The 57,671-nt window shown below is 70.5% G+C and carries 53 protein-coding genes (1 of these 53 running past the window's edge); 34 read left to right on the top strand and 19 right to left on the bottom strand.

What is annotated here, in order from left to right:
- From FXO23_RS36030 to FXO23_RS35960, 15 genes are all read left to right on the top strand, one after another.
- Window positions 1–321 carry the 3' portion of a response regulator transcription factor gene (locus tag FXO23_RS36030; RefSeq protein WP_158890684.1) on the top strand. The gene continues 369 nt to the left of window position 1, outside the view, so 321 of the gene's 690 nt are visible here — the last part of the coding sequence; its start codon lies off the left edge, out of view; it ends in the stop codon at window positions 319–321.
- Between the two features lie 76 nt (window positions 322–397).
- Window positions 398–1,612 carry an enolase-like domain-containing protein gene (locus FXO23_RS36025; protein ID WP_158890682.1) on the top strand — a complete coding sequence of 405 codons (1,215 nt, stop codon included), beginning with the start codon at window positions 398–400 and terminating at the stop codon, window positions 1,610–1,612.
- 152 nt (window positions 1,613–1,764) lie between these two features.
- Complete coding sequence (locus FXO23_RS36020) at window positions 1,765–2,544, top strand: helix-turn-helix domain-containing protein (RefSeq protein WP_158890680.1); 780 nt, start codon at window positions 1,765–1,767, stop codon at window positions 2,542–2,544.
- 10 nt (window positions 2,545–2,554) lie between these two features.
- A complete protein-coding gene (locus FXO23_RS36015) occupies window positions 2,555–3,103 on the top strand; it encodes an adenylyltransferase/cytidyltransferase family protein (RefSeq protein WP_158890678.1) in 549 nt (182 codons plus the stop codon).
- The gene (locus FXO23_RS36010; RefSeq protein WP_158890676.1) at window positions 3,096–4,373 is read left to right on the top strand and encodes a CMP-5'-phosphonoformate--3-phosphoglycerate phosphonoformyl transferase; all 1,278 of its coding nucleotides are present in this window, start codon (window positions 3,096–3,098) and stop codon (window positions 4,371–4,373) included. The genes FXO23_RS36015 and FXO23_RS36010 overlap by 8 nt, the downstream gene beginning before the upstream one ends.
- Window positions 4,374–4,381: 8 nt before the next feature.
- Window positions 4,382–5,263, top strand: a complete 882-nt coding sequence (bcpA, locus tag FXO23_RS36005) for a carboxyvinyl-carboxyphosphonate phosphorylmutase (RefSeq protein ID WP_158890674.1) — start codon at window positions 4,382–4,384, stop codon at window positions 5,261–5,263.
- 6 nt (window positions 5,264–5,269) lie between these two features.
- Window positions 5,270–6,646, top strand: a complete 1,377-nt coding sequence (locus FXO23_RS36000; RefSeq protein WP_158890673.1) for an aldehyde dehydrogenase family protein — start codon at window positions 5,270–5,272, stop codon at window positions 6,644–6,646.
- A gap of 7 nt (window positions 6,647–6,653) precedes the next feature.
- On the top strand, window positions 6,654–7,868 hold the full coding sequence (locus FXO23_RS35995) for an aminotransferase class I/II-fold pyridoxal phosphate-dependent enzyme (protein ID WP_158890671.1): 1,215 nt from the start codon (window positions 6,654–6,656) through the stop codon (window positions 7,866–7,868).
- Window positions 7,865–9,259, top strand: coding sequence for a cupin domain-containing protein (locus tag FXO23_RS35990; RefSeq protein WP_158890669.1), 1,395 nt, complete (start codon window positions 7,865–7,867; stop codon window positions 9,257–9,259). The genes FXO23_RS35995 and FXO23_RS35990 overlap by 4 nt, the downstream gene beginning before the upstream one ends.
- Window positions 9,259–10,119, top strand: coding sequence for an isocitrate lyase/phosphoenolpyruvate mutase family protein (locus FXO23_RS35985; protein WP_158890667.1), 861 nt, complete (start codon window positions 9,259–9,261; stop codon window positions 10,117–10,119). The genes FXO23_RS35990 and FXO23_RS35985 overlap by 1 nt, the downstream gene beginning before the upstream one ends.
- Window positions 10,097–11,263, top strand: coding sequence for a phosphonoacetaldehyde reductase (locus tag FXO23_RS35980; protein ID WP_158890665.1), 1,167 nt, complete (start codon window positions 10,097–10,099; stop codon window positions 11,261–11,263). Before FXO23_RS35985 ends, FXO23_RS35980 begins: the two co-directional genes overlap by 23 nt.
- Before the next feature lie 13 nt (window positions 11,264–11,276).
- Window positions 11,277–12,296 carry a C-terminal binding protein gene (locus tag FXO23_RS35975; protein ID WP_218952254.1) on the top strand — a complete coding sequence of 340 codons (1,020 nt, stop codon included), beginning with the start codon at window positions 11,277–11,279 and terminating at the stop codon, window positions 12,294–12,296.
- Window positions 12,297–12,310: 14 nt separating this feature from the next.
- Window positions 12,311–13,183, top strand: coding sequence for a class I SAM-dependent methyltransferase (locus FXO23_RS35970; RefSeq protein ID WP_158890663.1), 873 nt, complete (start codon window positions 12,311–12,313; stop codon window positions 13,181–13,183).
- Window positions 13,176–14,468, top strand: a complete 1,293-nt coding sequence (locus FXO23_RS35965) for a flavin-containing monooxygenase (protein WP_158890661.1) — start codon at window positions 13,176–13,178, stop codon at window positions 14,466–14,468. Before FXO23_RS35970 ends, FXO23_RS35965 begins: the two co-directional genes overlap by 8 nt.
- Window positions 14,468–15,628: a YbfB/YjiJ family MFS transporter gene (locus FXO23_RS35960; RefSeq protein WP_158890659.1), complete on the top strand. Its 1,161-nt coding sequence runs from the start codon at window positions 14,468–14,470 to the stop codon at window positions 15,626–15,628. The genes FXO23_RS35965 and FXO23_RS35960 overlap by 1 nt, the downstream gene beginning before the upstream one ends.
- Before the next feature lie 76 nt (window positions 15,629–15,704).
- On the opposite strand, the gene FXO23_RS35955 is transcribed toward FXO23_RS35960, so the two are convergent.
- On the bottom strand, window positions 15,705–16,904 hold the full coding sequence (locus FXO23_RS35955; RefSeq protein WP_218952253.1) for an MFS transporter: 1,200 nt from the start codon (window positions 16,902–16,904) through the stop codon (window positions 15,705–15,707).
- A gap of 185 nt (window positions 16,905–17,089) precedes the next feature.
- Between FXO23_RS35955 and FXO23_RS35950 the strand changes: the two genes are divergently transcribed.
- Both FXO23_RS35950 and FXO23_RS35945 read left to right on the top strand, forming a co-directional pair.
- Complete coding sequence (locus tag FXO23_RS35950; RefSeq protein ID WP_158890657.1) at window positions 17,090–18,196, top strand: thiamine pyrophosphate-dependent enzyme; 1,107 nt, start codon at window positions 17,090–17,092, stop codon at window positions 18,194–18,196.
- Between the two features lie 13 nt (window positions 18,197–18,209).
- Window positions 18,210–19,397 (top strand): MFS transporter, encoded by a 1,188-nt coding sequence (locus tag FXO23_RS35945; protein ID WP_158890655.1) that lies wholly within the window; start codon window positions 18,210–18,212, stop codon window positions 19,395–19,397.
- Here the strand turns inward: FXO23_RS35945 and FXO23_RS35940 are convergent.
- The 11 genes from FXO23_RS35940 to FXO23_RS35890 all read right to left on the bottom strand — a co-directional run bounded on the left by FXO23_RS35940 (window position 19,386) and on the right by FXO23_RS35890 (window position 30,931).
- The gene (locus tag FXO23_RS35940; protein ID WP_158890653.1) at window positions 19,386–20,090 is read right to left on the bottom strand and encodes a FadR/GntR family transcriptional regulator; all 705 of its coding nucleotides are present in this window, start codon (window positions 20,088–20,090) and stop codon (window positions 19,386–19,388) included. The two genes, FXO23_RS35945 and FXO23_RS35940, sit on opposite strands and share 12 nt — an antisense overlap.
- A 110-nt stretch (window positions 20,091–20,200) precedes the next feature.
- Window positions 20,201–21,499, bottom strand: coding sequence for an acyltransferase domain-containing protein (locus tag FXO23_RS35935; RefSeq protein ID WP_158890651.1), 1,299 nt, complete (start codon window positions 21,497–21,499; stop codon window positions 20,201–20,203).
- A gap of 1 nt (window position 21,500) precedes the next feature.
- Window positions 21,501–23,147, bottom strand: a complete 1,647-nt coding sequence (locus FXO23_RS35930) for a (2,3-dihydroxybenzoyl)adenylate synthase (protein WP_158890649.1) — start codon at window positions 23,145–23,147, stop codon at window positions 21,501–21,503.
- Window positions 23,148–23,164: 17 nt separating this feature from the next.
- Entirely contained in the window at window positions 23,165–23,419 is a 255-nt protein-coding gene (locus FXO23_RS35925; RefSeq protein WP_158890647.1) for an acyl carrier protein, read from the bottom strand.
- A 45-nt stretch (window positions 23,420–23,464) separates the two neighbouring features.
- A complete protein-coding gene (locus FXO23_RS35920) occupies window positions 23,465–24,325 on the bottom strand; it encodes a beta-ketoacyl synthase N-terminal-like domain-containing protein (protein WP_158890645.1) in 861 nt (286 codons plus the stop codon).
- A complete protein-coding gene (locus tag FXO23_RS35915; RefSeq protein WP_158890643.1) occupies window positions 24,325–25,464 on the bottom strand; it encodes a beta-ketoacyl synthase N-terminal-like domain-containing protein in 1,140 nt (379 codons plus the stop codon). The genes FXO23_RS35920 and FXO23_RS35915 overlap by 1 nt, the downstream gene beginning before the upstream one ends.
- 30 nt (window positions 25,465–25,494) lie before the next feature.
- The gene (solA, locus tag FXO23_RS35910) at window positions 25,495–26,637 is read right to left on the bottom strand and encodes an N-methyl-L-tryptophan oxidase (RefSeq protein WP_158890641.1); all 1,143 of its coding nucleotides are present in this window, start codon (window positions 26,635–26,637) and stop codon (window positions 25,495–25,497) included.
- Entirely contained in the window at window positions 26,638–27,693 is a 1,056-nt protein-coding gene (locus FXO23_RS35905) for an LLM class flavin-dependent oxidoreductase (protein WP_158890639.1), read from the bottom strand.
- Between the two features lie 45 nt (window positions 27,694–27,738).
- Window positions 27,739–27,933 (bottom strand): tautomerase family protein, encoded by a 195-nt coding sequence (locus tag FXO23_RS35900; protein ID WP_158890637.1) that lies wholly within the window; start codon window positions 27,931–27,933, stop codon window positions 27,739–27,741.
- 9 nt (window positions 27,934–27,942) lie between these two features.
- A complete protein-coding gene (locus tag FXO23_RS35895) occupies window positions 27,943–29,208 on the bottom strand; it encodes a DegT/DnrJ/EryC1/StrS family aminotransferase (RefSeq protein WP_246258229.1) in 1,266 nt (421 codons plus the stop codon).
- A gap of 304 nt (window positions 29,209–29,512) precedes the next feature.
- On the bottom strand, window positions 29,513–30,931 hold the full coding sequence (locus tag FXO23_RS35890; protein WP_246258228.1) for a DHA2 family efflux MFS transporter permease subunit: 1,419 nt from the start codon (window positions 30,929–30,931) through the stop codon (window positions 29,513–29,515).
- 46 nt (window positions 30,932–30,977) lie between these two features.
- Between FXO23_RS35890 and FXO23_RS35885 the strand changes: the two genes are divergently transcribed.
- From FXO23_RS35885 to FXO23_RS35865, 5 genes are all read left to right on the top strand, one after another.
- Window positions 30,978–31,379, top strand: a complete 402-nt coding sequence (locus FXO23_RS35885) for a MerR family transcriptional regulator (protein ID WP_158890635.1) — start codon at window positions 30,978–30,980, stop codon at window positions 31,377–31,379.
- A 289-nt stretch (window positions 31,380–31,668) separates the two neighbouring features.
- Complete coding sequence (locus tag FXO23_RS35880) at window positions 31,669–32,697, top strand: PLP-dependent cysteine synthase family protein (protein ID WP_158890633.1); 1,029 nt, start codon at window positions 31,669–31,671, stop codon at window positions 32,695–32,697.
- Window position 32,698: 1 nt separating this feature from the next.
- Complete coding sequence (gene epsC, locus FXO23_RS35875) at window positions 32,699–33,229, top strand: serine O-acetyltransferase EpsC (protein WP_158890631.1); 531 nt, start codon at window positions 32,699–32,701, stop codon at window positions 33,227–33,229.
- A gap of 13 nt (window positions 33,230–33,242) precedes the next feature.
- Complete coding sequence (locus tag FXO23_RS35870; protein WP_158890629.1) at window positions 33,243–33,812, top strand: cupin domain-containing protein; 570 nt, start codon at window positions 33,243–33,245, stop codon at window positions 33,810–33,812.
- Between the two features lie 15 nt (window positions 33,813–33,827).
- Window positions 33,828–34,448, top strand: coding sequence for a mycothiol-dependent nitroreductase Rv2466c family protein (locus tag FXO23_RS35865; protein WP_158890627.1), 621 nt, complete (start codon window positions 33,828–33,830; stop codon window positions 34,446–34,448).
- 179 nt (window positions 34,449–34,627) lie between these two features.
- Here the strand turns inward: FXO23_RS35865 and FXO23_RS35860 are convergent, their stop codons facing one another.
- Entirely contained in the window at window positions 34,628–35,749 is a 1,122-nt protein-coding gene (locus FXO23_RS35860; RefSeq protein WP_158890625.1) for a nucleotide disphospho-sugar-binding domain-containing protein, read from the bottom strand.
- Between the two features lie 76 nt (window positions 35,750–35,825).
- Between FXO23_RS35860 and FXO23_RS35855 the strand changes: the two genes are divergently transcribed.
- Window positions 35,826–36,233, top strand: coding sequence for a MerR family transcriptional regulator (locus tag FXO23_RS35855; RefSeq protein WP_158890623.1), 408 nt, complete (start codon window positions 35,826–35,828; stop codon window positions 36,231–36,233).
- Between the two features lie 12 nt (window positions 36,234–36,245).
- On the opposite strand, the gene FXO23_RS35850 is transcribed toward FXO23_RS35855, so the two are convergent.
- The gene (locus FXO23_RS35850) at window positions 36,246–37,181 is read right to left on the bottom strand and encodes an esterase/lipase family protein (protein WP_158890621.1); all 936 of its coding nucleotides are present in this window, start codon (window positions 37,179–37,181) and stop codon (window positions 36,246–36,248) included.
- Window positions 37,182–37,653: 472 nt separating this feature from the next.
- Here FXO23_RS35850 and FXO23_RS35845 point away from each other — a divergent pair, with 472 nt between their 5' ends.
- Window positions 37,654–38,073, top strand: a complete 420-nt coding sequence (locus FXO23_RS35845) for a MerR family transcriptional regulator (protein ID WP_158890619.1) — start codon at window positions 37,654–37,656, stop codon at window positions 38,071–38,073.
- Window positions 38,074–38,195: 122 nt separating this feature from the next.
- Here FXO23_RS35845 and FXO23_RS35840 read toward each other — a convergent pair whose 3' ends face one another.
- Complete coding sequence (locus FXO23_RS35840) at window positions 38,196–39,185, bottom strand: alpha/beta hydrolase (protein ID WP_158890617.1); 990 nt, start codon at window positions 39,183–39,185, stop codon at window positions 38,196–38,198.
- Window positions 39,186–39,425: 240 nt separating this feature from the next.
- On the opposite strand from FXO23_RS35840, the gene FXO23_RS35835 reads away from it, so the two are divergent.
- The 4 genes from FXO23_RS35835 to FXO23_RS35820 all read left to right on the top strand — a co-directional run bounded on the left by FXO23_RS35835 (window position 39,426) and on the right by FXO23_RS35820 (window position 43,534).
- The gene (locus tag FXO23_RS35835; protein ID WP_158890615.1) at window positions 39,426–40,241 is read left to right on the top strand and encodes an SAM-dependent methyltransferase; all 816 of its coding nucleotides are present in this window, start codon (window positions 39,426–39,428) and stop codon (window positions 40,239–40,241) included.
- Window positions 40,238–41,023, top strand: coding sequence for an SAM-dependent methyltransferase (locus FXO23_RS35830; protein WP_158890613.1), 786 nt, complete (start codon window positions 40,238–40,240; stop codon window positions 41,021–41,023). Before FXO23_RS35835 ends, FXO23_RS35830 begins: the two co-directional genes overlap by 4 nt.
- Window positions 41,020–43,116, top strand: coding sequence for a putative bifunctional diguanylate cyclase/phosphodiesterase (locus FXO23_RS35825; protein ID WP_158890611.1), 2,097 nt, complete (start codon window positions 41,020–41,022; stop codon window positions 43,114–43,116). Before FXO23_RS35830 ends, FXO23_RS35825 begins: the two co-directional genes overlap by 4 nt.
- Before the next feature lie 262 nt (window positions 43,117–43,378).
- Entirely contained in the window at window positions 43,379–43,534 is a 156-nt protein-coding gene (locus tag FXO23_RS35820) for an MlrC C-terminal domain-containing protein (protein ID WP_158890609.1), read from the top strand.
- On the opposite strand, the gene FXO23_RS35815 is transcribed toward FXO23_RS35820, so the two are convergent.
- From FXO23_RS35815 to FXO23_RS35800, 4 genes are all read right to left on the bottom strand, one after another.
- On the bottom strand, window positions 43,531–44,205 hold the full coding sequence (locus tag FXO23_RS35815; RefSeq protein WP_158890607.1) for a peptidylprolyl isomerase: 675 nt from the start codon (window positions 44,203–44,205) through the stop codon (window positions 43,531–43,533). The two genes, FXO23_RS35820 and FXO23_RS35815, sit on opposite strands and share 4 nt — an antisense overlap.
- 49 nt (window positions 44,206–44,254) lie before the next feature.
- Complete coding sequence (locus FXO23_RS35810) at window positions 44,255–44,788, bottom strand: class I SAM-dependent methyltransferase (RefSeq protein ID WP_158890605.1); 534 nt, start codon at window positions 44,786–44,788, stop codon at window positions 44,255–44,257.
- 67 nt (window positions 44,789–44,855) lie between these two features.
- Window positions 44,856–45,539 carry a rhomboid family intramembrane serine protease gene (locus tag FXO23_RS35805; RefSeq protein ID WP_158890603.1) on the bottom strand — a complete coding sequence of 228 codons (684 nt, stop codon included), beginning with the start codon at window positions 45,537–45,539 and terminating at the stop codon, window positions 44,856–44,858.
- Between the two features lie 565 nt (window positions 45,540–46,104).
- The gene (locus FXO23_RS35800; protein ID WP_158890601.1) at window positions 46,105–49,200 is read right to left on the bottom strand and encodes an MMPL/RND family transporter; all 3,096 of its coding nucleotides are present in this window, start codon (window positions 49,198–49,200) and stop codon (window positions 46,105–46,107) included.
- Window positions 49,201–49,275: 75 nt separating this feature from the next.
- On the opposite strand from FXO23_RS35800, the gene FXO23_RS35795 reads away from it, so the two are divergent.
- From FXO23_RS35795 to FXO23_RS35770, 6 genes are all read left to right on the top strand, one after another.
- The gene (locus FXO23_RS35795) at window positions 49,276–49,875 is read left to right on the top strand and encodes a TetR/AcrR family transcriptional regulator (protein ID WP_158890599.1); all 600 of its coding nucleotides are present in this window, start codon (window positions 49,276–49,278) and stop codon (window positions 49,873–49,875) included.
- A gap of 316 nt (window positions 49,876–50,191) precedes the next feature.
- Window positions 50,192–51,469 (top strand): condensation domain-containing protein, encoded by a 1,278-nt coding sequence (locus FXO23_RS35790; RefSeq protein WP_158890597.1) that lies wholly within the window; start codon window positions 50,192–50,194, stop codon window positions 51,467–51,469.
- A gap of 16 nt (window positions 51,470–51,485) precedes the next feature.
- Entirely contained in the window at window positions 51,486–52,913 is a 1,428-nt protein-coding gene (locus FXO23_RS35785) for a condensation domain-containing protein (RefSeq protein WP_158890595.1), read from the top strand.
- Between the two features lie 2 nt (window positions 52,914–52,915).
- Complete coding sequence (locus tag FXO23_RS35780; RefSeq protein WP_158890593.1) at window positions 52,916–54,238, top strand: condensation domain-containing protein; 1,323 nt, start codon at window positions 52,916–52,918, stop codon at window positions 54,236–54,238.
- Between the two features lie 13 nt (window positions 54,239–54,251).
- Window positions 54,252–55,418 carry an alpha/beta hydrolase gene (locus FXO23_RS35775; RefSeq protein WP_158890591.1) on the top strand — a complete coding sequence of 389 codons (1,167 nt, stop codon included), beginning with the start codon at window positions 54,252–54,254 and terminating at the stop codon, window positions 55,416–55,418.
- A gap of 17 nt (window positions 55,419–55,435) precedes the next feature.
- Window positions 55,436–57,589, top strand: a complete 2,154-nt coding sequence (locus FXO23_RS35770) for an MMPL family transporter (protein WP_158890589.1) — start codon at window positions 55,436–55,438, stop codon at window positions 57,587–57,589.
- Window positions 57,590–57,671 lie beyond the last annotated feature (82 nt).

The raw sequence follows: 57,671 nt of genomic DNA, 5'->3' as shown, positions 1-57,671 counted from the left end.
CTCGCATTCGTGACCCCGGTGATCACCGCGCCATTGCTCGACGAACTGTCCCGGCACGTGCTCGTACCGGCCACCGGGAACGGGGAACTGTCGAAACTGACCAACCGGGAACTGTCCGTGCTCCGCTCGCTGGCCGCCGGGCGCACCACCGCGGAAATCGCGCGGGACCTGCACGTCACCAAGGCGACGGTGAAGTCGCACGTTTCCCATCTCCTGCTGAAACTGCAGCTCACCGAACGCGTGCAGGCGGTCGTGGTCGCCTACCAGTCCGGGCTGGTGGACCCGACCACGCTCCCGCGGCCCCGCCGCCCGACACCGTAACCCGGCATGGGCGTACCGGAATGCCGCAGACTCGGCACTGCCCGACCGGCGGTCGCCGCCGGTAATCTCGCTTTCCGTGGTCAATCGAATTGAGAACGTGCAATTCCGGGGAATATTCGATTCCCGCAGAAACGTGACCGTGGAGGCCGAGATCCGGTTCGCCGACGGCGCGACAGGGGTGGCCTCCGCACCGATCGCGATCGCGCCCGGGCGCCGGGAACGGGCGCGGGCGGACGTGACGCGGCTCGGCGCGCTGGACGAGGCGCCCGCGTTCGCCGAACTCCGCGACCGGATCACCGGCACGTCCGCCGGAACCCAGCGGGACTTCGACGAATTCCTCGAGGAGTTCTCCGCGGTCGGGGCGAACGTGCTGGTGGCCCTGTCGGTCGCGTTCGCGCGGGCGCGCTGCGCCGCGCTCGGGACGCCGTTGAGCGCGTACATCGCGGCCGACGCCGGGATAAGCCCGCGACTGCCGGTGCCGCTGGTGAACGTGTTCAGCGGCGGGATCCACGGCGGCGACCCGTTCATGCCCTTCCAGGAGATCATGGTGGCGCCGATGTCCGGCTCGCTGCACGATCGGCTGCGGGTGGCGCTCGCGGTGTACGAGGAGCTCGAAGCCCAGGCGCGCCTGCACCACGGCGGCTGCGGCTACTCCTCGGCGGGCGGGCTGCGGGTGCGCGGCATGGTGTTCGAGGACGCGCTGGCAGAGATCACCGCGGTGATCGACCGCCGGTTCTCGCGGGACGACGTGGGTATCGGCATCGACGTCGCCGCGGAACACCTGCGCCGCGGAACCGGCCGCCGGGGGACGGAATACGCGATCGGGGACGAACTGCTCACCGAACGTCAGCTCGGTGAGCTGCTCACCGGGCTGGTCGCGAAACACCCCATCCGGTACCTGGAAGACCCGTACGATCCCGCGGATGTCGCGTCCTGGAAGGACTTCGCCGGGCAGCGACCGGACGGTCTGTATCTCTGCGGGGACGATCTCTTCGTCACCGACGAACGGCGCATGACGGGTGAACTGGCCAACTGCACGGTCATCAAGCTGACCCAGTGCGGCACCCTCACCCGCGGTATCCGGGCCGCGCTCGCCGCTCGCGCCGAAGGCATGGCGCTGTGCGTTTCGCATCGCAGCGGGGAAACCGAGGACTGCGGGGTCTGCGATCTCGCCGTCGGCCTGGCTTCGGAGTTCATCAAGGTCGGCGGACCGAGCGCGGATCGGATGGCCAAGTACAACCAGCTCATCCGGCTCGAAGCCGGTCTCGACGGCGTTCGCCGCGCGCCCTGACAGTCCACAGTAGACATCCACCATCGACGAACCGCCGCGGGCCCGCCTCCACGATCGAAGGAAAACAATATGCGTCGCTTGGGCGAAGACAAGGTTAACGGCGATCAAAGATAGTGAACGTGTTGATGTTGTAGCTGGGGAGGAGCCGGTCGATGCTCGGGACACCGGAGGCGACGAGACAGCGGCGCGGCCCCGTTCCCTTGCAGGCAATACGCCCTGCTGCCAAGCCGCGACCGGTCGTGTCCACGCTGCTGATCGCGGGTTCGGACCTGGGCCGGTGCGCGGCGCTGGCGGCGTTGCTGACCGATGTGCTGGACGTCCGGGTCGCCTCCACCGAAGAGGAGGCCACCCGCCGCATCATCGAACGACGTCCCGGTGCGGTGCTGGTCGACGACCGGCTCGCCGAACCGGAAACCGACCTCTTCCGCGCGGTGTCGGGGGAGCACGGTGACCGCGGGTTCCCGGTCGTCGTCGACGCGGGGCACCGGGACCGCCTGCCGCACCACTTCGACGGCGTTCCGGCGTGCCAGGTGGTGTTCCGGCGGGACGTGGTGGATCTCGCGGCGACGATCGCCGCACTGGTGTCGCCGCGCCGCCGGGCGCGCCTGATCTCCGGGGCGCGGAACGTGCACGTGCGGCACGCGGTCGATCTGGTGGCGCGGCGGTACACCGAACGGCTCACGATCGGCACGATCGCCCGCCGGACCGGACTTTCCGACACCTACCTGTCCCATCTTTTCAAGGCACAGACCGAAATGACGGTCCGGGAGTACGTCACCCGGGTGCATCTGGAGGTGGCCAAATGCCTGCTCGGCTCGAGCGACGACACGCTCGAACTCGTCGCCGCCAAGGCCGGGTTCGCGGACGCCTCGCACCTGAGCCGGGTGTTCCGGCGGCACACCGGTCGCACCCCGGCCGAATACCGGCGATGAGGTGAGCGCGGTGCACGCGGTGGGAGTGGTGCACGGCCGGTTCCAGCCGTTGCACATCGGACATCTGGAGTACCTGCTGGCCGGGAAGGCCGCCTGCGGCAAGCTGATCGTCGGCATCACCAACCCGGACACCACGGCGATCGTCGAGGAGCCGACCCAGCCGGACCGGCACCTGTCGTCGTCGAACCCGTTCACCTACTACGAACGCCTGCTCATGGTGGAGGCCGCGCTGCTGGGCGCGGGCGTGCCGCTGACCGATTTCCGGATCGTTCCCTTTCCGCACAGCAGGCCGGAGCTGCTCCGGTTCTACGTGCCGGCGGACGCGGTGCACTTCCTCACGGTCTACGACGACTGGGGCGACGAGAAACTCCGGCGCCTCGGCGAGGTCGGCTGCAAGACCGAGGTGCTGTGGCGGCGCACGGAGAAGGTGACCTCCGGAACCGAGATCCGGCGGCGCATCGCCACCGGCGGCGACTGGACGGATCTCGTCCCCGACGGCGTGGCGGCCGTCCTCAACGGACTCCCCGGCACGCGGCGACTGCGAGGCGACGATGCCTGAACGCTCCGGAAAGGTCTACGTCATCGCGTTGTGCGGGGGAGCCGACCGGCCGATCGCCCGGCTGGGCGACCGGACCCCGTTCCAAGCGGCGGCGACCCCGAACCTGGACCACCTCGCCCGGCAGGGCTGCACCGGGCTGCTGACCGTGATCGAACCGGGCATCACCCCGGAATCGGATTCGGGGGCGATGGCCCTGCTCGGCTTCGATCCGCGGAAGTACTACACCGGTCGCGGCCCGCTGGAGGGGTTCGGTTCGGACTTCTGGGACCCGGAGGGGTCCTGTGTGGCCTTCCGGGTCAACTTCGCCAGCCAGGACCCGGACAGCGGGCGGCTGGACCGGCGGACCTCGCGGGACCTGACCGACGACGAACTCCAGGCCCTCGCCGGAGAACTGCGGGCCGGGGTCGAACTGCCCGGCGACCTCCGGTTCGGGCTGAAGGCGTACGGCCGCCACCGGGGAATCGTCGCCCTGACCAGCCGGACGCTCGCCCTGAGCGGCGAGGTGGCCAACACCGACCCCGGATTCGTCCGGCGTGGACCGTTCGGCGTGCCGACCGGCGGGCCGGTGAGTTCCGCACTGGCCTGCACCGCGCTCGACGACCGCGAGGAGTCCCTGCGCACCGCGGAACTGGTGAACGAACTGGTCGCCCAGACCGGCCGGATCCTGCGGGCCAGCGAGGTCAACCGGTGCCGGATCGCGGACGGCAAGCGCCCGGCGAACCTGCTGCTGTTCCGGGACGCGGGGGACACCCTGCCCCGGCTGCCGGGCCTCGCCGCCGGATTCCGCCTGCGGTTCTTCGGGCAGATCCCGGCCGAGCGCGCACTGTCCCGCTTGCTCGGCGCCGAGTTCACCCACACCGCGCCGCGGCCGGACGAGGATCTCACCCTGTACTACGGACAACTGGCCGGAGAACTCGCATCGGCGCCGGAGAACCTGGTGTTCGTGCACGTCAAGGGCCCGGACGAACCGGGCCACGACGGTCTGCCGCACGACAAGGTCGAGGCCATCGAGGCGATCGACCGCGACCTGATCGGACCGCTCGCCGCGCGGCTGGGCCCGGCCGACACGCTCGTGGTCACCTGCGACCACTCGACCCCCTGCGAACTCGGCATCCACAGCGACGACCGGGTGCCCGCGGTCGTCACCGGCGCGGGCGTACCGCGGGACGAGACCGAACGGTTCGACGAGGCCACCGCCGCGCGCGGCGGCCTGCCGGTCGACCGCGCGGACGGGCTGCTGACCTGGCTGACCGGAAACCCATCGGATTAGGAGGGCCCATGTCGCGAGCGCGACGGTTCAAGGAACTGCTCAACGCACCGGAGATCCTGGTGGTGCCGAGCGCCTACGACGCGCTGTCCGCGCGCGTGATCGACCAGGCCGGTTTCGAGGCGATCCACATGACCGGATCGGGCAGCTCGGCGAGCATCCTGGGCTTCCCGGACCTCGGTTTCACCCAGATCCCGGAAATGGCCGAACACGCGAAGAACATCGTGCTGTGCACCAATCTCCCGGTGATCTGCGACGCGGACGCCGGATACGGCAACGCGATGAACACCTGGCGGACCATGCGGGAGTTCGAACGCGCCGGGATCGTCGGCTTCCACCTGGAGGACCAGGTGAACCCCAAGCGGTGCGGCCACCTCGAGGGCAAGCGGCTGATCTCGGTCGAGGAGATGACCGGGAAGATCGAGGCCTGTGTGGACGCCCGGGAGGATCCGGACTTCACGCTGATCGCGCGCACCGACGCGCGCGAGGCGCTCGGAATGGACGAGGCCATCCGCCGCGCCAAGATCTACCTGTCCGCGGGCGCCGACTGCATCTTCCTGGAGGCGCCGCTGAGCGTGGACGAGCTGAAACGGGTGCGCGACGAGATCGACGCGCCGCTGCTGGCGAACATGGTCGAGGGCGGCAAGACCCCGTGGCTCACCTCGTCCGAACTCGAGGCCATCGGCTACAACGTGGTGATCTACCCGCTTTCCGGCTGGATGGCCGCGGCTTCGGTGCTGCGCCAGGTGATGCGCGAGCTGAAGGAGACCGGGACCACGCAGAACTACTGGAAGCGGATGGGTCTGCAGATGACGTTCGAGGAGCTGTTCGAGGTCTTCGACTACAGCAGGTTCGCCGAACTGGAGAAGCGGTTCGTCCGCGGTGACGAGTAGGAGCTGATGGCGGTGCAGGTCCGGAATCCGTACACCGGCGAGGAACTCGGCACGGTCCCCGAGCAGTCCGCGGACGAGGTGACCGGCGTGCTGGCGGCGCTCGCGGGCGACCGGCGGGTGCTCGCCCCGCCGGATCGCGCGGCGGTGCTGGCTAAGGCGGCCGCGTTGCTGGCGCAGCGCCGCGACCGGATCTCGGACCTGATCACCGGCGAGTCCGGGGTGTGCAAGAAGGAGACGCTGCGCGAGGTCGACCGGGCGGCGGGGAACCTCCGGGTCGCCGCGGTCGAGGCCGAACGGATCACCGGCGAGACGATCCCGCTGTCCTCGGGGGGCAAGGAGAAACTCGCGGTGACCGTGCAGGAACCGGTCGGCGTGGTAGCCGCGATCACCCCGTTCAACCGGCCGCTCAACCAGGTGGTCGTCAAACTGGCCCCGGCGCTCGCGGCGGGGAACCGGGTGGTGCTCAAACCGTCCGAGAAGACCCCGCTCACCGCACTGTCCTTTGTGGACCTTCTGCGCGAGGCCGGGCTGCCGCCGGAGAACGTCGCGGTGGTCACCGGCGATCCGGCGGAGGTCGGCGGCACGATCGCGGCGAGCCCGTGCACGGATATGGTCACCTTCACCGGCGGGGTGACCGCCGGGCACGCGGTGGCCCGGGCGGCGGCGGGCAAGCCGGTGCTGCTCGAGCTCGGCGGGAACGATCCGCTGATCGTGTTCGCCGACGCCGATCTGGCCACCGCCGCGAAACTCGCCGTGGACGGGGGTTTCGCCACCGCGGGGCAGTCCTGCCGGGGCGTCAAGCGGGTGCTCGCGCACGGGAGCGTCGCCGACGAGCTGGTGGCCCGGATGGTCGAACTCGCGAAGACCAAGCGGTACGGGGACCCCCGGGATCCGGCGACCGACCTCGGGCCGCTGATCAGCGCCGAGGCCGCCGAACTGGTGGAACGCCGCATCTCCGACGCGGTGGCCCGCGGCGCGAAACTGCGGCACGGCGGTTCCCGCGACGGAGCGCTCGTCGAACCGGCCGTGCTCGACGAGGTCCCCGTGGACGCGGAACTGGTGCGCGAGGAGACCTTCGGCCCGGTCGCGCCGGTCCTGCGGTTCGACACCCCGGACGAGGCGGTCGCGATCGCCAACTCCACGCGGTACGGGTTGCAGGCGGGCATCCTCACCCGGGACGTGGACCTCTTCCTCGGCGTGGCGCGCCGGTTGCGGGTGGGCACGGTCAACCTGGCCGAGGGGCCGCATTTCGATTCACCGCACATCCCGTTCGGCGGTGTCAAGCACAGCGGGGTGGGGCGGGAAGGCATTCGGTTTTCCATCCGGGCGATGACGGTGACCAAAACGCTGACCATGCCGTATCGCCTCGTCGGGGAAGGGTGACTGGGGAATGGACATCTTCGAAAAGGTCACGAACCGCAGGGAGGGGCTGGCCGTGCTCGCCGAGCGCACGCACGGCCAGGTCACCTTCCCCAAGCTGCGGGGTGACGTGGGCAGCCACATGGATTTCGGCGGTGACCGGCATCTGGTGTGGAGCCTCAACAACTACCTCGGCCTGGCCAACCACCCCGAGGTCCGGGAGGCGGACACCGCCGCGGCGGCCGAATTCGGCCTGGCCGCGCCGATGGGGTCGCGCATGATGTCCGGGGAGACCGCGGAACTGGCGGCGCTGGAGGCCGAACTCGCCGATTTCGTGGGCAAACCGGACGCCTTCTTCCTCAACTTCGGGTACCAGGGCATGGTGTCGCTCCTGGACGTGCTGCTGACCCGGCACGACTGGGTGGTCTACGACGCGCACTGCCATTCCTGCATCATCGACGGGATCCGGTTGAGCGGCGCGCACGCGCGATCGTTCCCGCACAACGACATCGACCGGCTCGGCCGCGTCCTGGACCAGGTCGACCGCAAACGCGCGCCGGACGAGGCGGTGCTGGTGATCACCGAGGGCGTGTTCGGGATGTCCGGCAACCAGGGGCGGCTGCGGGAAATCGTCGCGCTGAAAGCGAAGCACGACTTCCGCTTGCTGGTGGACGACGCGCACGGGTTCGGGGTGATGGGGCCGACCGGTCGCGGGACGCCCGAGGAGCAGGGGGTGACCGACGGGGTCGACCTGCATTTCGCGACGTTCGCCAAGGCGGGCGCGAGCATCGGCGCCTTCGTGGCCGCGCCCCGCGAGCTGGTCTGGCATCTGCGCTACACCATGCGGTCCCAGGTGTTCTCCAAAGGGCTTCCGGCGCCGATCGTGGTCGGCAACCGCAAGCGGCTCGAGCTCATGCGCACCCGGCCGGAGCTGCGGGCGGCGTGCTGGACGATCGCGAAGGCGTTGCAGGACGGCTTGCGGGCCCAGGGCCTGGACCTCGGCGACACGTCGAGTCCGGTCACCCCGGTGTTCCTGCGCATGCCCGAGGACGAGGCGATCGCCTACCTCGCCCTGCTGCGCGACGAGTACCGCATCTTCTGCTCCGGGGTGACCTATCCGGTGGTGCCCCAGGGCGTGATCCAGCTGCGGCTCATCCCGACCGCGCGCCACACCACCGACGACGTGACCCGGACGGTGTCGGCGCTGCCGGAAGCATACGAACGAGTGCGAGGGGAAGCACGGTGACGGATTCGACCTATCTGGAACGGACCGGGGTGATCTTCCGGGCCGTGATCAACGATCTGAAGCGCGATCCGGCCTCGGCCGCGCGCGATCTCGAAGTGCCGGTGGAGGTGGTGGAGGACATCCTCGGCGGCCGCCGCGCCATCCCGCCGGAGGTGCTGGAGCGCGCGGTGCGGGTGTGGCCGGTCAACGAGCGGGACTTCTTCCCGATCCACGACGACGCCCCGGAAGGCGTCCGGATCATGCGGGCGGCCGAATCGGCGGCCACCACCCGGATACTGCGCCGCGGCGGGCGGGACTACTACGAGTACCGGGACACCGCGATGAGCCGGGTGTCGATGTTCCGGCCGGAATGGATCCGGATGATCCAGCCGGTCGAGGACGACGATCCGGACAACCCCGGGGTGGAGTGGAACAACGGCCACTTCCTGAACCAGTTCACCTATTTCGTCGGATCGGTGAACTACTACTACGAATGGAACGGCGTGCGGCACTGCATGCCGATGGAGACCGGGGACTCGGTGTCCGGCCTGCCCTACGCGCCGCACAGCTTCGCGGCGCGAAACGGGGAACCGGCGCTGATCCTCGCGCTCACCTACGGCGGCCGGTTGCTCGGCGACGCGCAGCACGAACTGTCCGCGCTCGGGGCCGATCTGGCCGCCGGGTACGCGTTCGACGCATCCTCGCCCGCGGCTTCCTCCGCGGCCCTGCTGCGCGTCCACCTGGACAACACGAGTTGCTCGCCGGAGGAACTCGCCCGCCGCACCGGCATCCCGGTGCCCCGCCTGGCCGAGCTGACCTCGGGTTCGGCCGAGGCGAGCGCGGCCGAGCGGGCCGGGATCGCCCGGGCCCTGCGGGTGAACGAGCGCGATCTGCTGCCGATCGTGCCGGACGAGGTGGACGGCGTGCGGATCGTGCGCGGGGCGGACGCGCCGAGCTGGCACTATCCCGACGATTCGGCCGCGGACTACCGGATCAAGGAACTCGCCGGGACGCTGGTGTGCCCGAACTCGCGCGGCCTGGAGATCGAGGTGCTCGGCGAGGGGCGCACCCCGTTGCGCAGCGGGCTGCACACCTACCTGTACAACCTGGGTCCGTCCGCTGTGGACTTCAGCTGGGAACACGACGGCCGGTCGCTGAGCCGGAACCTCGGACCCGACGATTCCGCCTACCTCAAACCGTTCGTCCCGCACCGGTTCGCGGTGACCGCGCCGGACGCGCCGGGCCGCCTGCTGGTCCTGCGGATCGGCGGCAAGGTCAGCGGCGACGCCCTGCTCGAAGCCTCGGCGCTGGGCCCGGCTTCCCTGCGCCGCCTGGTGACCGATTCGGACCAGTGGTACGACCCGCGGGGCCGGAACCCGGCGCGGGCCTTCGCAGGAAAAGGAGGGGACTGATGCTCCCGAGCAAGGCCAAACGGCTGCGCGACGAACTCGCCGCCGGGAAGACGATCGTCGCGGCGGGCGCGCACGACGGCCTGAGCGCGCGGCTGGTCGAGGCGGCCGGTTTCGACGCGGTGTGGGCGTCCAGTTTCGAGATCTCCACGAGCCACGCGGTGCCGGACGCGAGCATCGTCACCATGTCGGAGTACCTGGACGCGGCCCGCAGCATGAACCAGTCGGTGCGGATCCCGATCATCGCCGACTGCGACAACGGATTCGGCAACAGCACCAACGTGTCCTACATGGTCCGCCGGTACGAGGCCGAGGGGATCGCCGCGGTCTGCATCGAGGACAAGCGCTTCCCCAAGCTGAACAGCTTCATCGGCGAAGGGCAGGCCCTGGAGACGATCGAGGAGTTCACCGACAAGATCCGCGCCGGCAAGCGCAGCCAGCAGACCGAGGAGTTCCTGCTGATCGCGCGGACCGAGGCGCTGATCTCCGGCCAGGGCGTGGACGAGGCGCTGCGGCGTGCCGAGTCCTATGTGGACGCCGGGGCGGACGCGGTGCTGGTGCACTCGAAGTCGCGGACCGCGGACGAGGTGCTGTCGATGGTCGGGAAGTGGGACGGCCGCGCCCCGATCGTCGTGGTGCCCACCACCTATTACGAGTCCACTGTGGAGGAACTGGTCGCCGAAGGCGTGCAGGTGGTGATCTTCGCCAACCACGCCATCCGGGCCGCCGTGCGGGCGATGGGCAGCACCCTGGCCGAGGTCCGCCGCCGCGGCACCACGGCGTCGGTGGAAGACCGGATCGCGACGCTGCAGGAGCTGTTCGACTTGCAGGGCATGGGCGATGTCGGTCAGCTGTCCGTCTAGCGCGCTGGGCGAGGTGTGGTTCGGCCGGGGGCGCCTGGACGACCTCCCCGGCTATCTCGCCCGCCGCGCGGTGACCTCGTGCCTGCTGGTCACCGGCGGGCGGTCCTTCCAGGACTCCGGCGCCGAGGCGCGGCTGGACCGGGTGCTGCACGGGATCCGGGTGGTCCACCGGGGCGGCGTGCCGCCCAACCCGCCCGCCGAGTACGTCGCGGAAGGGGTGGGCGTGCTGCGGCGGTCCGCGGTGGACGCGGTGATCGCGGTGGGCGGCGGGAGCGTGCTGGACGCCGGGAAGCTGATCGCCGGGCTGGCCGCCCAGCCCGGCCCGCCCGGCGACTACTTGGTTGTCCGACGTTCGCTTCTTGTCCCGGCCCGGCGGGCGACGCTCGTGCTCGTGCCGACCACCGGCGGCAGCGGCAGCGAGGCCACCTCGATCGCCGTGGTGACCGTGCGGGGGCGCAAGACCTCGCTGCAGCACGAGGTGCTCCGGGCCGATCTGTCCGTAGTGGACCCGGAGCTGAGCTGGGCCGCGCCGCCCGCGCTGACCGCGAGCTGCGGGCTGGACGCGCTCAGCCACGCCGTCGAGTCGTACTGGAGCGTCGCGGCGACCGAGACGTCCCGTTCCCGCGCGGCGACCGCGATCCCGCTGGCCGCCCGCAACCTGGTCGCCGCCAGCACCGCGCCCAGCCCGGACGCGCGGGCGGCGATGAGCCGCGCCGCGCTGTTCGCGGGGCAGGCGATCGAGGCGACCCAGACGACCGCCGCGCACGCCCTTTCCTACGCGATGACCACGACCTACGGCGTGCCGCACGGCCACGCGTGCGCGCTGTTCCTCGGCGCCTTCCTGGAATACAACGCCGGGGTCACCGACGCGGACGTGGCCGACGAGCGCGGCGCCGAGTTCGTGCGGGCGCGGATCCGCGAGGTGCTGAGCCTGCTCGGCGTCGCCTCCGCCGCGGACGGCCGCGCGCTCGTCGAGGGCATGCTCCGCCGGACCGGGCTCGGCCACCGGCTGTCCGCGTTCGGCGTGCGCGCCCGGGACCTGGCGGATCTCGCGGACGCGGGCCTGCGCTCGCCCCGGATCGCCAACAACCCCCGGCGCGTCGGCCGGAACACCCTGCTGGGCCTGCTGTCCGGCCTGCTCTAAAAGGAGGGACGCGATGACCGCACCGGTCGTGCTCTACACCGATCCGCCGTGGGCGCTGCACAACGGCTCGGCCGATCCCAGTACGGCGACCATCGAGGACGAGGTCTTCGGTTCCGCGGTCCGCCTCCGGCTCGGCGAGGTGGCGGACGGCCGCTACGTCACCGCCGGGGACGCGGTGCGGGAAGCGGTGCGCGGGGTTTCCGCGCTCGCGGTCTACCGCTGCCGCGTGACCCCGGAACTGCTGGACGCGGCCGGGCCCGGGCTGCGCGTGGTCGCGCGGCAGGGCGTGGGCACCGACAACCTGGACATCCCCGCGCTGCGCGAACGCGGCATCCACGCCTTCCACGTCCCGGACTACTGCGTGGACGAGGTCGCCACGCACACTCTCGCGCTGCTGCTCGCCCTGGAACGCCGGATCATCCCGCAGCACAACGGGTTGTCCGGCGGCCGGTTCGACATCTACGCGGGCGGGGTGCCGCGGCGGTTGCGGCGGCGCACCGCCGGGATCGTCGGGTTCGGGCGGATCGGCAAGGCGGTGGCGCAACGGCTCCGGGTGTTCTACCGCGAGGTGCTCACCTACGACCCGTACCTGCATCCCGATCTCGTCGAGGGCTACGGCGTGCGCGCGGTGGGCTTCGAGGAACTGCTCGCCACCGCCGACGTGGTGACGCTGCACTGCCCGCTCACCGACGAGACCCGGCGCATCGTCGACCGCACGGCGCTGGCGCGCATGAAACCCGGCGCGCTGGTGGTGAACGCGGCCCGCGGCGCGCTGGTCGACCCCGAACCGCTGTTCCACGCGCTGTCCGAAGGGCGGCTCGGCGGTGCGGCGCTGGACGTGTTCTCCCCGGAGAACCCGCACGAGGATCCCTGGTTCGCCAAGGTCGCCGGGCTGGGCAACGTCGTGGTGACCTCGCACCGCGCCTTCCTGTCCGCCGAATCGGAGGCCAGTTCGCGCCGCCGGGTCGCCGAGGGCGTCCGGCAGGTGCTGGAAACCGGGAAACCCACGCTTTTCGGCTCCCTGACCGGATAGGAAGGACGGAGCAGATGATCCCTGGAAAGCCCAGCCGCACCGCGGAGGTCGCCGCCGCCGTGCGCGCGGTGGAGGCGGTGCGCCCCGCCCCCGACCGCCTGCTGCACGATCCGTACGCGCGCCATTTCATCACCAGCCCGCACTGGCGGGCGCTGTACCGGTTCCCGTTCGTGGCCACCCGCGCGCTCGACTGGTACGACAAGCGCTTTCCCGGGGTGATCAGCTGGGTCGTGCTGCGCGCGGTGTTCGTCGACGAGATCATCGCGCGCGAGGCCGAACGCGGGCTGGAGCAGATCGTGTTCGTGGGCGCGGGGTACGACACCTCGGCACTGCGGCTGCGGCTGCCCGAGCCGGTCGGCGTGTTCGAGGTCGACCACCCGTCCACGCAACGGTTGAAGAAGTCCACTTTGGAGCGTCACGGCCTGGGCTCGGACACCCGGCGGATCACGTTCGTGCCGTGCGATCTGAGCCGGGACGACATGGCTTCCGGGCTGCGGGAGGCGGGTTTCGATCCGGCGCGCAAATCCTTGTTCATCTGGCTGGCGGTGGTGATGTTCCTCGACGAGGAGTCGGCGACCGGCACGTTCCGCCAGATCTCCGAGCTGCTGTCCGACGGCGGGCTGCTGATCCACGACTACATCGCGCGCAACACGCGGGAGTATCCGGGCGGCGAGGCGGCGACCACCTGGACCGCGGCCCGGGGCGAACCGTACTACTCGATGTGGAACGCCACCGAGGTCGAGGACCTGCTGGGCGCGCAGGGGCTCAAGGTCTCCGAGCACCTCACCATGCCGGAACTGGGCCGCCGCTACGGCAGCGCGAAACCGGCCGCCAAACGCGCCGAGGAATGGATTTCCGTGGTGCTGGCGGAGAAGCGCGGTGCCTGAGGAACTCCCGGTCGGCGTGGTCGGGGCCGGGCCGTCCGGGGTCACCGTCGCCGCGTCGCTGCGGCGCGCGGGGTATCCGGTGGAGGTGCTGGAACGGCATTCGGCGATCGGTGGCATCTGGGACCTGGACAACCCCGGGACCCCGATGTACGAGACCGCGCACTACATCTCCTCGCGCACGCTGTCCGGGTATCCCGGTTTCCCGATGCCGTCCGATTACCCGGACTATCCGCGCCACGACCAGATCCTGGCGTATGTCCGGTCCTATGCCGACCACGCCGGCGTCACCCCGTTCGTGCGGTTCGGGCACGAGGTGGTCAAGGCGGAACGGCGGCCCGCGGGGGACTGGCAGCTCGCGGTCCGGACTCCGGACGGCGAGCGGGAACGGCGGTACCGGGCGCTGGTGCTGGCCACCGGGCACCAGTGGGAACCGCGGCTGCCGGACTGGCCCGGTTCCTTCGACGGCGAGCTGTACCACGCCAAGTTCTACCGGGGGCCGCACCAGCTGCGCGGGAAGCGGGTGCTGGTGGTGGGGGCCGGGAACTCCGGGGTGGACATCGCGAGCGACGCCGCCCGGGACGCGCGCGCCGCGACGATCAGCCTGCGGCGCGGGTACTGGATCATCCCGAAGCACCTGTTCGGGCGCCCGGTCGACGTGATCGCGCACGGCGGCCCGCACCTGCCGAAACGGCTCGAACAGGCGGTGTTCGCGTTCCTGCTGCGGACCTTCGCCGGGGACCCGAGCCGGTTCGGCCTGCCCGCGCCCGATCACCGGGTGCTGGACAGCCATCCGATCGTGAACAGCACGCTGGTGCACCACCTCGCGCACGGGGACGTCGACGTGGCGCCGGACGTGCGCGCGCTCGACGGCGAGTACGTGGAATTCATCGACGGGCGGCGGAGTCCGTTCGACACGATCATCGCGGCCACCGGGTACCGGGTGCACTTCCCGTTCCTGGACCCGGGTTTGTTCCGCTGGCACCAGCACGTTCCGGACCTCTGGCTCAGGGTGGTGGATCCGGAGTTGTCCGGTTTGTTCGTGGTCGGCATGTTCGAGACCAATGCGGCCGCGGCGCCGCTGCTGGCGCGGCAGGGTGAGCTGGTGGCCGCCGTGCTGCGGGCCCAGGACACCGGGCGCTCGGACCTGAAGTCCCTGGTGCGGGCCCGCCCGCGGCTGTCCGGCGGCCTGCACTACCTGAACACCGACCGGCACGCCCTGGCCGTCGAAGCCCGAGCGTACGAAAAGGAGGTGTCCCGGGCCCTGCATGCCCTAACGTCGGGGTGATGATCAGACCGATGGCCGTCGCGTTCGGCCTGTCCACCGGGCCGGTCGTCGGCTTGGGCTTCGCGCGGTTCGCCTACGCGCTGGTGCTCCCGGCGATGCGGGACGAACTGGGCTGGTCGTTCGGCACGGCCGGGCAGCAGAACACCGCGAACGCCGTGGGCCATCTGGCCGGGGCGGTGATCGCGGCGCCGATCGCGCGCCGGATCGGGGAGCGGCGGGCGTTCCTCGGCGGCCTGGTCGTCACCGCGCTCGCCCTGCTCGGCACCGCGGCGCTGTCGGACACCCTCGGCCTGCTCGTGCTGCGGGTGATTTCGGGAACCGGCGGGTCGGTGTGCTTCGTGGTGGGCGGTGGGCTCACCTCGCGGGCCGGGCTGGGCCTTTCCGGGCGGCGGGCCACCGTGCTGCTGGGCGTCTACTTCGCGGGCAGCGGCGCCGGGGTGGTGCTCTCCGGGCTGGTCGTCCCGGTGGTGGAGGCGGCCTGGGGCTGGCGCGCGGCGTGGCTGCTGATGGGCGGGCTGGGGCTGCTGGTCCTGTTCGCCGCCGTACCCGCCGCGCGGGCGGTGCCGCCGGAGGAGAAGCCCGCCGCGACCCGGGCGCGCCGCGGCTGGCCGGTCGGGCGGCTCGCCGCCCTGCTTGCCGCGTATGGCTTGTTCGGCACCGGATACATCGCCTACATGACGTTCATCGTCGCGTACCTGAAGCAGGCGGGCGCCGGTGCGGGCGAGGTGACCGCGTTCTGGACCGTGCTCGGCCTCGCCGCCGTGGCCGGGGGATTCCTCTGGGGCGCGGTGCTTTCCTCGGTGAACGGCGGCGTGGGCACCGCGCTGGTGCTCGTGGTGCTGGCCGCGGGCGCGCTGGTGCCGCTGCTGTCGACCGGCGCGGTGGCCGCCTTCTGCTCGGCCGCGCTGTTCGGGGTGGCCTTCCTGAACGTGATGACCGCGGTGACCACGACCGCCCGGAACCTGCTCCCGCCCGCGCGATGGACCCCGGCCATCGCCGGGCTGACCGTCGCGTTCGCGCTCGGCCAGTGCGTCGGCCCGTTCGTCTCGGGTCTCGTTTCGGACGGACCGGGCGGGATCAAGGCGGGGCTCGCGCTCGGTTTCGCCCTGATCGTCCTCGCCGCCCTGGTCGCCCTCACCCAACCCCGCCGGACCGCGTGACCAGCGTGCGAGTCGCACGTTCAGGTAAGCGAGTTACACGTTCAGGCACGCGAGTTGCACGCTCGGGCCGGAGGGTTCAGCCGACCGCGACGGGCAGGCGGTCTTCCGTCCGGGCGTGCAGCAGGCGGCGCATGACCACGATGCCCAGCAGCGGGCCGGGGACGAGCAGCAGGAAGGCGACCGTCCAGCCCGCCACCGCCTGGATCGCGGGGACGATCCAGATGGTGATGCCGGTGACGCCGAAGCCCAGGGCCATCTGCAGGGTCAGCGCGGTGCCCACGTAGGACTGGTCGGCGAGTTCGGTGACCAGGGTGGAGAACTGCACCGAATCGCCGACCACGCTGAACCCCCACACCAGCCCGATCAGCACGACCGGCCAGACGCCGAGTTCGGCGCCGAGCCCGATGGTGGCCGCGCAGGTCGCCGACACCGCCAGCATCCCGATGGCCACCTTCTCCCGGCCGTAGCGGTCGCCGAGCACGCCGCCGACCCAGTTGGCGAGGCCGCCGATGCCGATGACCGCGAAGGTCAGGTAAGCCGCCGCGGGCAGGGGCGTCCGGCCGAACCGGGCGAAGGTGTCGTGGCTGAACAGCAGGAACCACGACCACATCGCGTACAGCTCCCACATGTGGCACAGGTACCCGAGCGTCGCCAGCCGGACGCCGCGGTTGCGGACGACCGCGCCCAGTTGCCGCGGATCGAGCCGGGCGGCGGGGAACGGGTACGGGCCCTCGCGCACGCCCGCCAGCATCCCGAACGCGCCGAGCACGGTGAGGATCGAGGTACCGATGATCACCGTGCGCCACGCCAGCCCACCCAGCCCGTTGACCAGGTGCGGGACCGCCGAACTGAAGGTCAGCGCGCCGACCATCAGCCCGATCGCGCCGCCCCGGCCCCGCTGGTACCAGGTCGACGCGAGCTTCAACGCCGGCGGGTACACCCCGGCGATGAAGAAACCGGTCGCGAACCGGGTGGCGAGCCCGGCGCCGAATCCGGGTGCGGCGAGCAGCACGGTGTTCGCGGCCGCCGCGCCGAGCGCGCTGGCGAAGATCAGGCGGCGGGGCGGGACGATGTCGGAAACGCTGAGCAGCCCGGAAACGACCGCGCCGAGGCAGAATCCGAGCTGGACCGCCACGGTCAGCGCGCCCCCGGCCGCCGTGGACAGTCCCCATTCGGCGCGCAGTTGCGGCAGGACCGCGGCCGCCGAGAACCAGGTGCTCTTCAGCAGCAGCAACATGAGCACGAGCACCACCATGCTGCGCATCCGCGCGCTCACCGCACATACCCCCTCGGTGACGGTTCCCCCGTCACGCTAGTGCAAGAGATTTGGGCAAAGGTCTAGAAGATCGGGCGCAGAGCGCGACAAGGAACCCGCAGGGGCGGACCACAACGCTCGACGCGCCGCCGCGCGAGGCACGAAGATGGATGCTTCGCATTCGTCGGCTGGGGGAAGGGGAAGCGGTGACCGAGGAGAAGCTGCCCGCGCGCACGTTCGTCACGGCGCTGCACGAATACGGCGTGCGCCGGGTGACCGGGGTCCCCTGCGGTCACCTGAAGGGACCGTGGTCGGAGTTCGACCGGCTCGGCGAGCTGACCCCGGCGGCGAACGAGGGCGCCGCGCTGGCGCTCGCGGCGGGCTGGGAACTGGCGGGCACGCCCGCGGCCGTGCTGTGCCAGAACTCCGGCTTCGGCAACCTGGTGAACCCGTTGGCGTCCCTGCTGCTGCCGTGCCGGATCCCGGTGTTCGTGGCGATGACGTTGCGCGGCTGGCCGGATCCGGAGTCCGACGAACCGCAGCACGCGGCGATGGGCGCCGCGTCGGAGTCGCTGCTGGACGAACTGGGCGTCCCGTACACCGTGCTGCGCCCGGGCGGTTTCGCGGAAGCGCTCGAGCGGGCCGGGCGGGCGCGGAAAGCCGGGCTGCCGTTCTTCACCCTGATTCCGCGCGGTTCGGTCGGCGCCGCGGATCCGGCGCCGGTGACCGAACGGGCGGGGGACGCCCTGACCCGGCCGATCGTGGTCGCCGCCCTGCTCGCCGAACTCGGGGACGAACTCCTGGTCACCACGACCGGTTACCTCTCCCGCCAGGCGAATCACGAACTCGACCGGCCGGGGACGTTCTACATGCAGGGGTCGATGGGGCACGCGGCCGCGATCGGGCTCGGCCTGGCCACCGCGAACCCGGACCGCCGCGTGGTGGTGCTCGACGGGGACGGCGCCTTCCTCATGCACCTGGGCACCGGTACGACCGTTTCCGCTGCGGGCGCGCGGAACCTGGTGCACGTCGTGGTGGACAACGGCTGCTACGAGTCCACCGGCTGCCAGGCCACCACTTCGTCCACTGTGGACTGGACCGCGCTCGGCACCGGGCTCGGCTACGCCGCGGTGCTCACCTGCCGCCGCCGGGAACCGCTGACCGGGCAGCTCCGCCGGGCGTTGCGGGCGCCGGGGCCGGTGCTGTGCGTGCTGGACGTGGCGCCGACCCCGGATGAGGTGCATCCGCGGGCGACCGCGTCGGCCGGTCTGGACGAGCTCACCGAACGGTTCCGCAAGGCCGCCGGTTCGTAATACCGTCGCGGGCGTGCGGAAGATCGGCTACGCGTGGTGGCTGGTGGGCACGCTGGGCATCACCACGATCATCTCGTACGGCACCTCGCAGTACCTGTTCGGCGTGCTGATCGCGCACTGGCAACGGGATCTCGGCGCGGGCCGGGCGGCGGTGGCCGGGGTGTACTCGCTCGGCCTGCTCGCCAGCGGGGTGTTCGGCCTGGCCGCGGGGCGGCTGCTGGACCGGTACGGGCCGCGCGTGCCGATGGCGTTGGGGTCCGCGGCCTCGGGCGCCGCGCTGCTCGCGATGAGCACCGTCCACAGCGCGGGCTGGCTCTACCCGCTGTGGGCCGGGCTGCACGCGCTCGGCATGGGACTGACCTACTACCCGGTGTCCTTCGCCGTGGTGACGACGTGGTGCCCCGGGCACCGGGAATCCGCGCTGAGCGTGCTGACCTTCGTCGGCGGCACCTCGTCGCTGGTGTTCACGCCGCTCGCCGGCTGGCTGGTGCAGGAGACCGGCTGGCGGGAAACCCTGGTGGTGATGGGCCTGATCCAGCTGTGCGTCGCGCTGCCGCTGCACGCCCTCGTGCTGCGCAACGGTCCGGCGGACCGGGACCGGCCGGACCGCCCGGCGGACGGGGACCGCCCCGCGCGGGTGTCGCGCGCGGTGCGCCTGCGTTCCTTCTGGGCGCTGACCATCGGCGGCGCGCTGGTCATGCTGGCCGCGCACGTCGTGTTCGTCTACCTGGTGCCGTATCTGGGTGAGCGCGGCGTCGCCCCGCTCACGGCCGCGGCGATCGGCGGCCTGATCGGGGTGTCCAGCCCGCCCAGCCGCCTCGCGCTCGGACTGCTCAGCCGGGTGCTGAGCCCGGTCCGGTTGCTGGTGCTGGTACTCGTGTTTTCCGGGCTGGGGGTGGTGCTGCTGGTGCTGACCGTGCGCCCGGTGCTGCTCGCGATCGGGGTGATCATGTTCGGGGCCGGGTACGGCGCGCAGGCCCCGCTTCGCGCCCTGGTGTTGTCCCACCAGGTGGATCCGTCGGTCTACGGCACGTTGAGCGGGCTGCAGAACCTGCCCGCGGCGGCCTTCGGCGCGGGCGGGCCGATGATCGCGGGCCTGCTGTACGACCGGGGCGGGCACGAGTGGATCTTCGCGGGCACCGCGGCCGCCCTGCTGCTCGCCGCCGCGTGTTCGGCCGTGCGCACTCGTTCAAGAGTCTGATGTGGACTCCTGGGCCCGCCGGAGGACCCCGATCGCCGTGCGGATGTGCGCCTCGACCGCACGCGCGGCCTTGGCCGCGTCGCCTTCGGCGATCGCGGCGGCGAGTTTGCCGTGGCCGGGGAATTCGCTGTGCGCGCGGTGCACGTCCGCCATCACCGTCCGGACCCCCGACTCGAGCGCGTGGCTCAGGCTTTCCCACAGGTCGATGAGCACCTGGTTGTGCGTGGCCGCGATGACCGCGCGGTGGAAATCGGTGTCGGCGCGGATGAACGCGCCGAGGTCGCCGCTTTCCCGGGCACTGTCCTGGGCGGACAGTGCGCGCTCGATGCGCGCGATGTCCTCGTCGGTTCGCCGCCGGGCCGCGTGCCGGGCGGCGTCGCGTTCGATGCTGTCCCGGACCTCGAGCACTTCCAGCGCGGTGGCCCGGCGCGTGCGGCGCAGGAGCGCCGCGGACAGGCCGCTGTTCGCGCGGACGTACGTCCCGTCGCCGCGGCGCGCTTCCAGCAGCCCCGCGTGTTCCAGCGCGCGCACGGCCTCGCGGACCGTGCTCCGGCCGACGCCCAGTTGCTCGACCAGTTGTGGTTCCGGCGGAATCCGGGTGCCCACCGGCCATTCGCCGCTTTCGATCAACCCCTCGAACTGAGCCATGACCGTGTCGGCCAGCCGCGCGACATCGACGCTGCGCAGAGGCATGGGAATCTCCCTTCGACACCAGGTGCAAAAACATCTAACATCAGATGTCCGGATGTCGCAAATGTCCTGATGCCGTCGGGCGCGTGCGGTAGCTGTTCTGTTATCGGGACTCAAAACCCGGGCAATGGCAACGGAAAGGCCGGATCGATCCGGCGTCCCGGCGGGGCGAGCCGGGACCAGTCCAGCCGTGCCCCGGCGCAGTGCAGCGCCCCGAGTTGCGTGCGCAGTCGCAGCGCCGCGTCGCCGCCCCGCCGCATGGTGGACAGAATCACGGCATCGCGGCGCGCGGCCGTGACATTTTCCCGGAGCGGGTATGCCAGGAGCGGATGTGGTGAAATTTCGACGAAAAGCGCGTGACCGTCGGCAATTGCCGCCGAAACGGCCCCGGTGAAACGAACCGGCCGCCGCAGGTTGTCCGACCAGTACTCGGCGTCGAACCGGGCCCGTTCCCGCGGATCATCGAGAACCGTGGTGTAGCACGGGATCGCCGGTTCCGCCGGGGCCAGCCCGGCCAGGGACGCGGTCAGCTCGTCGATGATCGGGGCGACCTGGGGGGAATGGGAGGCGACCTCCACGGTCACCGCGCGGGCCATCAGCTCGCGCGCCGCCCAGCCCGCCACCAGATCGGCCACCCGCCCGGGCGCCCCGGCAACCACGCAGGCCACCGGGGAGGAGTACGCGGCGACCACGACGTCCGCGATCCCGGCCTCGTCCAGTTCGGCCCGCACCGCGTCGCCGGGCAGCGCGACCATCGCCATCGCCCCGTCGCCCGCGAGCCGGGCCATCAACCGGGACCGGCGGCAGATGACGGCCACCCCCTGGGCGAGGGTCAGCGCCCCGGCGACGACCGCGGCCGCCACCTCGCCCATGGAGTGCCCGATCACCGCCGCCGGTTCCGGCCCGTACGCGCGCCACGTCTCGGCGAGCGCGACCTGCATCGCGAACAGCGCGGGTTGCACCCGTTCGACCCCGGTGACCGGCTGCTCCCCGGAAATCGCCGCCCGCACCGAGAACCCCGCCTCGGCGGCCATGATCGGTTCGATCGCGCCGATCCGCTCGGCGAACACCGGCTCGTGCCGCAGCAGCGCCCGGCCCATCCCGGGCCACTGCGAGCCGTGACCGGAGAACACCCAGACCGGCTCGCCGTTCGTCGTCGCGGAGCCGAGCGTGGTGCCGGTGCCGGGTTCCAGGGTGGTCAGCGACCGCAGCCGCGAAACGAGCTGCTCGTGCGACGAGGCGACCGCCACCGCGCGTTCACGCAGGAGGAGCGAGCCTTGGACAAGGGTGTGCGCGAGATCGGCCAGCGGCACGTCCGCCCCGGCGTCTTCCAGCCAGTCCGCGAGTTTCCCCGCGGTGGCCGCGAGTTCTTCCGGAGCGTGCGCGGAAAGCGGGAACAGCAGGTTCGCCACGTCACGACCTGCCCAGGTACTCGGCGGCCAGCGCCTTCTTGTCGATCTTCCCGACCGCGGTGAGCGGCATCTCGGTGACGATCTCCAGGCGGTCCGGGTGCTTGTACGCGGCGACCCCGCGTTCGCGCAGGAACGCGGCGATCGCCTTCGGGCCGGGCGCGGGGCCCGAGCAGACGAGGAACGCCACCGCGCGTTCGCCGAAGGTCGGATCGGGCTCGGGCAGCAGCGCCGCCGCCCGCACCTCGGGATGGGCCAGCAGATGCCCCTCGACCTCGGTCGCGTCGATCTTCTCGCCGCCCCGGTTGATCTGGTCCTTCGCCCGCCCGACCACGTTGACGTGCCCGCTGGGCAGCACCCGGACCAGGTCGCCGGTGCGGTAGAACCCGTCGGTGGTGAAACTCCGCCCGTTCTGCTCGGGCGCCGCGTAGTACCCGCGCAGCGTGTACGGGCCCCGGGTGAGCAGCTCGCCGACCTCGCCCGCGGCCACCGGCCGGTCGTCGGGGCCGACGACCCGGATCTCGTCGTCCGGCGAGATCGGCCGGCCCTGGGTGGTGTGCACCAGCTCGTCCGGATCGTCCAGGCGGGTCAGGCAGAGCAGGCCCTCGGACATCCCGAACACCTGCTGCAGGCGGCAGTCCAGGGTCCGGGTGATCGCCTCGGCGAGATCGTCGGCGAGCCGCGCGCTGCCGACCTGCAGCACCCGCAGGCTGGACAGGTCCGCGTCGCCGGTTTCGAGTTCGGTGAGCCAGTAGGGGACCAGCGGCGGGTTGATCGCCGCGATGGTCACCCGTTCGCGTTCGATGAGGTCGAACGTGGTCTTCGGGCCGGGGCTCGGCGCGAGGACGACCCGGCCACCGGCCTCGAGCGTGCCGAGCATGCCCGGGCAGCTCATGGTGAAGTTGAAGCCGATCGGCAGCACCGCCAGGAACACCGAATCGGCGTCCAGGCCGCAGATCTCGGCGGCGGCCCGCGCGTTGTAGGCGTAGTCGTCGTGCGTGCGCGGGATCAGCTTCGGCGTGCCGGTGGTTCCCCCGGACAGCAGGAGCAGGGCCAGCTCCTCGGACGCGGGTGGATCGGCCTGCCCGATCCCGGGTTCGGCCGGGGTGGCCATCAGCTCGGCGAGCGACCGGAAATCCGCGCGCCCACCGGTGTCCCCGGCGACGATCACGTGTTTGAGCCCGGGTGCGGCGTCGGCGATCTCCGCGGCGAGTTCGCGGTAGTCGAAGCGCGCGTGCCGGGCCGCGACCACGTATCCGGCGGCGTCGGCGAGGGAGACCAGGTGCGCGATCTCGCTGCGCCGGTGGCCGGGCATCGCGTGCACCGGTACCACGCCGAGGCGGGTCAGCGCGAACCACAGGACCACGAACTCGGCGCAGTTGGGCAGTTGCACCACCACCCGGTCGCCGCGGCGCAGGCCGAGCCGGGACAGCCCGGTGCACAGCCGGTCGACGCTCGCGTCCAGCTCGTCGAAGGTCCACCGCCGGTCCCCGTCGACCAGGGCCGTGCGCCCGCGGAACCGGTTCGCCCAGCCGGTGAGCCGTTCGCCGAAGGTCAGCCCCTGCCAGTACCCGGCGGCGCGGTAACGCTGTGCGAGTTCCGGTGGCCACCGCGCCCAGAGTTCGCCGGGGCGGAGGGTTTCCTGCGTCATCAACGTTCCTTTCGCCGTCACGCGTTCTGCTTGCTCAGCACCAGTTCGTGGACCTCGGCGAACGACTCCACCTCGTTGATCTCGGTCTCGCCGATCTTGACGCCGAACCGCTTCTCGATCCGCGCCGCCACGTCCAGCAGCATCAGCGAGTCGACGCCGAGTTCGTTCCCGAAGTGCGTGTGGTCGGCCACCTCTTCCACGTCCAGTTCGAGGACCCCGGCCACGAGCGCGCGCAGGTCCTCCTTCGCCACGGCCACCTGGTTGTTCGTCATTGGATGCGTTCCCCTTGTCGTTGAGCCATTTCCGGTCGGGCCTCGTCAGGGCCCGGTGAACAGCAGCGCCGCCGCGGTCTCCCCGGGCACTTCGCACGAGGCGGCGAGCAGGGCGCCGGGTTCGGCGGCGAGATCGAACCGGGCGACCGCGGCCGCGCACTGCAGCACGCCGAGCGCCCCGGACTGGCGGCCCGCCCAGGACGCCAGCTCCGCCACCGGTTCGGCGGAAACCGCCGCCGCGTCGGCGCCCCGGTGGTAGGCGCCGATCCGCAGGCGGGCCTTCACCCCGCGGTCGCGGGCGTGCTCGTCCGATTCGACGACCACCGCGGCCGCCCCGTCCGGCCAGGACGGTTCGCCCGCCTCGCGCAGGAGCCGGTCCACGTAGTCGTTGCTCGGTTCCGCGCCCGCCACGACCGCGACGTCCGCCCGGCCGGACGCGACGAGGACGCGCGCCCAGTGCAGGGCGTCCAGCCCGCTGGTCGGGCCGTTGCACAGGGTCACGCACGGCCCCCGCAACCCGTGTTCGATGGCGATCCACCCGGCGATCGCGTTGCTGGAGGTGTGCGGCAGCCCGGTCGAGCTGAGCCCGGTCGCGGTCTCCTCGGCGATGGTGTCCACAAAGGAGCAGACGCTGTCCAGGTTGCCGAGATTCGTGCTCACCACGGTCGCCGTGCGCTCACCCGGCCCGGCGAAACCGTTCTCCCGCAGGAAACCCGCGTCGCGCAGGGCCGCCTCGGCCGCGCGCAGCGCCAGCCGCGAAGCCCGGTCGCGATGCCGCATCTCCTTGCCGCGCAAGCCCTTCTCCGGATCGAATCCGCCCGGATGCCGGGTGTAGGGCAGCAGCAGGTCGGCGACGTCCCGCAGGCCGTCCACGGCCAGCCCCACCCCGGTGACGCACACCCCCATCACGAGACCCCCTCCAGCACGGCGACCGCGTTGATGCCGCTCAGGCCGAACGCGTCGACCTGTGCGGTGGACACGCTCGCCTGCCGCGGCTTGTCCCGCACCAGGTCCATCCCGGCGACCTCGTCCATCGGATCGTCCAGCCCGATGATCGGCGGGACCCGTTCGCGCCGGATGGACAGCACGGCCATCAGCAAGCTGAGCAGCCCGGAACCGCCGAGGGTGTGCCCGGTCATCGATTTGATCGCGGTCAGCACCGGCCGGGCGCTCGCCGGTTCGAACACGTTGCGCAGCACGGCCGCCTCGACCTGGTCGTTGAGCACCGTGCCGGTGCCGTGCAGCATCACCAGGTCGATGTCGGCCGGGGTGACCCCCGCGCGCCGGTGGGCGTCCCGCACGGCCCGTTCCACGCTGTCCACCGCGGGCTGCGTGGGGTGGGCGCCGTCGCAGTTCACGCTCACCCCGCGGACCCGGGCGCGCACGCGGCGGTCGTGGGCGCCCGGCCGTTCGACCACGACCGCGACCGCGCCCTCGCCCATCACCATCCCGCGGCGCTCCTTGTCGAATGGCCGGACCGCGGACGGTGGTCGCCCGTACTGGATCCGGTCGAAGATGCCGAAACTGCTCTCGGTGATGGAATCCGTTCCGGCGACGATCACCGTGTCCGCCGCACCCGCCTCGACGAGGTCCTGCGCGAGCCCGAGCGTGTAGAGCGAGGCCGCGCACGCGTTGGCGAAGGTGAAGACGTCCGTGCTGCCGAACTCCTCGCGCAGCGCGGCGCCGAAGTGCAGATCCGCGAACCCGGCCTCGGCCTGCCCGCGCCACCACAGTTCCGCGGTCCGCTGCTCGCGGTGCGTGGTGCCGATGAGCACCGGGTACCGCGCGGCCTCGCCGAGCAGCCCCGCGTCGGCCAGCGCCTGCCGGACGGCGGTGACCAGCCACCTCGTCGCGCGCCGCGGTTCGTCCCGGCCGTCCTCGGCGCGGTCGTCGATCTCGTAGGCGGCCTCGGCCCGGTACCGCGTGCGGTCGAAGGCCCGGACCGGCCCCACCCCGCTGGTTCCCGCGCACAGCGCGTCGTGGATGTCCTCCGGGGTGCCGCCGATGGACGCGACCGCGCCGATGCCCGTGATGTCGAGCGTCAACCTTCCTCCTTGGAAAACCGCGGAAATCCGCTACCGGAACCGTTTGACGTCGGTGAAGGAGACGTCCAGCCGCGGTTGCCCGCCGGTCGCGAGGTCGGCGAGCACCTCCCCGATTCCGGTGGCGTGCTTGAAACCGTGCGCGTTGTCCCCGCTGGCCACGACGATGTTCGGCGCCTCCGGCAGCGCGCCGAGGACGAACTGGCCGTCGGGGGAGAGGGTGAGCATGCACACCGCGACCCGCGCCGGGGCCGGTGCCAGCCCCGGCAGGTGCCCGGGGAGCACCTCGCTCAACTTCGCCCAGTCCGCCTCGCGCACCGAACGGTCGCTGTCCTCCGGATCCAGCGGCACCGCGGTGCCGTCGAACTGCTCCAGCCCCAGCTTCACGTCGTACCCGGATTCGGCGCCGCAGCCCCACAACACCGTGCCCTCGGCGATTTCCCGCATGAACACCGGGAAATCGGGCAGTGCGTAGGACACCGACTCGTCGGCCGGGCGGAACCAGGTGACCGGCATCCGGACCACCCGCAGCCCGGGCACCGGCACCAGCGACGACAGCCACGACCCCGCGGCGACCACGACCCGGGTGACGCGCAGGCTCCGCACCGGGGTGTGGATCCACACCCCGGTCGCGTCCGGCTCCAGGCCGGTGACCCGGGTGTCGGTGAAGATCCGCGCCCCGGCGGCCTCCGCGGCCCGCAGCGCGCCGCGGATCGCGGCCTCCGGCCGGACGATGCCCGCCGACGGTTCCCAGACCCCGATGTCGTCCGGCCCGAGCCGGTCGTGCTGCGGGAACCGGGCGCGCAGGGCCGGCGCGGTCAGGGTTTCCGTCTCGATCCCGTGTTCGGCGGCCGCGGCCAGGGTGCCGCCGACGATCTGGCCCCGCGGGCTGCCGATCAGCAGGCCGCCGGACTGGGTGAGCAGGGGCTCGCCCGCGTCGCGTTCCAGCTCGCGCCACAGCTCGCAGGACCGGCGCGCGAGCGGGACGAGCCCGCTGTGTTCCAGGCAGGTGACCCGGAACATCCGGCTGCCCCCGTGCGACGAGCCGAGCGCGTGCCCGCGCCCGAACCGTTCGATGCCGATCGGGCGGATCCCGCGTTTGGCCAGCCGCCACAGGGCGGCCGAACCCCACGCGCCGAGCCCGATGACGGCGACCTCGGCTTCCGGCTCGGCCATCTAGAACCCCGGGGCGACTTCGGCGGCGAACAGTTCGACCGCGCGGGCGGCGTCGCGGTGGGGCAGGTAACCGGCGTTGAGGTGCAGGCTGACCGTGAGGTCGTCGCCGTAGGCCCCCTGGATGGCCCGCAGCTGCTCGGCCACCTGCGCCGGTGTCCCGGCGAGGACCTTGTTGTCCCGCAACGACTTCGCGAAGTCGTACTGCTGCACCTTCTCGATCAGCTTCTCGTAGCCCTGGTAGGCGTCCGACTGGGTCGCCGCCCAGGAGGCGATCGCCCCGGACATCAGGTCCACGTAGTTGTTCTCGAACTTCTCGCCCCAGGCGAGTGCCTGGGCGCGATCGTCGGAGAGGTAGCAGGTGTACTTGATCTGGATGCGCGCGTCGGCGAGCGAACGGCCCGCGTCGGCCCAGGCCTTGCGGTACGCGGCGAGCATGTCGAGCAGGGTGCCGTGGCTGACGATCGACGGGACGACCTGGAGGTGGTGGCCCGCCGTCCCGGCGGCCGCGCACGATTCGGGGCTCGACGCCGAGGCGACGAAGATGGGCGGATGCGGCCGTTGCACCGGCCGGGGGAGCAGGGTGACCGGGCCGAACGAGTGGAACTCGCCCTCCCATTTCACGTTCTCCTCCGACCAGAGCCGCCGGCACGCTTCGATGCCCTCGGTGAACCGGCGGCGGCTCTCGGACATCGGAATGCCGAACCAGTCGAATTCGTCCGGCAGGAAACCGCGGCCGAAACCGGCGTCCAGCCGCCCGCCGGACAGGTTGTCCAGCATCGCGAGTTTGCCCGCGAGTTTCAGCGGGTGCGTGAACGCGGGAATCACCGCGCCGGTGGTGATCCGGATCCGTTCGGTCCGGGCGGCGACCGCCGCCAGCAGGGTCACCGGATCGGGGCTGTAACCGCCGTAGGGGGAGCCGTAGTGCTCGACGGTCTGCACATGTTCGAAACCGAGCCGGTCGGCGAGCGCCGACAGGTCGATGACCTCCCGGTAATAGTCGGTGGCCGTTTTCTTTTCGGGCGCGAAGACCGGGAAGAAGTTGAGTCCGAAGTCCATTTTGTCCCCATGTGGTGGTGGAGTGGCAGTCAGTCGGCGAAATGGTCAGGCAGGGGGTTCGATTTGGCGTCCGCCCAGGCCCCAGCGATGCTCGGGAACGGAATCGAGGGCAACCCAGACGTGTTCGCGGATGTCCTCGCCGAAGGTTTCCACCACGGCGTCGGTGATTCCGCTGATCAGTTTTCGTTCGCTTTCCGGGGTGAGTCGCTTTTCGAGAATATGAACGTGGATGAAAGGCATCGAAAGTCCTTAGCCGCGGGCCAGCGAGGAGCGGCGGCCGAACACCTCGTGGAGGCTGGCGTCCAGCGCCGAGCAGAGCAGGGAGACCTGGGTCTCGGAAAGGCCGGGGTGGCAGGGCAGGTTGACGTGCTCGGAGAACCAGAGCTTCTCCGCGACCGGGCATTCACCCGGACCGTGGCCCCGGGCCTGCCATTCCGGGGTGAGGTGCAGCGGGAAGTAGCGCAGCTGGACCTCGATGCCGCGCCGGTCCAGTGCGGTGATCAGGGCGTGCCGGGCGTCCGCGCCGTCGGTCACGAAGCAGGTGTAGAGGTGGTAGGCGTGCTCGTCCCCGGCCGCGACGACCGGGAGGCGGATTTCCGGGTACCGGCCGAGCACCTCGTCCAGCCGGGCCGCGATCGCGCGGCGGCGCCGCACCAGCCCGGCCATCTTGTCCAGCTGCACGATCCCGGTGGCGCAGGCGGGTTCGGACAGCGTCGCGTTCGTGCCCGCGCCCAGGATCGCGGTGTAGGACTCGCGGTAGATCGCCGACGAGAACTTCATCCAGGGCAGCACGTCCGGTGGCGCGCCGAGGGCGGGGTTGACCGGACCGGCCGTCATGTCCACCTCGTTGGACCTGATCCGGTCCGCCCGCGCCGCCCAGTCGTCCCGGTCGAAGGTGAGCATTCCGCCTTCGCCGAGGGTGGTCATGTTCTTCGAGGAGTGGAAGCTGAAGCAGCCGATGTCGCCCAGCGAACCGGGGCGCCGGCCCTGGTAGCCGGAACCGAGCGCGTGCGCGGCGTCCTCCAGCACCAGCAGGCCGTGCCGCCGCGCGATCGCGACGATCTCCCGCATCCGGGCGGGATTTCCGGCGTAATGCACCAGAATGACCGCTTTGGTCCGCGGTGTGATGAGGGCTTCCAGTTTGTCCGGATCCAGGTTCAGGGTGTCCGGGTCGATATCGCAGAACCGGACCGCCACGTTCATCGCGAGCAGCGGCTGAATGGATGCCTGAAATGTCTGGCAGGTGGCCACGACCTCGTCGCCCGGTCGCAGGTTCAACAACCTGATCGCTATTTCCAGCGCCACCGTGCCGCTGGTCACCGAAAGGGCGTGCCGGGTGCCGATATGCTCGCGAAATCTCCGTTCGAATTCATCTCGCCATTGCCCGGAGGACAGCGGTTCGTCACTTCTGACCACCTTGGAAAGCGCGTCGAGATCGTCGTTGTCGACGACCGATCCCCGGCGCGCGAACGGCACCTGGTATCGAACTTTTTCGCGCTCTTGTATTTCCGTCACGCGCAGAACCCCCACGTCGCCATAAAGACTTTGGTATGACCTGAAACCCAGGATGCTCGCCCGGCCGGAATTGCCATCGGCTGCGAGCCGGTCAGTGCTGATTGGCGTTCGTGATCGAAGGTAACATCAGATCGCTGGTCAGTACAACATCCCATGTTTGACAGATCATTTGTCTGAATGCGCCGTTCGGCGGTACCCAGCCGGTTAGGCCGTGCGGGTCATGCTGAACGCGGCAGCGAAAGTGCGCGCACCTTCGGGCATCGTGCGTGGCCAGAGGTTCTAAACGGTTCTAATACTCACGACCTCAGGCGGTGCGGGGCATGCTGAACGCGGCGACGACCGCGGCCGTGGCGACGCAGCACGCGGAGAAGATGAACGCGGCCGAGTAGCCGTGTGCGAGCGCGGCGGGGGACTCACCGGCGGAAACCGCCGCGGCGAGCGTGGTGATCACCGCGAGGCCGACCGCGCCGCTGGTCTGCCGGATGGTGTTCAGCAGGCCCGCGGCCACGCCGTTCTGGGTCGCGGGAACGCCGCTCGTCGCGGCGACGGTGATCGGCGTGAACGCGGACGAGGTCCCGAACCCGAACACCAGCCCGGGCAACGCGACGGAAAACAGGTACGTGGCCTGCGCGTCGGCGAGGGCCACCGCCATCCAGGCGAAGCCCAGGGCGCCCACCACGAGGCAGCCGATCGCGGCGCGCCGCGCGCCGAACCGGACGGTGAGCGCCCCGGCGGACCGGGCGCCCGCGAACATCGCGACCCCCATCGGCAGGAAGCCCACTCCCGCCTGCAGGGGGGTGAACCCGTGGACGTACTGCAGATCGAACGAAATCAGCAGCGGACCGGCGAAGAAACCCAGTCCCAGCAGGAACATCACCACGTTGCCGCTGCTCACCGAGCGCACCCGGAAGATGGCCGGCGGCATCAGCGGATCGGCGGCCCACCGGGCCTGGTGCAGCAGGAAGATTCCCAGCAGCACCACCCCGGCCGCCAGCGCGCCCAGCACCTGGGCGCTTCCCCAGCCCGCGGCCGAGGACTCCATCACCGCATACACCACGCCGACCAGGCCCGCGGTGGCCAGCACCGCGCCCACCAGATCGAGCCGTCCGCGCTTGCCCGACCGGTCGTGCCGGGGCAGGACCGTCACGACACCGATCAGGGCGACCACGCCCACCGGAACGTTCACGAAGAACACCCAGCGCCAGCCCAGCCACTGGGTGAGCACCCCGCCGAGGACCGGACCGGCCGCGGCGGCGACCGCGCCGACCGCGCTCCAGGTGCTCAGCACCCGGGCGCGCCGCGCACCTTCGGTGAAGGTCGAGGTGAGTACGGACAAAGTGGACGGAATCAGCAGGGCCCCACCCAGGCCCTGCACCGCGCGGGCGGCCAGCAACATCCAGGGCGACACCGCGAGTCCCCCGGCCAGGCTGGCCAGGGTGAACAGGCTCATCCCGGCGAACAGCACGCGCCGGCGCCCGAACACGTCCGCGCATCGCCCGCCCAGCAACAGGAATCCGGCGAACGCGAGGGTGTAGGCGTTGACCACCCACGGCAGCGCGGCGGGCGAGAAGCCGAGTTCGGTGCGGACATCGGGCAGGGCGACCGAAACGATCGTCGCGTCCAGGATGACGACGAACGAACCGAGGCACGCCAGGGCCAGCACGAGCCGTTCGTGCCGAGGCATCCGGTCGGCGGGTACGGCCGTCTGGGTGATCGTGCTCATGGGCCCGATCTTGCCTACTCAACTTGGGTTGAGGTCAAATGAGACAATGGACGATCTGGTCTCCGTCGGCGAGGTCGCCGACTTCTTCGATCTTCCCGCCTCGACACTGCGCTACTGGGAGCGCCGCGGGCTCATCAAGCCGCACCGGATCGGCGGCCGCCGGCACTTCGATTCCGAACAGCTCTACCGGGTCGCGCTGATCCGCCGGTGGCGCGACACCGGACTGATGAGCCTGGACGACATCGCCGCGATGCTCGCCGGGCGCACCGAAGAACACGACTGGCGCGACACGGTCACCGCGCGGATGGCCACCATCGCGTCGCACATCGACCGGCTGAACACCGCGCACGACTATCTGAAGTACATTCTGCGCTGCAGTTGCGCCGCGCCCGCCGCCGAGTGCGGGACGCTCCGCTCGGAGGTTTCCATCCCGGCCACCGAGCATTGATCTGTGTTTTCAAACATCAGACGTTCGACAGAGTGGCCTATCTGTTGTTAGGCTGAGGGCACCCCGGAAGACGCGGCGGGGCGGGCAGCAGGGCAGCTGGTGCGCTGGGGGCCCGGCCGTGGGGGATCGAGCGCCGGATTCGGGCGCGAGCAAGCACATTCGAGCACCCGTGCGGGGGCGGACCACCACCCATGCCCGCCTCGCGCCACGGGCCCGCATCGCACACCCTTCGACAGCTCGTCGAGGTCCCAGCGCGCCGACCCGAACTGGCAGGGAAGGAAGGCGAAACGTGACCAGCACGGAAAAGCCGGAACTCGAACTCTCGGTGGCGGACCCGCTCCTCGCGATGCCGGACGAAACGGTGGCGCTGGACCACTTCCCGGGGCTGCGCGAGTTCCGCGAACGCCTGGGCAACACTCCGCTGGTGGAAGTGCCCGGGCCGGAAGGCGGGGCGAAGGTCCTGGCCAAGTACGAATTCGCGAACCCGTTCGGTTCGGTCAAGGACCGGGCCGCCTACTCGCTGCTCTGCAGCGCGATCAACGAGCAGGCCGACCGCCTGGACCGGCTCAGCATCGTGGACGCGTCGTCGGGGAACATGGGCCGCGCGCTCAGCGGGCTCGGCCAGGCCGCGGGGATTCCGATCCACCTCGTTTCGCCGAGCGTGATCCCGCCCAGCCTGCTGCGCGGCGCCCGCGAGGCCGGGGCGGTCGTCGACCTGGTCGACGCGACCAAGGGGCTGATCGGCCTGATCAAGCACGCCGAGCAGCTCAAGCGGGACAACCCCGAGGTGACGGTGCTGGCCCAGCTGCGCAACATGGCGAACGTGGCCGTGCACGAGTTCATGACCGGCCGCGAGATCGCCGAGCAGCTCGCCGGGAAGCGCCCGTCGGCCTGGGTCGCCTCGGTCGGCAGCGGTGGCACGATCGCCGGCGTCGCGCGGGCGCTGCGCCAGCGGTTCGACGAGGTGATGGTCGCCGGGGTCACCCCGCTGGAACTTCCTTATGGCACAACGAAACCGCCGAACGGTGACCCGAAGATGGCCGGGGCCGCCGGGCTGGGTTACGGGTACCGGCAGCCGTTCGTGGAGACGCTGGTGCCCGATGCCAAGCACTTCCAGGTCTCCTACCCCGAGGCGCTGCGGGGCATGCGCGACTACCGCCGCCAGACCGGCACGTCGATCGGCGCGTCCTCGGCGGCCAACTGGCTCACCGCGTTCAAGGTCGCGCAGACCCTCGGCCCGGACGAGTTCGTGGTCACCCTCTTCGGGGACGCCGGGCCGGAGGAGGACTGGCGAAAAGTGGAGAATCTGGACGATTGAAATGGGGAACGTCGGAATTCTGTTCCGCCTCCGCGAGGACATGGAAACGGCGTTCGAACGTGATCCGTCCCTGAATTCGCGCTGGGAAGCGCTGCTGCACCCGACCCTGCCATCGGTCTGGATCCACCGGGTCGCCCACCAGCTGTGCCTGCGCGGGCACCGCATGAGCGCGCGGGCGCTGGCGAACTTCGCGAAGTTCCTGACCGGAGTGGACATCCATCCCGGCGCGCGGATCGGGCGGCGGTTCTTCATCGACCACGGGAACGGGGTCGTGGTCGGGGAGACCGCGGTGATCGGGGACGACGTCACGCTCTACCACCAGGTGACCCTGGGCGCGGTGGGGTGGTGGCGGGACAACCACCGGCCGGTCGGGGAGGCGCGCCATCCCCGGATCGGGAACCGCGTGGTGATCGGCGCCAAGGCCACCGTGCTCGGCCCGCTGGTCATCGGGGACGACGTCGTCGTGCCCGCGCACAGTCTGGTCCTTTCCGATATCGCGGCACGGCGACCCCGTGACGTGGAAGCCAGTTGACTAGGAGGAAGCTGTGGAAAGCATCCGGTTCACCCGCGAGGAACTGCTGGCGCGGGTCGCCCGGTTCGACGAGCTCAAGGGAACCGACGGCGGCGCCCCGGACACCGTGCTCGCGAACTGCGTGCGGACCATGTACAACGTCATCGGTTTCCGCCCGCCGGAGAAGCAGGGCGCCGACGGCCAGGAGATCATCTCGCCGATCGGCTCGAAGAGTTCGGGGAACGCCCCGATCGACATCGCCGAGGGATTCAACCTCGCCTACATCCGGACAAAGCCCGGCAACGGCACGATTCTGCACAACCACAACACCAACGAGACGTTCATCCCGCTGAGCGGGACCTGGCGGTTCCGCTGCAACGACGAGGACGATCTCTACGTCGACCTCGGGCCGCGGGACATCGTGTCGTTCCCGCCGGGACTGCAGCGCCGGTTCACCAACATCGCCAGCGACAGCGGCCGCGACGACGAGGAGAGCCTGATGATCGTCATCGTCGCCGGTGACCGCCCGGAGTCGCACATCTCCCCCGAGGTGCTCAGCGCGGCCCGCGCCGAAGGCCGCTACACGCCCGCCTCCTTCGCCTGACAGGAGCTTGCCGAAATGACAGCAGCAATGGATTCGCCCGCCCGGGTGGACCTCTGGATCGACCCGATCTGCCCGTGGGCCTGGGTCACCTCGCGGTGGCTGGTCGAGGTGCGCGAAGTCCGCGACATCGAACTGACCTTCCACCTGATGAGCCTGAGCGTGCTCAACGAGGGCACCACCTTGCCGGAGGTGTACGAAACCCTGATGGCCAAGGGCTGGAGCCTGTCCCGGGTCGCGGCCGCGGCCGTGGCCGAACACGGCGACACCGCCCTCGACAAGCTGTACACCGCCATGGGCAACCGGGTGCACAACGGCGGCGAGCAGGATTACGACCGGGTCATCGTGGCGGCGCTCGCCGAGACCGGACTGCCCGCGGGGCTGCGCGACGCGGCCGGGGATGCCGGTTACGACGAGCGGATCCGCGCGAGCCACGAGGAGGGGATGAAACCGGTCGGGCTCGACGTCGGCACCCCGGTGGTGCACATCGACGGGACCGCCTGCTTCGGTCCGGTGCTCTCCCGCATCCCGCGGGGCGAAGCGGCGGGCCGGATCTTCGACGGCGCCCGGCTGCTCAGCGGGTACCCGCATTTCTTCGAACTCAAGCGGACTCGAACGGAGGAACCCGAGTTCGGCTGACGGTTTCGCGGAAAGGAACACCGGCCAACACGCCGACGCCAAGGCGTGTTGGCCGGTGTATCGGCGGGTCGGTTCCTCCCAACCGACCAAGTCGACCGGATGCGCAGGTCCGATCGAGTGTGGTAGCTCAACCCGGGTTGAGGTCAACCGTTTCGCGCGAAATGGCAGATTCGCGGGAATCAGCGACAGGTCAGTTCGGCCAGCAGTGGCACCAGCTCGGCCGGTGCGGGCATGTCGGCCAGTTCGGCCTGCACCGACCAGGCCGCCACCCGTAGCGAGGGATCCTCCAGAACGGTCCGGATCGTCGCCGCGTCGACCTCGTCGTCCCGGCACAGCAGGCCGCAGCCGCGTGCCCGCACCGCTTCGGCGTTGAGGCCGCGGTCCGCGCCCTCCGGCAGCACGAGCTGGGGGACACCGGCGTCCAGTGAGCCCAGGGTGGTGCCCGCGCCGCCGTGGTGGATCGCGGCCGAGCAGGTGCGCAGGAGCGCGCGCCAGGGCAGGCACCCGCCCGCGTGCACGTTGGCGGGCAGCGGCCCCAGCGCGCCGATGTCCTGCCCGCCCAGGGCGAGCACGAAGTCGGCGTCCACTGTGGACGCCTCGGCGACGAGCCGTTTCAGCGGGGTGATCCCGGAAGCCTTCAGCACCATGGTGCCGAGGGTGACCGCGACCCGCGGCCGGTCCGGGATCTCGCGCAGCCAGTCCGGCAGGACCGCGCCGCCGTCATAGGGCACCGGCCGCATCGGCCAGCCGAATTCGGGCTCGTCGAGCATGCTCGCCGGGGCCAGGTCGAGGTGTTTGATCCGCCGGGGGAGGCCGACCCCGAATTCGGCGAACGCGTCGTAGTGCTCGGCCATGGTCTCCGGCAGGCCCGCGGTGCGCAGGAAGCCGAACCCGTGCACGACCGCGGGAACGTCCAGGATCGACGCGACGAGGAGGCCCTCCACCTGCAGCGGGCTGTACACGACGAGATCGGGCCGGACGGATCGGGCCACGGCCAGGAACCGCGGCAGGAACGGGGTGCCGAACCGGCTGGACAGCGCGGTGTTCTCGTGCACGTTGACGATCGGCCCGCCCAGCCGCGCCACCAGTTCGGGATGCCGCCGCTGGGTCTCCCGGACGTGCGCGATCAGTTCCTCGATCGGCGCGACCTCCAGCACTTCCAGGCCCGCGCGTTCGACCGCCAGGCCGTCGCCACAGGTCGTGAAGGTAACCTCGTGCCCGGCCGCGCGCATCGCCCACGCCAGCGGCACCATCGGAAAGGCGAACCCGGCTCCCGGAGTGGAGATGAAGAGTACGCGCAACGTCCCTTCCCCTTCACTGCGCACTATGCTTAGCCTTACCTTGCCTCCTGAAGTCGGGTTGAGGTCAAATGGAACAATGGACGCACTTGTCTCGATCGGCGAAGTCGCCGACCGCTTCGAACTGGCGATCTCGACGCTGCACTACTGGGAACGCCGGGGTCTCATCGTGCCGCACCGCCGTTCCGGGCGGCGCTACTTCGACCAGGACCAGCTCTACCGCATCGCGCTGATCAAACTGTGGCAGGGCACCGGGCTGATGAGCCTGGACGAGATCGCCACCGTGCTCGCCGGACGGACCGAGACGCACGACTGGCGCGACACGGTGACCGGCCGGATCGCCGCGCTGGAAGAGCAGATGGCGCAGTTGCAGTCCGCGCACGCGTACCTGCGCCACCTGCTCCAGTGCCCGCGGGAGAACGCTTTCGAGCAGTGCCCGGGGTTCCGCGCCAACGTGGCGATGCCCGCGGAGTTCACCGCCGCCTGACGCCCCGGAGCGTCAGCTGAGTACCGGTGGCACGAACTGGCAGCGCGGTGGCTTGGCGTTGCCCGGATCGAGCGCGTTGAGCACCAGCTGACCGGTGATCGGGTCGTACGGAATGCCGAGGTGGTCGGTGAAGTCCAGGCCGCAGACGTCCTGCAGCAGGATGTTCCGGACGTTCGGCGCGGGCTTGAGGAACGCGTTCTGGTACGGCGTGACCACCTCGTCGAACCGGGTCTGGATCACCGTGTACTCGATGCCGGGGACGGTGTCGCCGCCGGCGTTCAGCTCGCGCAGGAACGCCGAATGCTTCTCCTGGTCGTTGCAGGCCGCGCAGACCGCGCCGAGGAGATCGCGCACCGGTGGAATCGCGTTGACCGCGGTGAGCAGGCCCCAGAAATCCGTGCCGTAGTTCGACGGCGACAACCCGATCAGCCGGCCGATCTTCCGGTCCCCGCCGAAATGCTTGATCCAGTAGCGGATGTTCATCCCGCCCTGGGAATGGCCGACGACATCGAGTTTCCGCGCACCGGTCGCTCGCAGGATCTTGTCGCCGAAAACCGCGAGCTGCCCCGCGGTACCGGCGACCGGGCCGACCGTCTGCAGGAAACTGCCCGGGGATCCGCCGAAATTGCCGGCGAAGACGCAGTAGCCCGCGTCCGCGAGCCGCTGGGACAGGCCCGCCCAGTTCTCGTAGGCGTTGGCCGTGGTGCCGTTGGACAGCAGGACGGGATTCGGGTGCGCGGCACTGGGTTTGCAGTCCCACCGGTTCGCACCAGGAGGCGCCAGGGTGGGATTGGGGAGCGAGTAGAGGGCCGCCGCGATGATGTTGGGCTGGACCGGGCCGGTCGGCTCCCGCGCCCCCGATTCGGCCGCCGCGGCGGTACCGCCCGCCACCAGCGCACCCGTGGCCACCGCGGCGATCACCCCGTGCGCCCAGTTTCGAACCCCCATGCGCCCACCTCCTTGTGGAACGACTCGGTGTGACTCGTGTCACTCGCGGTGACCAACGCCTGAGTGGCCGGATGGTTACGCGGACAGAAGCGGAGTCCGGTTCCGCTTGGCGGGACGCGGGGGTGTCAAGAGACGTTGGAATGGCCTGGGGTCGGCTTGCTCGGTAAAGAGGTGGCGGTATGTCACATAACGTCCGACATACGACAAAGGGCGGGTGTCGAGTGAGGTTTTAATGTGAAGAACCATCAAGGGAACTGGTACGCAGCTAACGAAAGAATGTTTGCGCCACCGACTTTAGGCGCAACCCGGTGGCCTAAAGACGACAGTGTCGTTCATCCATTCGGCTGGTATTGGCGAGATGATTCCTTAAGGCTCGCCAAACCGGCCCGAAGTGCGGTACGGTACCGGAGGTGCCGTGCTCCCAGTGACCCCCAGGCTGGTCGAGCACGGCACCTTCTCTTACTCTGCACCTGTGGATGATGGTCTGGTTTCTATCGGCGCGGTGGCCAAGCGTTTCGGCATTCAGCCTTCGGCCTTGCGTTACTACGAGGAGCAAGGACTTCTGCGCCCCGCGGCCCGGCGAGCCGGGCGCCGTTACTACGGACCGGAGGAGCTTCGCCGGCTCGCGCTAATCCAGATCTACACCAACACCGGGTTGATGAGCCTCGCGCAGGTCAAGGAGATCCTTGCCGCCACGACGAAATCCCAGAAGTTCCAAGAGATACTGCGCAGTCATGTGGAACTTCTGAACCAGCAGATCGCCCGGGCCGAGCACGCCCGGGAAACCCTGGAGCACCACCTCACCTGTGGTTACGAATACCCGATGCGCTGCCCCTGGCTGCTCGAGCATCTGCAGGGCGTTCTGGATCGCGGCGACGCCGGGAACGCTTGACCGCGGACGCTCGGTTTCTGTCCGAATGGCTGCCCCCGCCGGGCACGTTCCTCTTCCATTTAGCGGGGCTGTCGTTGTTTACGGTAGCTACATTCTTCCGCGTGGCCGGTTCTGCCGCGCGGTCAGCGGCCGACGAACTCGTCGGCCCACGCCGCGGCGGCCGAGAAGAACTCGTTGGCGTTGGGCGCGTAGTTGAAGGAATGCCCGAATTCGCCCGGCAGCAGGTAGGTGCGCAACCGCGCGGCCGGGGAGTAATACGGGGCCTCGGCGGCGCGGACGGTTTCCGCCGACGTGCAGTCGATGGCCAGCAACGGGTCGCAGAGCAAGGGGTCGCGGCTGATCGCGAGCAGCACCGGGACGCCGATCAGCAAGGTGTACGGGGTGAACACGCTGACGCCGAGCCCATCGGGGGCCTCGGTCGCGGCGAACACGTCCTTGGTCGCCTCGTCCAGTGCGATCGCCTCCGGCGAAGCTTTCCCCGGCAGGAAGAAGTCGGCGTTCCGGGTGCCCGGCCGGGTGGTCAGGTAGACCGGATCGAGGTACTTCCGGGAGAGAACGGGATCCAGCGCGGCCGGGTAGAAGGTTGTGAAGAGGGCGGCCACGGGCAACGGGTTGATCCGGTGCGCGATGCCGGTGAGGAGCACGCCGTCCACCTTCCCGAAGGTGGCGGCTTCCAGGACGCTGATCGCGGAGCCGAGGGAATGCCCGACGATGATCACCTTGTCGAACCGCGGCCCGAACGCCCCGTTCCGGAGCTTCGAGATCACCTGGTGCATCACCTCGGCCTGGATCAGCGCGGTGAGGGTGACCCCGGGCGGGACCGAACTGCGCCCGGAGCCGAGCCGGTCGACGGTCAGCGTGGCGTAACCGGCGGCGTTCTGGCTCTTCCGGTAGGAGTGGACGCCGGGCGTGGTGGGCGGATCCCAGTACGTGCCGTTGTAGGTGGCGCCCGGGATCAGCAGTTGCACGGTGTGCGTCGGTCGCGGTGGTACGCACAGCTTCCCGAACACGGTGCCCGGCAGGAGCAGGCCGACGGTCACCGGGATGTTCAGTTCGCGGCAGGTGGCGGTGGTCGCCTGTGCTTGCGCGGGCGTGAATGCCGCGCCGATCATGCCGGTGACCAGCGCGAAAGAAAGCAGCCGACGACGGAATGAGAAACGTTTTCGCAAAGAAAGTTCCTCCAATGTCTCTATGTTGACGGTACTTTTCGAAGATCGAATTACTCCGGGTGGAACAATGCCGACTACAAGACACCCAACGGGTAGTCTTCCGACATCGCACAATTGGGTGACAGTAGTGGATCTCTACGCTGGGTAGTATTTCCCGCCTATTCGAACCAGATGAGGTGCGCGGTGACCGACAGGCTGAGCTGGGCCCCGAGCGAGATCGATCCGACTGTTCCGAGTATTGCTCGTGTTTACGACTACGTGCTCGGGGGCGGGCACAACTTCGAGGCGGACCGGCAGCTCGCTCGCTACATGGAAGAGAACCTGCCCGGGGTGCATGACATGGCCAGGCTGAATCGGTCCTTCCTGCGCCGGGCCGTCCGTTTCATGGTCGACTCCGGGGTGCGGCAGTTCCTCGACATCGGCTCCGGTATTCCTACCGTGGGCAACGTGCACGAGATCGCGCAGGGCATCGATCCGGCATGCCGCGTGGTCTATGTCGACAAAGAACCGATCGCGACAACCCATGCCAAGGCGCTGCTGCGGGAAAACGATCGGGCGGATGCCTTTCAGGCCGACGTGCGCGCGCCGGATGATCTGCTGGGCCGCCCCGAGATCGCGCGCTTGCTGGATTTCGACGAACCGATCGGCCTGCTCAATCTCCTGCTCTGGCATCTTGTTCCGGATGCCGATGATCCGCTTTCCCTCTGCGCCCGGTATCGTGACGTGCTGGCGCCCGGCAGCTTTCTGGCCATCTCGCACGCCACCATGGACAGCGATTCGGACGCGCTCAGAACGTCGATGGACAACTACCAGCGGAGCGTGCGGACAACGGTGTTCTTCCGGAACAAGCAGGAGATCCGCGAGTTCTTCGACGGCTTCGAACTGGTCGAGCCGGGGGTGGTGAACTTCGCGGCTTGGCGCCCGGAGGGGCCGGGGGACTTCTCCGACAACGCGTTGGCCAACGCGGTCTGCTATGTGGGTGTCGGCCGCAAACCGTGAGCACGAATCTGCGAGGTGAACGGGCGGCGAACGGCGCCGTCGCGTTGCCCAGCGCGGCGCGGATGCGGGACTACCTGCTCGGCGACGGCCACAACCTCGAGGTCGACCGCCACCTCGCGGACGATCTCGAGTCGGTGGTGCCGGACATCCGGCGGGTCTGCCAGCTGCACCGGACCTTCCTGCGCGGTGCGATGCTGTTCCTGCTGCGCTCCGGAATCCGCCAGTTCCTGGACGTGGGCTCGAGCCTGCCGACCGTGGGCAACGCGCGGCAGATCGCCCTGCGCGCCGACGCCGGTTGCCGGGTCGTCCAGGTGGACCGCTCCGCGTTTCAACTGGGCGAGGGCGCCGTGGTGATCCGGGCCGGCGTGGGCGATGTCGAGGACGTGTTCACCCATCCGGCCACCGAGCGGCTGCTCGACCCGCGGGAGCCGCTCGGCCTGCTGCTGGACGACGTGCTGCATTTCATCCCGGATTCCGGCGAGCCCGCCGCGATCCTGATCGACTACCGGCGGCGGCTGGCCCCCGGCAGCTACCTGGTGCTCACGCACGTCACCGCCGACCACCGTCCCGAACAGACGGACGCCTGGGTGAAGGTCATGGCGCGCAGCCAGAACCAGCTGCACCCGCGCACGCGGGCCGAGGTGCTCCGCCTGCTCGCCGGTTTCGACCTCGAGGGGCCGGGCGTCGCGGACCTCACCGAATGGATCACCGAGCGGCGGCTCGACCCGGTGGAGCGATCCGCCGCCACCGCGGTTTACGGCGCGATCGGGCGCAAACCGTGAGCGGCCTGGCGAGGAAGCTGTCCTCCAGTCACTGCGATCCCGACGCGTGGCGCAGGCGGCTCGTCCGGAAATGGGCCTACCAGCTCAGCATGTCGGGGTACGTGCCGCTGTCCCATGCCGAGCTCGAAGAACGGCTGCTCGGTTTCGTCGATCGCCTGAGGACGACCCTGGGCCGCGAGCCGTTCTCCGCCGATCCCGCGACGCAGGTCGGCGCGGAACTGGTGGCCCTGCATTGCATCGGCCGCACCAGCCTGCGCTGCACGGTCGACGTTCTGGGGAAGAACCTGTTGTCCGCCAAGGAATTGCAGCGGATCGATCGGCTCGATGAACGAGTAGTCGAGACCCTCGGCGCGCTGGCGTCCGGCTACACGGAGGCGCTGCGGCAGTCCGTGTTCGCCCAGCAGGAGAGCGTCAACGGCGCCCTGGCCGAAACGGTCCGGCTGGCCACCGCGAGCTTGAAGGCGAGCGAGGCCCGGTTCGACGAGCTGTTCACGTACTCGGCGAGCGGGGTCGCGATCACCGATCTGGACGGCCGGTTCCTGCGCGTCAACGAGGCCTTCGCGCGGATCGTGGACCGACCGGCCGAGGAACTGCCCGAGCGCACCCTGTTCGAGCTGGTCCGCCCGGACGAGGTAACCGCGCTGCGCCACGACTACCAGGGCGTGCTCCGCGGCGAAGCCGATCTGTTCCCGCAGTTGCGGCACCTGATGCGGGCACCGGACGAAACCGTGCTCGCCTCGCTCACCGTCTCGGTGTTGCGCGACGCCGGCGGGCGCCCGGAACGGTTCGTGACGGTCGTGGAGGACGACACCGAAATCACGTTGCTCCGGGACCGGTTGAGCCACCAGGCGTTGCACGACATGCTGACCGGGCTGCCGAATCGCCAGTTCTTCACCACCCAACTGGAGAAGGCGGTCCGGCACCGGGCCGGAATCACGGTGTACCACCTGGATCTCGACGCGTTCTCGGTGATCACCGACGGCCTCGGCCGGCCGGTCGGCGACCGCCTGCTGCGCACCGCGGCCGAACGCATCACCGACGTCTTCGCCGGTGAGAACGCGATGGTCGCGCGGATCGGCGCGGACGAATTCGGTGTGGTGGTGGCGAACTCGCCGACGACGCCGGATGTGGTGACGATGATCGGCCGGATCAACGAGGCCCTCGCCGAACCGGTCTACGTCGACGGGCACGGCGTCTCGACCTCGGCGAGCGTCGGGGTCGTGCACCAGCCGCCGGTGGAGACCGGCGCGAACGAACTGCTCCGCGCCGCGGACGCGACGCTGCGCCGGGCGCGGGCCATCGGCCGCCGCCAGTGGAGCCTGTTCGACGCGGGGCAGGACGCCCGGGACCGCGAAACCTTCGGCCTGGCCGCGAACATGCCGGGTGCGTGGGAGGACGGCGAGGTGCGCGCGGTCGCCCAGCCGGTCGTCCGGCTGTCCGACGACCGGATCGTCGGGCTCGAGATGGTGCTGCGCTGGGAACACGACGGGCTGGGCGTGCTCGGGCACGACCGCTGCGTGGAACTCGCCGGGAAGACCGGGCTGATCATCCCGCTCGGGATGTGGCTGCTGCGTTCGGCCTGCGAACTGGCGCAGGATCTCGGCGAGTTGACGGTGAGCACCGCGCTCACCCCGGATCAGGCGCACGATCCCGATCTGGTCGGCGCGGTACTGCGGGTACTCGACGAAACCGGGCTGGAACCCGGCCGGTTGCGGCTCGGCCTGCCGCTGGCCGCCCTGGCCGCCGAACGCGGCGAGGCGGTGGACAACCTGAAGGTGCTCGCCGAGGTCGGCATCGGCACCATGGTCGACGATTTCGACGGCGGACCCAGCGAACTGGCGCGGCTGGACGACCTCCCGGTGGGCGCCGTGCGGTTCAACCGCCGCGCGGTGACCTGCCAGGCACGCGGACTGGGACGCCGGTTCGGCGTCGACCGGGCGATCGTAAGCGTGTTGGCCACCGTACGCGAGGCGGGGCTGCTGTCCGTGATCGACGGCGTGGAAACCGCGACCCAAGCCCACTGGTGGCACCACAGCGGCGCCAACCTAGCCCTAGGCCCCCACTACACCACCCGCCCCCTCCCCTGGTCCTAAACGCCTGACGCACCTGCCTGCATACGATCCGGCGCTGGTGAACGCCCAACCGGACCACGCTGGGTCGCCAGAAGCTCGCACCGTGGGGGTGTGGGGGGGTCGCCCCCCCCACAGTGAAACGAGCCCCGGGGAGGTCGGCCGACAGGCCGCCCGAACAAGTAGGGCGCCGCGCTCGACCAGCCTGGGGGTCACTGGGAGCACGGCGCCGAGGTCACTATACCTCGCCGCCGGGAACGGCGGCCAGCAGGCTCCGGGTATACGCGTGACGGGGTTCGTACCGCACGTCGCCGACTTCCCCGGCCTGGGGCTGGATCCCGCCGAGCGCGATCTGACGGGCGTCAAGATCGGTTACCTGGAGCCGGACCTGTACGAGCCGGACGCGGCCTGGTTGCTCGCGCTCACCCCGGAGTTGCTCTAGCGCACCACGATCCGGTGGATCTTGACCGGTTTCGCGGGCAGGCCGTCCTGCTCGCCGTTGTCGCCGGGGATGATCCCGTTCGCGACGATCCGGTCGAGCACCTCCATACCGCGGGTGACCTGGCCGAGCACGGTGTACATCGGCTTGATGTTCGCGAACGAGTGCACGATGAAGAACTGGCTGCCGTTGGTGCCGGGGCCCTGGTTGCCCATCGCGATGGTGCCGCGCGGGTAGGTTTCCTTGCCGGTCACCTCGTCGGCGAACTTGTAGCCGGGGCCGCCCTTCTCCACCGAGTGGATGTCGCCGCACTGCAGCACGCCGAGCCGGGCGGAGTTGGTCAGCCGGAAGCACTGCGTGCGGTGGTAGAACCGGTGGCGCGCGAGGTGCACCAGGTTGTGCACCGCGCAGGGCGCGTTGGCGCGGTCCAGTTTCAGCCGGACGTCGCCGTAGTTGGTTTCGATGGTCGCCCGGACGGTGCCGCGGTTGAACGCCCACGGCAGCGGCGGGTGGACCGGTTTCGCGGCCGGGTTCTCCGGCGTGGGGGTGAACTCGCACCGGGTGAGGTACGGCCGGCCTTGGGCCGACGGCTGTTCGGCCGCCTGGGCCGCACCGACCGGCACGGTGAGCGCGAGGGCCGCGGTTGCGGTGAGGATGGACCAGCGCAGTTTCATGGGGTCAACCTAGCCATCCGGCGGCCCGGGGCAAAGGGCCGATCGTCGCTCACGGCCGGATCAGCTTCACGAACAGCGCGCTCGCATCCATTGTGGACCCTCCGCCTTGCATCTGGGCCCGGAACCGCCTGCGGGAGAACGGATCGAGGGCGTCGTAGAGCAGGTGGACTTCCTCGAAGCTGTACTCGGGGTCGGTGAAACCCATCCGCTGGGCGAGTTCGTCCAGCGGCGGGGGCGGCGTCATCGCTTCGGGGACGGGCACGGAGAACGCGAGTGTCCCGCCGGGCCGGAGGACCCGGTATGCCTCGGCGAGCACCCGGAACGGCGCGACCATGACGTGCAGTGCGAGCCCGCACAACACCACGTCGAACGATTCGCCGGCCAGTTCGACCTGGGCGGCGTTCGTGGCGTCGATCCCGACGACCGCCCCTTCGGCGCCGACGCGTTCGAGTGCGGGGAGCCGGACCGAACCCTGGCTGCTGCCGAGGTCCAGGACCCGGTCCCCGCCGGCCACACCCGCCCAGGCGACGAGCCGCCGCCCGAATGTGTCGTAGAACGGCATGACCGCAACGGATTCATTCACGATCACCGATGCTGCCTAGTGGTTCACCGCCCGGGCAACCGGTTTTCCCCGTGTCCGGAATACCGGCCTACAAGCCGAGGTCCTTCGGGATCAGCGGGGTGGTCGGCCCGGGCGGCGCGTCCTCGGCGGCGTCCACCTTCTTGGGGCGGCGGTCCCGGAAGATCCACCCGCCCAGCACCCCGGCGATGAACCCGAAGAGGTGCGATTGCCAGCCGATCCCTTCTTCAGCGGGGATGAGCACGGAGAACTGGTAGGCGAAGCACAGGGCCATCACCAGCCCGATCACGATGTCGATCCGGTGGCGGTCGAACACGCCGCGCACGATGATGTACCCGAAGTACCCGAACACGACCCCGCTGGCCCCGGCCCCGACCGAGTTCGGCGCCTGCGTGAACCACGCGCCGATCCCGCTGCCCACCACGATCAGCGCGGTCAGCATCAGGAACTTGCGCACCCCCCGGTAGGCGGCGAGGAAGCCGAAGATGAACAGCGGCCCGGAGTTCCCCTCGATGTGCCCCCAGCTGAAGTGCAGGAAGGGCGCGCTGAAGATTTCCGGCAGCGACCCCACGTCGCGCGGCCGGATCCCGTAGTCGAGGCTGAGGTCGTAGTCGCTCGCCCAGTTCACGATCTGCACGGTCCAGATGACCACCAGGAACCCGACCATCACCCAGAGTGCCTTCCGCGCCTCCGCGAGAATGGTCTCCGCGTCCCGTGCCCCCGCGACCGGGTGTCTTTCGCTGCCGATGCTCATTCGCGTCCATCCCCCATCCAGGCGGCGCCTCCGCGCGCCGCGAGCGGAGAATATCGCCACCGCGCACCCGCACGCACGCACCGGACGCCGCATGGATTCGTGGGTCGTGAGTGCTCCGGCCGGTTCTAACCGGCCGGAACACTCACGACCCCCAGTACTTGGTTCCCTTACAAGAGACGGTGACCGGCCTGGGCGTGCAGGCGCCGCCTGGCTGCCACCCCGATGCTCGTCGCACTGTGTCGGCTAAGAGGAACCGCAACGAGGCCGTGCTCGTCGGGGTGCCCCGGAGGGGCACCTACCGAAATGGGGAACTCGGCCTACCGAAACGAGGGACTCGCACGTCCGAAACGGGGGACACGCGCCAGCGGGTACCCGGAGGACACCAATGTGGCTTTCGGGGCGTTGAAGGTACCGAACGCCGCATTGGGTACCTCCGAGCACCACCACCCGCCCGGTTTCGCACTGTGTCGGCCAAGTGCGGCTCGTCGAACGGGAACGCCAGGTCACAAGTAGGTGACCAAATGAGAGACCGCTTTAACCGGCCCAAACACTCACGACCCCGGGACTAGGTGGCGGAGGTTTTGGCTTTGTGCCGTGATTCGCGGGCGGGCCACCAGTTGTTCCGGCCCAGCAGGGCCGCGGTCGCCGGGACGGTCAGCGTGCGCACCAGGAAGGTGTCCAGCAGCAGCCCCGCGCCGATGGTGAACCCGATCTGCGCGAGCGTGGTCACGTTTCCGGCCAGCATGGCGAACATGCTCGCCGCGAAGATGACGCCCGCGGAGGTGATCACGCCGCCGGTCGCGCCGACCGCGCGGATCACCCCGGACCGGGTGCCGCGTGCCGATTCGTCGCGGATCCGGGTGATCAGCAGCAGGTTGTAGTCGGCGCCGACGGCCACCAGGGCGATGAACGAGATCGGGGCCACCGACCAGTGCAGGTCCTGGTGCAGCAGGTGCTGCCAGACGGCCACGGACAGGCCGAGCGCGGAACCGTAGGACAGCACCACCGAGATCAGCAGGTAGAGCGGCGCGACGAAACTGCGCAGGAGCAGCAGCAGGATCACGAAGATCGTGCCGAGCGCCATCAGCGCGACCAGCAGGAAATCGGACTTCACCAGATCGTCCAGGTCCGCGTTGGTCGCCGCCATCCCGGTCGCCGAGATCGCGCTGCCGGAGATCGGCGTGCCGTGCGACGCCTGCTCCGCGGCCGCGCGGACCGCCCGCGCGCGGTCGATCGCCTCGGCGCCGAAGGGATCGGTGTCGCCGAGCACGATCATCCGCGCGGTCTTCCCGTCCGGCGAGACGAAGTAGCCGCTGGCGAGCGCGAGCCGGGAATCGTTGAACGCCCGCGCCGGCAGGTAGAACCCGCCGATGGTCGGGTCCTTGGCGCCGGTGCCGACCTCGAGCAGGAAGTCCGCCGCTTGCCGCAGCCCGCCTTCGAGCTGCTTGGTCGAATCGGCGAGCGTGGCCGTGCCGCCCGCCACCTGCCCCGCGCCGTCGACGGCCTTGCCCGTCCCGTCCGCCAGCCGGTTCGCGCCGTCGTGCGCCTGCCCGGCGCCCTGGGACAGCTCGCCGAGCTTCTGCGCGAAGGTCCGCTGCGCCGAGGTCAGCCGGCCCATACCGTCGCGTGCGGTGGTCAGCCCGGCGCGCAGCTGCCCGAGCCCGCCCTCGAGCTGGGTGTTCCCGTCGGCGAGCCGCTGGGCGCCCTCGGCGAGCTGGCGCAGCCCGGACAGCAACTGGTCGCGGTTCGCGTGGTAGACCGCGCCGAGCCCTTCCCGGACCTTCCGGCAGATCGGGTCGACCGTACACAGTGGACTCGCGTTCAGCCCGTCCAGCGCCAGCTTCAGACTGTCCGCTGTGGACACCGCCTGCTGGTAGGCGAAGTTCAGCGTCCCGGACAGCTGCCGCGCGCCGTCGGCGAGCTGGGCCGACGCCTCGTGCAGCCGTTTCGCGCCGTCGGCCGCGGTCCCGACGCCGCCGTCGGCGGCCTCCAGGCCGGACAGCAGCTTCCCGGCGCCGTCCACCGCGGCCCGGGAGCCCTCGGCGAGTTTCCCGGTCCCCGCGGCCAGTCCGCCCGCCCCGGTGGCCAGTTCCTTCGCGCCCCCGGCGAGGCTTTGCGCGCCCTGGGCCAGCTGATCGGCCTTGCCCTGGCCGTCGGCGAGCTGCTTGGCCGCCGAATCGAGCTGCTTGCCGACCTCACCCGACTGGTACCCCACCGACGCCTCGGCGATCGTGGTGCCCAGCGGCCGGGTGGCGCCGCGGACCATGCTCACCCCGGGCACCTTGGACACCGCGTCCGCCATGTTCTCCAGCGCCGCGAGGTCCGCCGGATTGCGCAGATCGTGGTTCGCGCGCACGAGCAGGTAGTCGGGCAGCAGTTCGTTGGCCGGGAAGTGGTCGCGCAGGCTCGCGTAGCCGATGTTGCTGTCGGTGGTGTCCGGCTGCACCCCGCGCTCGTCGAAACCGAGGCGCATCCCGGGCAGGAAGGCGACCAGCGCCAGCAGGATCACCAGGCTCAGCGCCAGGACGGGCACCGGTCTGCGGACCACGCGGGCGCCGACCGCGCGCCAGCCCCGCGCGCTCGGCGCCCGCCGCGGTTCGGCGAAGCCGCGGCGCGCGGCCAGGGAGAGCAGCGCCGGGGTCATGGTGAGCGACACCAGCAGGGTGACGAGGACGCTGATCGACACCCCGGGCCCGGTGGTGCGGAAGATGCCGATCTTGGCCAGGAACAGGCAGGCGCAGGCCGCCGCGACGGTCGCGGCGGACGCGACGATCACCGCGGCCACGCGCGAGGTCGCGGTGGCGATCGCGGTCTGCGCCTCGGTTCCGGATCTGCGGTGTTCGTGGAAGCGGCTGATCAGGAACACCGCGTAATCCGTGCCCGCGCCGAGCACGATCGCGGTGGTCAGGGCGGTGGTGAAGGTGGACACCGGCAGGAACCGCTCGCCCGTCCACGCCATCACCGCCCGCGAGATGGCGAGGGAGACCCCGATCGCCAGTAGCGGGATCACCGCGGTGATCGGGGACCGGTAGATCAGCAGCAGGATGATCGCGATCAGCACCACGGTGGCGATCGTGATGCCGGTGATACTCGCGTCGGTTTCGTGCAGTTCGTCGGAGATGGTCGCGGACGGGCCGGTCACCTGCACCTTGAGGTTGTCCGAATGCACCTGCTTGGCGGCGTGGTCGCGGACCGCCTGCACGGCCCGGGACACCTCCGGCGTGCCCACGTTGCCGTGCAGCCCGACCGGCAGGTAGATCGCCTTGCCGTCCTTGCTGTTCACCGCGTCCGCCAGGCCCGGCCGGGACTTGGTGTCCTGCACCGAGGCGACGTGCTCGGTGTCCGCGCGCAGCCGGTCGGCGAGCAGGCCGTAGTAGCTCCGGTCGGCGTCGGTGAGGCCCTTCTCGTTGGACAGCACCACGAACGCCAGCGCTTGCGAGCCCCGGTCGCCGAACGCGTCGGACATCACCTCGGTGGCCTGCACGGAACCGGCCGTGGTGGGCACGAACGGGGCCGATTTCTCGGCGATGACCTGTTCGATCTGCGGGACGGCGAGGTTCAGCCCCGCGGCGACGGCCACCCAGAACATGACCACGAGGGCCGCGTACCGGGTCACGAAGCGGCCGAGCCGGGTGAAGACGCCGAACTCCCGATGACTCACACCCGTAGTAAACAACGTGTAAGACGCTTGTATACGTGACGTGAGCCACAGCGCGCGGGGAGATAGGGTCTACGGGTGGGTAATCGAGAGCGGTTGCTGGAGGCGGCGCGCAGGCTGCTGGAAGACAAGGGCTACGCGGACATCACCGCGCGCGACCTGGTGGGCGCCTCGAAGACCAACCTCGCCTCGATCGGCTACCACTTCGGCTCCAAGGACGCCCTGCTCGCCGAGGCGATCGGCGCGGCCTTCACCGACTGGTGCGACCGCTTCACCGAGATCGCCCTGCGGACCGACGCGACGACCCCGTTCGACCGCCTGGTGGCCAGCCTGGTCGCCTACGCGGACAGCATGGCGCAGCGGCGCAAGCTGAGCCTGGCGTTCCTCGACGCCGCCGCGCGGGCGGCCCGGGACGAGGAGTTGCGCGAACTCGCCGCCGGTCAGTACCAGCGGATGCGGGAGCAGATCGCGGCCGTGGCCGCCGAGTTCGTCGGGGAACCGGATCCGGGGGATCCGACCTTCTCCGGGGTGGCGAGCCTGATCCTCGCGCTCGTCGACGGGCTCGCCCTGCAATGGCTGCTGGACTCCGCGAACGCGCCCACCGGGGAACAGGTCGCGGCCGGATTGCGGGGACTGCTCGTTGCCGCCGGGCTGGCAACTGGCACGGGCCAAGAATAAGCTGCCAGAAACTGCATTTTTGCCCGGGTTTCCGCGTCCGGTGCCGTAGTTCACAATATGAGCCTGTTGCGTGTTTTCGGGCTGGCTGAATAGCCTATCGGTGGTCTTAACGGGTCAGCGCCGCCCTGCTTGCTCTTTGTTTCAATTCATCTCCTTTTGTAAACGCAAGATGAATGGCGTGGGAATGAAGTTCACTGAGTTATCCGATCATGACGTCCGCCCTGGACTGCTGACCGAGTGGCGACCGCGCCTCGGTCCCAGTGCCCTGCACTGGATACCCGACTCGCGGCCGCCTTCCTATGTGCAGGAAGCACATGTGCGGAGTTCCCTGGTGTCCGAACGGGCCGGTCGCCGCTCGCCGTCATGGCTGGCGACCGCGTTCGAATTGCCCGGAGAACTCGACACGAATGCGCTGAAAACTGCCTTGCTCGCCTGGATCGATCGGCATGAGGCGCTGCGCAGCGGATTGTTCTGCACCGAGGGAAAGATGGCTCGGATCACCCTCAATCCGGGGTCGGTGGCACTGCACGGTAAAGTCGCCGGTGATTTCGCGCACGGCGCCGAACTCGCCGGGTACCTCGAGGATCTCTTCGACGCGGAGACGGATCCGCTGGCGTGGCCGTCCTACGTGTTCGCCACGGTCACCCATGCCGATTCGACCACCCTGTACCTCGGCCTCGATCACTCCAATGTGGACGGATACTCGATCTCGCTGATCGCGCACGAGATCCGCGAGCTGTACGCGGCAGCGGTCGCGGGCGGCGCGGCGGAACTGGCCGAGGTCGGGAGTTACGTCGACTTCGCCAGCCTGGAACGCGAGGACGCGGTCCGGGTGCACAGCGACCACGAGACGGTGTGCCGGTGGCGCGAATTCGTGTCGTCGAACGGGGGTGAGCTGCCGGGTTTCCCGGCGCCGGTGGGCGCCGACGATCCGGCGGCCGTCACGAAGCAGAGCGGCGGCTTCGACTGGCTGCTCGACGTGGCGGAGGCGAAGGCGTTCGACACCGCCTGCCGCAAGAGCGGCGGCAACTTCCAGGCGGGGGTGCTGGCCTGCCTGGCGATCGCCGGCCACGAGGACACCGGCCGCCGCGAATTCCGGGCGCTCGCCCCGTTCCACACCCGGAACCAGGCGCGGTGGGCGCATTCGCTCGGCTGGTACGTCGGGCTGGCGCCGCTCGACTTCCGGGTCACCTCCGGAGGTTTCCACCACGTGATGCGGGACGCGGCGGCGGCCGCGGAGCAGGCCCGGCCGATGGCCGCGGTCCCGTTCGCGCGGGTCACCGAACTGCTCGGCGTCCCGCTCGATCCCCGGTTCGTGGTGTCGTACATGGACCTGCGCCACGCGCCGGGCGCGAAGCAGTGGCCCGAGTGGAAGGCCGCGGCCCTGCGCAGCCGCACCCCGCACGCGGACGAGGTCTACCTGTGGGTGAACCGCTCCTTCGAGGGCGTCTACCTGGCCTCCCGCTACCCGGGGACCGAACTCGGCCGGACCGCCGTGCCGCGCTACGTGGAGCGGGTGCGCCGGATCATGCGGCAGGTCGCCGCGAAAGGCAGTTACGCGGTGGCCGGGCTCGCCGCCCACACCGCGAGCTAGAAAGGGAATCCCTGCCATGTTGATGACCTCGATCCTCGACTACGCGCCGGAACCCGGTGAGGTGGTCGAATTCCGGCTGCCGGATGCGGCCGTCGAAACCGCCGCCGATGCCCCGGAACACCCGGCGCCGCCGTCGTACGTCCAGGAGAACCACATCTGGCGGCGCCTGGCGAACCAGGCGGTGGGCAAGGCGCAGTCGCCGTGGCTGGCCACGGTGTTCGACCTGCCGGGAAGGCTCCAGCCGGAGGCGATGGCGGCCGCGCTGGAGAAGTGGATCCGGCGGCACTCCACGCTGCTCACCTGGTTCTCGCAGCAGGAGGGCAAGCTGCAGCGGCACGCGGTGCCCGAGGAGCTCCTGTCGCTGAACGCGGTCTCCGTGGGGGCGCACGAGACGCCCGCCGCGGTCCGGGAGCACCTGCTCGACCGGTTCGACGCGGGCACCGATCCGCTGCGGTGGCCGCCGTTCGTCGCGGGCGCCGTGCTCCGGGACTCGTCGTCCACTGTGTACTTCGCGGTCGACCACGCGCACACCGACGGCTACTCGGTCCTGCTGGTCTTCCACGAGCTGCGCGCGTTGTACCAGGCCGAACTGGCCGGGGTCGAGGCGAAGCTGCCCGAGGTCGGCAGCTATGTCGACGCCTGCGCGCTGGACCGGGAACGGGCCGCCGAGATCACCGCCGAATCCCCTGAGGTCGGCCGCTGGCTGGACTTCTGGCTGGCCGGGCCGCCGCCGGCCTTCCCGCTGGACCTGGGCGTCGAGGACGGCAAGTCCTACCCGAGCGTGCCGATCCACCTGGACCTGTTCGACGCGGACGAGGCCGACGCGTTCTCCCGGGTGTGCAAGGCGCACGGCGCCGGGTTCTCCGCGGGGCTGCTCGCCGCGCTCGGCATCACCGCCTACGAGCTGGCCGGGCACGAGTCCTACCGCGGGCTGACGGTCGTGCACACCCGCGACGAACCGCGCTGGCAGGCGACCCAGGGCTGGTTCATCAACCTGGCGCCGGTCGCCTTCCCGGTCGCCGGGCGGGCCAGCTTCAGCGAGGTCGTCGGCGGGGCGCAGCACGCGTTCACCGAGGCGCAGGCGCTGGCCGGGGTCTCGCTGCTGCGGGTCGCCGAGCTGATGTCGGGCCTGACCGTGCAGGCCGATCCGAGCGCGGTGCCGCCCATGGTGTCCTATCTGGACTGCCGCCACGCGCCGGGTTCGCGGGACTGGGACGAGGCCGACTGCCAGGCGCTGGTCGGCCCGGGCGACAGCCGGGACGTGCCGATCTGGGTGAACCGCCAGTGGGAGCGGACCTACCTGAAGACCCGGCATCCGGACACCGAGGTCGCCCGGTCCACCGTGCCGCACTTCCTGAACCACCTGCGCCAGGTCCTGCAGGACCTCGCGCGCACCGGTCAGTACCGGATCGGCGAGCGGCTGACCGCCGCGAATCCGGCGTAGGCATGCGGTTTTCCACCCTCGATCGGCTGCCCGTCGAGCCGGGCCGGGTTGTCGAGTTCACCCCGGCCCGCTCGACGCTGGCGGCCGCGGACCGGGCGGCGCCCTCGCCGGTGCCGCCGTCGTTCAACCAGCGGTTCCACCTGGAGACCGCGCGCCGCCAGGGCCCGGGACACTGGCTCGCCTGCGCGTTCGACCTGCCCGGGCCGGTGGACGTCGAGGCGCTGCGGTCGGCGTTCGTGCGCTGGGTGCGCCGCCACGAGACGCTGCGCAGCGGTTTCCGGGCCGGGGAGCGGTTCGTGGTGGCGCCGGAGGATTTCGACCTGGTGGCCGCCGATCCGGTGCCCGCGCCGGACCCGCGGGCGCTCCTGCGCGAGCGGATCGGCGCGGTGTGCGACCCGCTGTCCTGGCCGTCGTCGCTGTTCACCGTGGTGCTGCACGCGCGCGGCGGCACGGTGTTCTGCGCGTTCGACCACTGCGACGCGGACGGGTACTCGCTCGCGCTCGCGGTGCACGAACTGCGCGAGCTGTACCGCGGCGCCGAACTGCCCCCGGTCGGCAGTTTCGTCGATTACTGCGCTGGGGAACAGGCGTCCGAAGTGCCGCCGGACCGGCGGGCCGCCGCCACGGCGCGCTGGTCGGAGTTCCTCACCGCGTGCGGGGGCACCAGCCCGGCGTTTCCGTTGGCACTGGGGGTAACGCCGGGTCAGCGCCCACCGCAGCGCATGCGCTGCCAGCAGGTGCTCGACGCGCGCGGCGCGGCCGCGTTCGAGCGGGAATGCCGGGCCGCCGGGGGCAGCGTCTTCGCCGGGGTGCTGGCCGCGCTCGCCGGCGCCGTGCACCGGCTCGGCGGGGGCGAACAGGTCCGGGTCTGCGCGCCGCTGCACACCCGGAACGAGCCGCGCTGGGAACACGCGATCGGCTGGTTCACCACGGTCGCCCCGCTCGAACTCAAGGTCCACAGTGGATTCGCCGATACTGTTCGTGACGCCCGTGCGGCGTTCCGCGAGGCGCTGGCGTACGCGGACGTGCCGGTGCCGGTGGCACTGTCCGGAGTGGACTTCCGGCGCGACCGGGACGACGTGTTCATGCTGTCCTACATCGACTACCGCCGGTTCCCCGGCGCCGAGCACCACGTCCCGGCCGCCGCGTACCACCTGAGCAGCGTCACCACGGCCGACGACGCGCAGTTCTGGGTTTCCCGCACGGACGAGGGCCTCTTCCTGCGCGCACGCCATCCCGCCACCGCGGTCGCCGACCGCACGATCGAGAGTTTCGCGGACGCCTTCGCCGAGGTGCTGACCTCGGCCGTGGCGGTCGCGGCCTGAGGAGGAGCTGGTTTTGCGCAAGTGGGCACGGCGTGGACTGATCGTGGTTGTCCTGCTGTGGACCCTGGTGGTGGCGCTGCTCGCGGTGGGCGTCCTGCTGCCGGGGACACCGGTGCTCGGCGAGTTCGGGTCGGATCTCGTCGGGACCTACGTGTTCTACGCGGTCTTGGCCGCGGTCCTCGGGCTGCTCGGCTCGGTGCTGCTGTGGTGGACCGGCGCGCGGCGGACCGGCGGCGCCGCGCTGGGCCTCGGCGCGTTCGGCGTGGCGGGCACCGTGGTGGTCCTGGTCGCCCAGCTGAGTTTCGCTTCGGACCAGGGGGTGTCGGTGTCCTGGTGGCAGGGGCTGACCGAACCGGGGCAGCCGGACGTGCACGCGGACAAGACGGTCCGGTACGCCGAGGTCGGCGGGGTCGGGCTCGACCTGAGCGTCTGGCTGCCGCCGCGACCGGCGACCGGCCCCCGGCCCGCCGTGGTCCTGGTGCACGGCGGCGGTTTCGTCACCGGGAAGCGCGACGAGCAGGCCGGGGTCGACCGGTGGCTGGCGGATCGCGGCTACCCGGTGTTCGACGTCGACTACCGGCTCGCGCCGCCGCCGCGCTGGCAGGACGCGTCCCAGGACGTCGCCTGCGCGCTGTCCTGGGTGGCCGGGCACGCCGCCGAGTACGCGGTCGATCCGGCCCGGCTGGCCATCTCCGGCGGATCGGCGGGCGGCAGCCTTTCGCTCAACGTCGCCTACGGCCTCGCCGAGCACTCGCTGGCCAGCAGTTGCGGTGGAAACCCGCCGGTGCCCGCGGTGGCCGCCGGTTTCTACCCGGCGGCGGACGTCACCGGGGTCTACGACGACCGCGGCCCGGACGACTTCGCGATCCGCGCGGGCAACGAATACGTCGGCGGCTCGCCCGAGCAGTTCCCCGGCCGGTACGCCGAAGCTTCCGCGCTCACCAAGGTGCGGCCCGGGCTGATGCCGACCCTGCTGGTCACCGGGGCCAGTGACCACCTGGTCCGGGAGAACCGGGTCACCGCGGTCGCCGATCGCCTGCAGGCGGCCCGGGTCCCGCACCGGATGGTCGTCATGCCCTACGGCGAGCACGCGTTCGACCGGTCGTACGGGGGAGTGGGCGGCCAGGTCGGACGGCACGTGCTCGGCCAGTTCCTCGACCAGTACCTACCCACGCAGTGAACGAAGAGAGAGGCCGCATGGAAGCACAGGGGATATTCGGCAGGATCGGCCGCGGGGTCGTCCGCCACGCGTGGTGGGTGATCGCCGTCTGGGTGGTGCTCGGGGCGGTGGTCCTGCTGCTTTCGCCCGCGATGCCCAAGAGCGTTTCGGAGAGCGACTCGCTGCCGCAGGGTTCGGAGTCGGTCCAGGCGGCGAAGCTCGGCACCGACGCGTTCCCCGCCGCGTTCAGCCCCTCGGTGATCATGGTCTTCCAGCGCGCGGACGGGAAACCGCTGAGCGGCGCCGATTCCGCGCGGATCGCCGGGATCGCGCCGCAGGTGCAGGGCAAGAACATTCCGGGCGTGCAGGCCGTGCTGCCCGGGCCGCCGTCGCCGAACAAGCTGGTGCAGACCATCGGCGTCAAACTGCCGAAGCTGAGCCCGTCGAACCAGGCCGAGGTCCGCGATTCGGTCAAGGCCCTGCGCGCGGAGCTGCCGGAACTCACCGCCGGGACCGGGCTCAAGGTCGGCACGACCGGGGTCGCCGCGCAGAACGTGGACACCCAGGAGGCGTCCAGCCACGGCGAGGCGTTGATCGGCATCGCCACCGTCCTGCTCATCCTCGTGCTGCTGCTGATCATCTTCCGCAGCCCGATCATCGCGCTGTTCCCGATCGTGGTGATCGGGATCGTGTCGCAGATCGCGAACGGGCTGATCGCGTGCGTGGCCACCTGGTTCGGGCTGAAGACCGACAGTTCGGTGACCTCGCTGCTGATCGTGGTGCTGTTCGGGATCGGCACCGACTACATTCTCTTCCTGATGTTCCGGTACCGGGAACGGTTGCGGGCCGGGGAGGAACCGAAGCAGGCCATGGTGAGCGCGGTGTCCCGGGTCGGCGAGGCCATCGCCTCGGCGGGCGGGGTGGTGATCATCGCGTTCCTGGCGATGACGCTGTCCTCGTTCGGGCTCTTCCGCGCGATGGGGCCGTCGCTGGCGATCGCCGTCGCGGTGACCGTGCTGGCCGGGCTGACCCTCGTTCCGGCGGTGGTGTCGCTGATCGGCACCAAGGTGTTCTGGCCGTCGAAGTCGTGGCGGCGGCAGGCGGAGGCGGCCCGGTTCGGGGCGCTGGGCAAGGCGGTGGGCCGCCGTCCGGCGGTGTTCGCGGTGGCTTCCGGGGTGGTGATGGTCGCGCTGGGCCTCGGCGCGCTGCACTACCAGCCGAACTTCGACCTCGCGTCGAACTCGTTGCCCACGAACGCCGAATCGCAGGTCGCGATGAAGGACCTGCAGAAGGGCCTGCCCGCCGGGATGGCCAGCCCGACGAACGTGTACCTGCGCGCCGACGCCCCGCTGGATCCGGGGGCGCTGGCCGGGTACCGGACGGCACTGTCGCAAGTGGACGGTGTCGGCCAGGTCGCCGGGCCGGAGGTGAGCAAGGACGGTCGCACGGCGAGCTACACGCTCACGCTGCGCCCGGATCCCGCGTCCACCGAGGCGATCGATCTGGTCTCCGGTCCGCTGCGCGACAAGGCGCACACCGCTGCCCCGCCGGGGAGCACCGCGCTGGTCGGCGGGACCACGGCGGTGTTCGCCGACATCGGCTCGGTGATGAGCGACGACTACAAGCTGGTGTTCCCGGTGGCCGCGGTGCTCATCGCGATTCTGCTCGGATTGCTGCTGCGCAGTGTCGTGGCGCCCTGGTACGTGATGGTCTCGGTGGGCCTGGGCTTCGCCGCGACGCTGGGCGCGACCACGTTCCTGTTCCAGGACTTCGCGGGCAAGTCCGGGCTGATCTTCATGATGCCGCTGATCATCTACATGTTCGTGGTCGCGCTCGGCACCGACTACAACATCCTCATGGTGGCCCGGCTGCGGGAGGAAACCGCCGAAGGCCACGGGCCGGGGGAGGCGACCGCGCTGGCGATCCGGCACACCGGGCCCACGATCGGCGCGGCGGGCGTGATCCTCGCCGGTTCGTTCGCGGCGCTCACCCTGGCCGGTTCCCCGCTGCTCGCGGAGATGGGGTTCGCGCTGGCCGCCGGCATCCTGATCGCGGCGTTCGTGATGGCGCTGTTCTTCACCCCGAGCCTGACCGCGCTGATCGGGAAACCCGCGTGGTGGCCTGGAAAGGTGGCTCCGCGGGCCGAGCACGCCGACGAAACGGCACCGGAACGAGTGCTGCACCGCACCTAGTGACGGGGTCGTGAGTGTTCCGGCCGGTTAGAACCGGCCGGGTAACTAGTCAGGTCCGCTGTCGGGTGGTGGTCGTCGTGCT

It is taken from the genome of Amycolatopsis anabasis, assembly GCF_009765355.1.
GTDB lineage: Bacteria > Actinomycetota > Actinomycetes > Mycobacteriales > Pseudonocardiaceae > Amycolatopsis > Amycolatopsis anabasis.
This window is presented reverse-complemented; position numbering and strand designations above follow the sequence as displayed.

Excerpts from the sequence above, each read along its gene's own strand:
- FXO23_RS35815 (WP_158890607.1), bottom strand. The coding sequence starts at position 44,205 with ATGAAACTGCGCTGGTCCATCCTCACCGCAACCGCGGCCCTCGCGCTC.
- FXO23_RS35940 (WP_158890653.1), bottom strand. The coding sequence starts at position 20,090 with ATGCCTCTGCGCAGCGTCGATGTCGCGCGGCTGGCCGACACGGTCATG.
- FXO23_RS35885 (WP_158890635.1), top strand. The coding sequence starts at position 30,978 with ATGGACGATCTGGTCTCCGTCGGCGAGGTCGCCGACTTCTTCGATCTT.
- epsC (WP_158890631.1), top strand. The coding sequence starts at position 32,699 with ATGGGGAACGTCGGAATTCTGTTCCGCCTCCGCGAGGACATGGAAACG.
- FXO23_RS35930 (WP_158890649.1), bottom strand. The coding sequence starts at position 23,147 with ATGACGCAGGAAACCCTCCGCCCCGGCGAACTCTGGGCGCGGTGGCCA.
- FXO23_RS35785 (WP_158890595.1), top strand. The coding sequence starts at position 51,486 with ATGTTGATGACCTCGATCCTCGACTACGCGCCGGAACCCGGTGAGGTG.
- FXO23_RS35960 (WP_158890659.1), top strand. The coding sequence starts at position 14,468 with ATGATCAGACCGATGGCCGTCGCGTTCGGCCTGTCCACCGGGCCGGTC.
- FXO23_RS35920 (WP_158890645.1), bottom strand. The coding sequence starts at position 24,325 with ATGGGGGTGTGCGTCACCGGGGTGGGGCTGGCCGTGGACGGCCTGCGG.
- FXO23_RS35900 (WP_158890637.1), bottom strand. The coding sequence starts at position 27,933 with ATGCCTTTCATCCACGTTCATATTCTCGAAAAGCGACTCACCCCGGAA.
- FXO23_RS35975 (WP_218952254.1), top strand. The coding sequence starts at position 11,277 with ATGACCGCACCGGTCGTGCTCTACACCGATCCGCCGTGGGCGCTGCAC.
- FXO23_RS36000 (WP_158890673.1), top strand. The coding sequence starts at position 5,270 with ATGGCGGTGCAGGTCCGGAATCCGTACACCGGCGAGGAACTCGGCACG.
- FXO23_RS35970 (WP_158890663.1), top strand. The coding sequence starts at position 12,311 with ATGATCCCTGGAAAGCCCAGCCGCACCGCGGAGGTCGCCGCCGCCGTG.
- FXO23_RS35850 (WP_158890621.1), bottom strand. The coding sequence starts at position 37,181 with ATGGGGGTTCGAAACTGGGCGCACGGGGTGATCGCCGCGGTGGCCACG.
- FXO23_RS36020 (WP_158890680.1), top strand. The coding sequence starts at position 1,765 with ATGCTCGGGACACCGGAGGCGACGAGACAGCGGCGCGGCCCCGTTCCC.
- FXO23_RS35855 (WP_158890623.1), top strand. The coding sequence starts at position 35,826 with ATGGACGCACTTGTCTCGATCGGCGAAGTCGCCGACCGCTTCGAACTG.
- solA (WP_158890641.1), bottom strand. The coding sequence starts at position 26,637 with ATGGCCGAGCCGGAAGCCGAGGTCGCCGTCATCGGGCTCGGCGCGTGG.
- FXO23_RS35925 (WP_158890647.1), bottom strand. The coding sequence starts at position 23,419 with ATGACGAACAACCAGGTGGCCGTGGCGAAGGAGGACCTGCGCGCGCTC.
- FXO23_RS35995 (WP_158890671.1), top strand. The coding sequence starts at position 6,654 with ATGGACATCTTCGAAAAGGTCACGAACCGCAGGGAGGGGCTGGCCGTG.
- FXO23_RS35770 (WP_158890589.1), top strand. The coding sequence starts at position 55,436 with ATGGAAGCACAGGGGATATTCGGCAGGATCGGCCGCGGGGTCGTCCGC.
- FXO23_RS35985 (WP_158890667.1), top strand. The coding sequence starts at position 9,259 with ATGCTCCCGAGCAAGGCCAAACGGCTGCGCGACGAACTCGCCGCCGGG.
- FXO23_RS35840 (WP_158890617.1), bottom strand. The coding sequence starts at position 39,185 with ATGATCGGCGCGGCATTCACGCCCGCGCAAGCACAGGCGACCACCGCC.
- FXO23_RS35890 (WP_246258228.1), bottom strand. The coding sequence starts at position 30,931 with ATGAGCACGATCACCCAGACGGCCGTACCCGCCGACCGGATGCCTCGG.
- FXO23_RS36010 (WP_158890676.1), top strand. The coding sequence starts at position 3,096 with ATGCCTGAACGCTCCGGAAAGGTCTACGTCATCGCGTTGTGCGGGGGA.
- FXO23_RS35780 (WP_158890593.1), top strand. The coding sequence starts at position 52,916 with ATGCGGTTTTCCACCCTCGATCGGCTGCCCGTCGAGCCGGGCCGGGTT.
- bcpA (WP_158890674.1), top strand. The coding sequence starts at position 4,382 with ATGTCGCGAGCGCGACGGTTCAAGGAACTGCTCAACGCACCGGAGATC.
- FXO23_RS35980 (WP_158890665.1), top strand. The coding sequence starts at position 10,097 with ATGTCGGTCAGCTGTCCGTCTAGCGCGCTGGGCGAGGTGTGGTTCGGC.
- FXO23_RS35805 (WP_158890603.1), bottom strand. The coding sequence starts at position 45,539 with ATGAGCATCGGCAGCGAAAGACACCCGGTCGCGGGGGCACGGGACGCG.
- FXO23_RS35905 (WP_158890639.1), bottom strand. The coding sequence starts at position 27,693 with ATGGACTTCGGACTCAACTTCTTCCCGGTCTTCGCGCCCGAAAAGAAA.
- FXO23_RS35865 (WP_158890627.1), top strand. The coding sequence starts at position 33,828 with ATGACAGCAGCAATGGATTCGCCCGCCCGGGTGGACCTCTGGATCGAC.